Origin of the sequence: Chitinophaga fulva (assembly GCF_012927205.1) — a bacterium.
Lineage (GTDB): Bacteria > Bacteroidota > Bacteroidia > Chitinophagales > Chitinophagaceae > Chitinophaga > Chitinophaga fulva.
Genome location: NZ_JABBGC010000001.1, coordinates 2,294,810 through 2,352,480 on the forward strand (window position 1 = coordinate 2,294,810; position 57,671 = coordinate 2,352,480).

Below are 57,671 nucleotides of genomic sequence, written 5' to 3' on the forward strand. Positions count from 1 at the left end.
ATTTGGTTTCGGAGTTGAAGCCCTGGGCTATGATGTTGTTTAGGCTGTGTCAATGGTAAAGGGTATCAGAAAGGGTAGGTTGGTGTTGTTGTGACGATTGTTGGGAGAATGAATCTGTGAGGGGAATTGATTGTTATTTCTATTTGGTTTCGGAGTTGAAGCCCTGGGCCATGATGTTTGGGCCTGTGTTGATGATCGCAGGCAAGAACCGAAAACGCAGTACAAGGCCGATTCCGCAAAAATCTTTTCATCTTCTGCACAACATCCTTCTCTTTTCTCGTTTTTTTTATATTTTTAGGTGTAAAATTTACGTTTAATAATTTTCTGATGATACAGCAAACAAGGGAGAAATTCGTCCGGTTATTTGGAAAAGAGCCTCTGATCGTAGTTTCCCCGGGAAGAATTAACCTCATCGGCGAACATACCGACTATAACGACGGTTTTGTATTGCCAGCCGCCATCGATAAAAAGATTGTATATGCGGTAGCGTTAAACGGTACCTGTCAATGTAACGCACATGCGGTTTTTACCAATGAAACGGTTTCCTTTGATCTCGATAACGTAGTGCCTACTCCCGGATGGATCAACTACCTGATGGGCGTGGTATATCAGCTGCAACAGGGCAATTATCCGGTGGAAGGATTTGACTGTGTGATTGCGGGTGATATCCCGGTGGGCGCGGGCATGTCTTCTTCTGCAGCAGTGGAAGGCGGACTGGTAGCCGCGCTGGACGAAATTTTTCAATACGGCATGGGCCGCATGGACATGGCTTTGCTGGGCCAGCGGGCAGAACATTCGTTCCCCGGCGTGAAATGCGGTATCATGGACCAGTTTGCCAACCTGCATGGTAAAAAAGACCAGGTAGTACGACTGGACTGCCGCAGCCTGGAATATGAATATTTCCCATTCGATTTCCCGGAGTACCGCATTGTACTGTGTAATTCCATGGTACATCACTCCCTCGCGTCATCAGAGTACAATGTTCGCCGCCAGCAGTGTGAAGAAGGTGTAGCAGCTATCCAGGCGCAATATCCGGAGGTGAAGTCGCTCCGCGATGCCACCATGCCCATGCTGGAAGCGGTAAAAGCGCAATTGTCTGCCAAAGTATATGACCGCTGTAAATATGTGATCGAAGAAATTCAGCGCGTACAGGATGCTACAGCGCTGTTGAAAAAAGGAGACCTGCAGACTTTCGGTCAGCTGATGTATGCTACCCACGAAGGGTTGAGTGTGCTCTATGAAGTAAGTTGCCCGGAACTGGATTTCCTGGTATCTCTTGCTAAAGAGAGACCGGAAGTGACCGGCGCCCGTGTGATGGGTGGTGGTTTCGGCGGTTGTACCATCAATCTGGTAAAACAGGATAAGGTAGATGCTTTCCGCGATTTTGTGACAGCACGTTATCAGCAACAATTTGGCAAAGTACCGGAGATTTATGTGACCACGATAGAAAACGGAACTGTGATTTACAGGATTACCGCTGATTCGCCTGATTTGCGGAGATAGCAGCGGAGATAAATGTGGATAACCTTAGGTTATTGTTCATATTGTATTATTGTATTAAAAAGGAATCGCCCACTGACAATTGTCGGTGGGCGATTCTCTTTTAGTTATATCTATTTTAATCTTTCTTTGATTTCGCTATGATCTTCGTTCATCAGGCGAATCAGCGGAAATCATGGCCATCACAGTTAGTACTGATCGTCCAGTGCGAAGATCGGTTTTCTGTTCATCCAGCGACCGCGGGTGAAGTCAGGGATGTATTGCACGCTGCCGCCTTCGAGAATAGATTGTTCGCTGAGCGGAGTGATAGCATACCAGGTAGCCATATCGTATACGTCGAGCTGGTAAGGAGTGCCGCGTTTGATGCTTTCCACGAAGGAGTTGAGCACGTACCAGTCCATGCCGCCGTGGCCTGCGCCTTTAGCGTCGTTGGCATAACGTTTCCACAGCGGGTGGTCGTACTTGCCGAAATAGCTGTTGGCATCATCCGGTTTGCCGGTTTTTTCCCACTCGTCGAACGGACTTTTCTTTTCGATATATATGGAGTCCTGATCATCCATCCACAGGCCGTTAGTACCCTGAACGCGGAAGTTGAGGGAGTAAGGGCGAGGAGAGTTGGTATCGTGGGACAGCATGATGGTTTCACCATTGCTGGTTGTCATCAAAGAAGAAACGATATCACCGAGTTTGAATTTCACTTTTGCGTTCGGATGGCTTTCGCTGCTGTTATCCACGATGTATTTGTGGAGGCCGCGGGATTTGGTGGCCACAGAAGTGATGGTCATGAGGCGGTTGCCGCGGTTCATGTTGATCACGTTACCGATAGGGCCGAGACCGTGGGAAGGGTAGAGGTCAGCATTGCGGTGAACGGAGTGGTTAGTTCTCCATTTTGCTTCAGACAGCGCGTTTTCGCCGAATTCCACACCACCACCGTAGTATTGTTTACCGTTGTTGAATTTCACCCCGCGAAGGTCGTGCTGGTAGCCGCCCTGCAAGTGGGTGATTTCGCCGAACAGGCCCTGGCGTGCCATGTTCAGTACCGCCATAACGTCTCTGCGGTAGCACACGTTTTCCATACCGAAAACCTGAACGCCGGTAGCTTCGCTGGTGTTCACCAGCTCCCAGCATTCCTGGATATCGGAGGCGCCGCATACTTCCACAGCAGGGGTTTTACCGGCTTTCATAGCAGCGATGGCCATGATGGAGTGCCATTCCCAGGGGGTAGCGATGATCACCGCATCGATGTCATCTCTTTTCAGCAGATTATGGTAATCTTCCGGACCGTTGGTGTATTCAGCCACTTTTCTTTTGCCGCCGTATACCTTGGTGATCATATCTCTTGCTTTAGGAACGGTATAAGCCGTGTCGGGGTCCGCAAAAGCTACCACGTCAACGTCTTCACGATGCAGGCAAAGGCTGAGGTGACTCAGGCCGCGGGCGCCTACGCCGATCAGACCAATTCTTACCTTGGGTTTCTTTTCATTGGCAAACAGTTTAGCAGAGGAGCCGAGCATAGAGAGTCCTATACCTGCGGCCGCCGTGTTTTTGAGAAAACTTCTGCGATGCAGTGGTTGTTTATTCATTGTTCAGTTTTTAATATCGTATAATGATACGTTGTGAAGGGACTAAATTTATAAAAAATGCCTCGTGTAAACCAACCCAGGTAGCTTTTTTATTACATTTTTGTGATAAACGGTGAAAAAAGCGACAGTTGAATGGTTAATATTCAATTATGAATAGAGAATACCCGATCATCTCTGATAAGGGATGCGGATTATCTTCGCTCAGCAGGAATTTTTGGAGCTGACCTGTAATCTGTAATTTATCCAGTGAAATGAAAAAGACCAATTTACTATTAGCCGGGTTGTTTGCCTGCGGCATGGCCACGGCACAGAAGATACAGCCTTATGGTGCGCTGCCGTCCAAAGCGCAGGTGGCCTGGAATGACATGGAGTATTACATGTTCATCCACTTCGGACCCAACACCTTTACCAACAAGGAGTGGGGACATGGTGATGAAGATCCGAAGGTGTTTAACCCTACCCGCCTCGATGCCCGTCAGTGGGCGCGTACCGCCAAACAGGCTGGTATGAAAGGCATTGTGATCACCGCCAAACACCATGATGGTTTTTGTTTGTGGCCTTCCAAATACAGTACCCATACTGTTCGCGAAAGCGCCTGGAAAAACGGGAAAGGTGATGTGCTCGCAGAACTGTCTGCCGCCTGTAAGGAATACGGCCTGAAGTTCGGCGTGTACCTGTCGCCCTGGGACCGCAACCATCCTGAGTATGGTACCGCCACTTATAACCAGGTATTTGCCAATACGTTGGAAGAAGTGCTTTCCGGCTACGGCCCTGTATTTGAGCAGTGGTTCGATGGCGCCAATGGTGGTAACGTGAAACAGCCTTATGACTGGGACCTGTTCCATAAAGTAGTATATAAACATCAGCCTAACGCCGTTATTTTCAGTGACGTAGGACCGGGCTGCCGTTGGGTGGGCAATGAAAATGGCATCGCCGGCACCACCAACTGGAGCACGCTGAATGTGAAAGGGTTTTCGCCCGGTGCTGGTGGTCCTCCTACCAAATCGCTCAACGAAGGCAATGAAGGCGGTGAAAAATGGATACCTGCAGAATGTGATGTGTCTATCCGTCCGGGATGGTTCTACAGCCCGGAGACAGATGACAAGGTGAAATCTGTCAATACCCTGCTGGATATCTATTACGGTTCCGTAGGCCGCAATGGCAACCTGATCCTGAATGTGCCTATTGACCGGGAAGGGTTGATCCATCCGAATGATTCCACCCGTTTGATGGAGCTGCGCCGTGTGTTGGACGCATCTTTCAAAAACAATCTCGCCAAAAATGCGGTAGTAACGGCGACGGATACACGTAAAAATGACCCGGAGGTGAAAGTGTCTCATCTCACAGATGGTACCAATGCTACCTACTGGGCTACGCCGGACAATGTGACCAAAACGACGGTGAAGCTGGCATTTAAAAAGCCGGTGACTTTCAACCGGGTGGTGTTGCAGGAGTACATCGCGCTGGGGCAGCGCGTGAGCGCCTTCAGCGTAGAGATCCTGGACAACGGCGTGAAGAAAGAGATCGCCCGGGAAACCACTATCGGGCACAAGCGTATCCTGCGCCTGCCAGACTATACCACTACCGAAGTATATATTAATATATTAGACGCCAAGGCGGCGCCGGTAATCAGCGAGGTGCAGCTGTATGAAGCACCCGGCATGCTGGCCACACCGGAGATTCATCGCGCTAAGGATGGCAAGGTGACCATCACCGCTGCCTCAGCCGATCCGGAAATACATTACACCACCGATGGTACCGCGCCTACGCTCCAGTCTCCGCTGTATACGCCGCAGACTGTTATCAGTCTGCCTCATGGAGGTGACGTAAAAGCCCGGGCATTCCTGCGCAAAACAAATGCTGCCAGTCCGGAGGTAAAAGCCAGCTTCGATGTAGCGCCTGCCAAGTGGCAGGTAGTGGCTCCGGCCGCTACCGAAGCAGCCAGGGCTATCGACGGCAATCCGGCTACGGTATGGGCATCTGACAAAAAAGCGACACAGTACCCGCACCAGCTGGATGTAGATCTGGGTGAAACGCTGACCCTGAAAGGGTTTACTTACACGCCTACCACCCATGAGCACATCGGCGGCGTGATCTATGGTTATGCTTTCTATACGAGCACAGATGGTAAGAGCTGGGGACAACCGGCAGCCACCGGTAGTTTCGCCAACATCAAAAACAACCCGGTACAGCAGACCGTTACTTTTGCGCCGGTGAAAGCCAGGTTTGTCCGGTTGGTGGCACTTACGCCGGCTGCTGAAAAAGACAATCAGGCCAGTGTGGCCGAATTGGGAATTATCACCAGATAGTATATAAATAACTAAAGTATAAGGCGGCTGGTTCCTGACGAGTTGGGCACAGCCGCCTTTTTGTTAACGGTTTGAAAAAAATCGGTATTCCCCAAAAAAAATTCGATTGATTAAAAAGATATTATTATAACTTTGCGGTTAATCTAAACTAAAGACAATATTTATAACAATTTAACGCTGAACTGAAGTTGGAAAAAACCGCAACTCATACCAACATCTCTGCATATCATCCCGCTTTAAATAAAGGGGTATATTCTGTTGGGTTCAATGTCTTTAGATTCCTTTCCCGACGACCCAGGATTTGATAGCGCTTGTCATACAACCGCTATCGCGCCGGATATCCCCATGTCCGGTGAATGTTCCGTAATGGAATACTTCAATTTATTTATTGATTCACGATTTCAATTTTAAAAGTTGGAAAATCAGCATATCATCGTTAGGGTAGCCACACCTGACGATATACACTATTCAAAAACCATCACTGATGAGATGGAGGCGTCTGCAAAAGCGCGTGGGACCGGTATTGCGAAACGTTCACCGGCTTATGTGGAGCTTAAAATGCAGGAGGGCAAGGCTGTTATTGCGTTAACCGAAACGGGCGACTGGGTAGGCTTTTGTTATATAGAAGCCTGGGGCCATGGAAAATTTGTAGCCAACTCGGGGCTGATCGTGAATCCTGCCTTCCGTGGGCATGGCGTGGCTAAGTCCATCAAACACAAAATCTTTGAACTGTCAAGAGAAATGTATCCTGAGTCCAAAATCTTTGGCCTCACTACTGGTCTCGCTGTGATGAAGATCAACTCTGAACTGGGTTACGAGCCTGTTACCTATTCCGAACTGACTGATGACGAAGAATTCTGGAAAGGCTGCCGCAGCTGTGTGAACTTTGATATCCTCACCAGCAAACAGCGGAAGAACTGCCTGTGCACAGCTATGCTGTACGATCCGGCGGAAAAGCTGAAAGAAGCAGAAGAGCGTGCTATGGCTGATGCCAAAGCTAAAGAGGAAGCCGCGGCCGCTGCCGCGCAACCAGTGAACCAGCTGTCTGTGACCGCTGCCGGTCAGATCCACCACGAGAAAAGACGCCGAAGATTTAAAGGAAACATAAAGCTCTACGAACGCTGGTTAAGATTTAAAAGATTTGTTTTGCTCAACAGCAAAAAAGAAGGCGGCGCCACCGGCACCAGGAAAAAATTCTTCCTGTTCTGAAGTCTGCCACACACTGTCTGAAAATATAGTTCTGAAAATATAAATGATGTCGTAAAAATGAAAAAAGTAGTACTGGGATTTAGCGGAGGACTTGATACTTCCTATTGCGTTAAATATCTGACCGAAGAAAAAGGATATGAGGTGCATTCCGTAATCGTCAACACCGGCGGTTTCTCTGAAGAAGAGCTGCAGGAAATTGAGAAACGCGCTTACAACCTGGGCGTTAAAAGTCACAAGACTGTTAATGCGGTTCGTTCCTACTACGACGGCGTTATTAAATACCTGATTTTCGGGAACGTATTGAAAAACAATACCTACCCGCTGAGCGTGAGCGCAGAGCGTATGAGCCAGGCACTGGCCATCGCGGAATATGTGAAAGAAGTAGGTGCTGACGCTGTAGCACATGGCAGCACCGGTGCAGGCAACGACCAGGTGCGTTTTGACATGGTGTTTCACATCATGATCCCTGGTGTGGAGATCATCACCCCCATCCGTGACATGAAGCTGAGCCGTGAAGCAGAAATTGACTACCTGCGTTCCAAAGGCGTGGAAGTGAACTTCGAGAAAGCCATGTACTCCATCAATAAAGGTATGTGGGGCACTTCCGTAGGCGGTAAGGAAACACTGACTTCCAACGGTATGTTGCCGGAAGCAGCATGGCCTACCCAGCTGACCAAACAGGGTGAAGAACAAGTAAAACTGACTTTCGAGAAAGGTGAACTGACTGGTGTGAATGACCAGCAATTCGGTCACCCGTCTGAAGCTATCCAATATCTGCAAACGATCGCAGGGCCATTTGCTATTGGCCGCGATATCCACGTGGGCGACACCATCATTGGTATCAAAGGCCGTGTAGGCTTCGAAGCCGCTGCGCCAATGGTGATCATCAAAGCACACCACGCACTGGAAAAACATGTGCTCACCAAATGGCAGCTGACCTGGAAAGACCAGCTGGCACAGTTTTACGGCAACTGGATGCACGAAGGACAGATCATGGACCCGGTGATGCGCGATATTGAAGCATTCCTGCAACACACTCAGGAGAATGTTTCCGGTGAAGTGTTCGTGACCCTGATGCCTTACCGTTTCCAGGTAACCGGTATCCAGTCACCTTACGACCTGATGAACAGCAAATTCGGCAAGTACGGCGAAATGAACAGCGGCTGGTCCGGCGAAGACGTAAGAGGCTTCAGTAAAATCTTTGGTAATCAGACAATGATCTGGCATCAGGTTAAAAATTCTCTCTAAAATCAGCATCGAAAAATGGCAAATGATAAAAGGGTAAGGGCAGGCATTGTTGGAGGAGCAGGGTATACAGGCGGAGAAATGATCCGGTTGTTACTGAACCATCCGGACGTATCCATTTCGTTTGTGCATAGCCGTAGTAATGCAGGCAATCCGTTGTACGCGGTACATGCAGACTTGTTGGGCGAAACAGAACGGTCTTTCACCGCCGAGCTGAGCAACGATATTGATGTGATGTTCCTCTGCCTTGGGCACGGGGAATCCAAAAAATTCCTGGAAGCAACAGATATAGCTCCACATATAAAAATAATAGACCTGAGCCAGGACTTTCGTTTAGGCGAAAGCGTTAAAGGACGGGAATTTGTGTACGGGCTGCCGGAACTGCAGCGGGAGCAGATCAAACAAGCTAACAATGTAGCCAATCCCGGTTGTTTTGCCACCGCTATCCAGCTGGGCATTCTGCCGCTGGCCAAAGCCGGTCTGTTGAAAGAAGTACACACTACCGGCATCACCGGATCCACCGGCGCCGGCCAGAGCCTGCAGGCCACTTCCCACTTTACCTGGAGGGCTAACAATATCTCCACTTACAAAGTGCTGAGCCATCAGCACCTGAAAGAAATACGACGAAGCCTGGTACAGTTGCAACCCGGTTTCGCAGAAGCGGTCAACTTTGTACCGGTACGTGGTGATTTCCCCAGAGGCATCTGGGTAACCTCTTACCTGCAAAGCGATCTGACCCTGGAAGAAGCAGTGCAGCTGTACAAAAACTACTATGCCGGTCATCCTTTTACGCATGTAAGCGAAAAACAGATCGACCTGAAGCAGGTAGTGAATACCAACAAGGTATTGCTGCAACTCGAAAAAGTGGGCGATAAACTCATCATCCACTCTATCGAAGATAACCTGGTAAAAGGCGCTTCCGGTCAGGCTGTACAGAACATGAACCTTATGTGCGGGCTGGATGAAACGGCCGGACTGAAACTGAAGTCCATCGTGTTCTAACCGTTTTTATCATTTTCAATTTTACCTGACATCATGAAACTTTTCGACGTTTATCCAGTAAACGACATCATCATAGATAAAGCTGCCGGTTCCAACGTATGGGACGATAAAGGCACCGAATACCTGGACCTGTACGGTGGTCACGCCGTTATTTCTATTGGTCATACGAATCCGCACTACGTAAAAAGACTGACAGACCAGCTGCATAAAGTAGGCTTCTATTCCAATTCTGTGAAGATGCCGCTGCAGGAAGAGCTGGCCGCTTTGCTGGGCAAGGTTTCCGGCAAAACAGACTATCAGCTGTTTTTGTGCAACTCCGGCGCCGAAGCCAACGAAAACGCACTGAAACTGGCTTCTTTCTACAATGGCAAAAAGAAAGTGATCGCTTTCCGCAAAGCCTTCCACGGAAGGACTTCCCTCGCCGTAGCAGCCACCGACAATCCGAAGATAGTAGCGCCCGTGAATGAAACCGACAACATCGTGTTTCTGCCATGGGAAGATGAAGCTGCACTGGAAGCTGCATTCAAACAACATGAGGTATCTTCTGTTATTATTGAAGGTATCCAGGGCGTAGGTGGCATCAATGTAGCCAGCGAGTCATTCCTGCGGAAGATCCGGAGCCTGTGCGACGAGCACAACGCCGTATTTATCGCTGACTCCGTACAATGTGGTTACGGCAGAAGCGGTAAATTCTTCTCCCACGACTTCGCCGGTATAGATGCTGATATCTATTCCATGGCAAAAGGCATGGGTAATGGTTTCCCGATAGGCGGCATTATCATCTCCCCCAAATTCAAAGCAGTACATGGTATGCTGGGCACCACTTTTGGTGGTAACCACCTGGCCTGTGCAGCAGCTCTCGCCGTACTGGAAGTGATCGAAAGCGAAAAGCTGATCGACAACGCCGCCAACGTAGGTGCGTACCTGATGGAAGAGCTGAAGAAGTTCTCCCAGGTAAAAGAAGTAAGGGGCCGTGGCCTGATGATCGGTATCGAGATGCCGGAAGAACTGGCCCATGTAAGAAAGAACCTGCTGGGTGTTCATAAAATCTTTACCGGAGAAGCCAAGCCCAATGTAATACGGCTGCTGCCTTCCCTGGCATTGACCAAAGCCCATGCAGATCAGTTTTTGGAAGCGTTTAGAAAAGAAGTCAAATAGCAATAATGAAGCAGTTTATTTCAACGGCAGATGTGCCCAGTGTCCCGCGGTTGGTGGACATTGCCATGAACTACAAGAAAGATCCTTTCATCGATAAGGAATTGGGAAAAAATAAAACATTGGGAATGATTTTCCTGAATCCCAGTTTGCGAACACGCTTAAGTACACAGGTAGCTGCTAAAAACCTGGGTATGGAAGCCGTAGTGTTCAACATCGACAAAGAGGGCTGGGCGCTGGAGATGAATGATGGTGTAGTGATGAATGGTAATACCACCGAACACGTAAAAGAAGCTGCCGCCGTGATGGGGCAATACTTCGACATACTGGCTATCCGCACCTTTCCGGGGTTGAAAAACAAAGAGGAAGATTATACCGAGAAATATATCAACCAGTTCATTAAATACGCCGGCGTACCGGTGGTGAGCCTGGAAAGCGCTACCCTGCATCCTTTGCAGAGCCTGACCGATGTGATCACCATCAAAGAAAACTGGCAACAGCCCCGCAAACCGAAAGTGGTGATGACCTGGGCGCCGCACGTAAAAGCGCTGCCACAGGCCGTTCCCAACTCTTTCGCACAGTGGATGAATGCCTGGGGAGAAGTGGATTTTGTGATTGCTCATCCCGAAGGATATGAACTGGACGAGAAGTTCTCCGGCAACGCCAGCATAGAACACAACCAGGACAAGGCACTGGAAGGCGCTGACTTTGTGTATGTGAAAAACTGGTCTTCGTATAGGGATTACGGTAAGATCACCTGCACAGACCCCAGCTGGATGGTGACCAATGATAAACTCAAACATACCAATACCGCCAAGGTAATGCACTGTCTGCCGGTGAGAAGAAATGTGGTGATTGCAGACGAAGTACTGGACGGGCCTCAATCTATCGTGATCCCTGAAGCGGGCAACCGTGTATGGGCTGCACAGGCGGTATTAAGTGAAATATTGAAAGGATAATCATGATTGATCTGTTTATTATCAAAGTAGGCGGAAACGTTATCGATAACCCGGTATTGTTGCAGGCTTTCTTAGAAAAGTTTGCAACAATACCCGGTAAAAAAATATTGATACACGGTGGTGGTAAAATCGCTACCCGTATCGGTGACCAGCTGGGCATCGAGTCCAAGTATGTAGATGGCCGCCGCATTACTGATGCTGCCACCATCGACGTGGTGACCATGGTATATGGCGGACTGGTGAACAAACAGCTGGTAGCCAAACTGCAGGCTGCGCAATGTAATGCCATCGGACTTACCGGCGCAGACGCCAATATTATTCCTGCTACCAAAAGACCGGTAAAAGAGATCGACTACGGTTTTGTAGGCGATGTAAAACCCGAGATGGTACAGACAGCTGCCCTCAAAGCATTGCTGGAAGCAGGCATCACCCCGGTGTTTGCCCCGCTGACCCACGATGGTAAAGGCCAGATACTGAACACCAATGCAGACACTATTGCCGCTTCGCTGGCCATTGCTTTGTCTGCCAGCTATCAGGTAAGGCTGATCTACTGCTTCGAGAAAAAAGGCGTGCTGCGTGACCCGCAGGACGACAATGCAGTGATCAACCTGATCAACAAAGAAATCTACCAGCAGCTGCTCGACGAAAAGGTATTGACAGACGGCATCCTGCCTAAGTTACAGAACGCCTTCTCCGCTATAGACAACGGCGTGAAGGAAGTGCTGATAGGACACGCCGACGATGTGCTGAGCAACACCACCGACAAGGTGGCCGGCACTTTAATATGCTAGTCTATGTGGAACGAAAAATTATATGACGTGGCTGTGGCGCTGTTAAAACAGCTCATAGCCACGCCTTCTTTAAGCCGGGAGGAAGACGGTACCGCCCAGGTGATCAGTGACTTCCTGACCGCCATGGACATACCGCACGAACGGCACCTCAACAACGTGTGGGCTGTCAATAAACACTTTGACCCTGCCAAACGCAATATCCTGCTGAATTCCCATCATGATACGGTGAAGCCTAATCCGCAATATACCCGCGACCCTTTCAGTCCGGATGTGGAAGACGGTAAACTGTTTGGTTTGGGCAGTAACGACGCCGGCGGCTGTCTCGTCAGCCTGATCGTTACCTTTCTGCATTTCTACCACCGCACAGACCTGGGATACAATTTTGTGCTGGCAGCTACCGCAGAAGAAGAGATCAGCGGCGCTAATGGTATTGAAAGCATCCTCGACAAACTGCCTGTCATCGATTTTGCAGTAGTGGGAGAGCCTACGCTGACACAGCTGGCTATCGCCGAAAAAGGGCTGATGGTGCTGGATTGTACGGTTTACGGCAAGGCTGGTCATGCTGCCCGTGAAGAAGGAGAGAATGCGCTTTACAAAGCACTGCCGGATATTACCTGGTTCCGCGATTTCCGTTACCCTAAAGTATCAGAGACTTTAGGTCCCGTGAAAATGAGTGTCACCGTTATCAATACGTCCAATAAGGCGCACAACGTCGTACCGGCGGATTGCAGCTTCGTTGTAGATGTACGGGCTACCGACCAGTATACCCTGGAAGAGTTGCTCGAGATCATCCGTGCGAATGTACAATGTGAAGTGAAGCCCCGTTCCATGCGGATGCGGCCTTCCTTCATACCGATGGAGCATCCGTTTGTACAGGCGGGCATTACGCTGGGTAAAACATGGTATGGTTCACCCACCACTTCCGATCAGGCGCTGATACCAGCGACTTCCGTGAAGATGGGGCCTGGTGATTCCGCCCGTTCCCATACAGCAGATGAATTCATCTACCTGGAAGAAATCAGGGCTGGTATTGATAGTTATATCCGTACCCTTGAAATGATCCAGTAATCACACAAAGTTTATAAGAGAGCAAAGCGCGTTACGCGTTTGTTGATAAAATATTTTTTATGAAACTGTGGCAAAAAGACAAGGCATCGTTGGATGCCGTAGAGAAATTCACCGTCGGCAAAGACCGTGAAATGGATGCTTTCCTGGCGCCGTTCGATGTGCTGGGCTCTATGGCGCACATCACCATGCTGCAAAGCATCGGGTTGCTGGAAGCTGATGAGCTGACTATTCTGAAGCAGGAGCTGAAAAAGATCTACCAGGATATCCAGGAAGGTAACTTTGTGCTGGAAGATGGTGTGGAAGATATCCACTCACAGGTAGAGCTGCTGCTGACCCGTCGCCTCGGTGAAGTTGGTAAAAAGATACACAGCGGTCGTTCCCGTAATGACCAGGTGCTGGTGGATTTGAAGCTGTTCCTCCGCCACGAGTTACAAACGCTGGTGTCTTCCGTAAAAGCGCTGTTCGACCTGTTGCAACAGAAAAGCGAACAATATAAAGATCATCTCATCCCGGGATATACCCACCTGCAGATAGCCATGCCTTCCTCTTTTGGGCTGTGGTTTGGCGCGTATGCAGAAAGCCTGGTCGATGACCTCACCATGCTGCAGGGCGCTTACAAGGTGGTGAATAAAAACCCCCTCGGCTCCGCTGCTGGTTACGGTTCTTCGTTCCCCCTTGACCGTGAGATGACCACCCGTTTGCTCGGATTTGACGCGCTTAATTACAACGTGGTATATGCCCAGATGGGCCGTGGTAAAACCGAAAAAATCGTTGCCTTTGCGTTGGCTGGCATCGCTGCCACCATCGCTAAAATGGCTATGGACGCGTGTATGTTCATGAACCAGAATTTCGGCTTTATCAGTTTCCCGGATGAACTGACGACCGGTTCCAGTATCATGCCGCATAAAAAGAACCCCGACGTGTGGGAACTGATCCGCTCTCATGGTAATAAGTTGCAGGCATTGCCCAACGAAATCGCCATGATGATCACCAATCTGCCTTCCGGTTACCACCGCGATCTGCAGCTGCTGAAAGAGAACCTGTTCCCCGCCTTCCAGACACTGCGTGACTGTACTGATATGAGTCGCCTTATGCTGGAGAATATTCGCATCAAAGAGGACATCCTTGATGATGACAAGTACCAGTACCTGTTCAGCGTGGAAGTGGTGAATAACCTGGTGCTGCAAGGCACGCCGTTCCGCGAAGCGTACAAACAAGTGGGTATGGATATCGAGCATGGTACTTTTGCTCCGTCCAAAGAAGTGAAACATACCCATGCCGGTAGTATCGGTAACCTGTGCACCGCGCAGATTGCAGACCAGATGGACAGCGTGATCAAAGGGTTTCCTTTTGATGCGGTGGAGAAGGCGATAGCGGAGTTGCTGGCGAGTTAAAGTTGTCTTGATAGGAAAATATTGACCCTCTTCGTGATTAGGCGGAGAGGGTTTTTTAATTTCAGGGTGGAGCTGTCAGACGGCTACCGGCTGCAACCAGCAGGAGGGTATGCTTTTGTTGGGAGCTGCAGCGACACCAAAGCTCTTGTACAAATGGGTAAGCCCGGGCCTTTACGATGCGCTTAAACGAAAGAGTTAAATTATTAACTTATGAAAAAAATTGCAGCCGTAGCATTTATAGTTATTTGTTTTGTTTCTGCATGTAATATGTTTTCCGCAGGTAGTTACCCTTACGCGGAAATATACAAATACAAAATTAGCAAGGATTCATTGATAGATATGCTTGAGTTGTTGAAAACAAATGATAGTTCTTTAGTAGTTCCCGAAGTATATAGATTTGATGATGGCCACCATGATTCTTTAGGCTATTGGTATTACATTTATTTCTATAATAAGAAAAGGGATGAAATAATTTTAACATGGGTCAGAGAGAGTATAGATGTTGCATACACAGACTTTGCTTTTGTAGAGGTAAAGAAAAGGGAAGAGGTAGGCAATTGGAAAGAAATTAACAGAGATTTTGGTAGGACTGAGAATAAGGGTAGGAAAGCAGAATTTAAGGCCCTGGTATTAGATCGGATCCATCTGCCAATTGAGGAGGATTGAATTGCAGAAGATACATATTATCTGTTTGGATGATTTTTAATAATGATGGTATGCCTTGTAATTTAAGAATAACAGGAAAGGACTTTGATATCTCTTCTTTTTTAAGTGGGACAGAGTTGCTGGTGGTAAAGACTGGGAGTAAGGGGGAGCCTCGTTCTCCGTTAAGGCCTAATGGAGAAAAATTACCCTATACCTTTCTGACTATCGAAACGAGTAGAGCCGAATTTGGTGATTTCGACACGCAGGTAAAGGATACTATAGTGTATTTTCAAATGCACCGTGAACAGCTTTTACAGATCAAAGAAACTAAAGGTATCGACCAGGTCAGTCTGGACTTTGGGATTGAATCCTCAGAAGACCAATTTTCGCAACAAATATTCCTGCCAGTTGAGCTAATCGGTTTGGCTGCGGAGTTGGGCATCAGTATTCAGATCTCAATTTATCGGGGTGAATATCATTAATGAAGTATAATGGGTGAGTTGATTTATTACAGGATTGAATGGTTAGAAAGGTCTTTTGCGGACTTGCTGAAAGGACGTTTGGATGAATTAAGAAAGAAGAAAAAGAGTAACTGATATGTTAACACAGTATGGTGAAGAATTCATCGGTAGGAATGAAATCCTGATAGATTATTTTTCAGAAAAAGTTAATCTGCTCAGCGCCGAGATGTACAGAATAGATATCCATCATGATACTCATTCGGAGGTATGTATAGATTTGTATTTTAAGTTGGTTTATGCCGATGGGCATAACCTAATCCGGATTTCTTTTAAGGAAATTGAGGAGTTTTCTTTTTACCATTGTAAGAAGAACTATTTTTATTATGTGGAGAGATATACGTTCTTTAAGCGTAAGGATTACTTTTACCTGTGTTTAGATCCATCTGAAGAAGCGGAGGTTATCTCGGAAGATGATCAGAATTTTGTTTTGGGAGGGGAAGTTGAAGGATATTTGTTACAGGAGATGGATGCTGCCCGTTTATGATAGACGAAATGCCTTATACACATGATCACCGGTTATGTTATTGCAAGAAAGCCAATGTATGATTTTAGCGATGTTATTATCGGGAGAAACTCATTGCTCCGGATAGAAGATAAATATTATCATGGTATAGACAGATTAAACTGGATAGATGTCGAAAGTCGGTTTAAGCAATCTGCAATTCCTGAAAACCTTTTAAACGTATATACCGATCTGGAAGCTTCAGAACAAGATTTAACCGGGATAAAAGTCCTGAAAAAATATGATGAAGCAGTGGTGTTGATGTCGTTGGATGAAGAAATGACGCTTAAGAACGAAATTTTGGTGATTGCGTCAAATAAATTGAATCAGATTAAAGGGCACGGAATAGCGACGGTGCAGACAATAACATGGTTGGGTTATGATATTGTCCTTCTCGGAGGATGGTCATTAATAAGGCATGCTATCTTCGAGAACAGGCAGATGAGTTTATTGAAAGTGATAGCGCTTAATAGTTTTGGGCTATTAGATAATGAAGAACAGGCAGATGATTTTTTGAAACAATATAATAAATTGGCAGATTTGGATAGTGTGGACCCACTCCTTGATAACAGCAGTTATGGAGTTGATTGTATAAGAGTAGGTGTTTTATAGAAGTAAATATTTCCCATATGAGAATTGTTTATTTATTAAGCATCTTTTCACTTGTCATACTTGTATCCGATGTTATCGCTCAGCCTGTAACGCTTTTCTGGAAAAGTATGCAAAGGAGGATTTTTCACCGTTCCGAAATAAGTATATTCTGAACAGGGATTTTGATGTTGATAAGTATGCATCGATATTGTTTGTCTATGATGAACGGGATGATGGTCCGTATCTGGTGAAAGTAAATGGTGAATCGGGGAAAATTGTTGGTACCAGCACTCATATGATGCATGATGTCCGTAATCCAGACAGTATACTGAAACAGCAGCTGGCATTGGAATTTATGAAATATCACATATCGGGTCTGGATGTAGATAGTGTGTGCAACGTACGCGTTTGGATAAAGCATGACCGCCCTGACCTGATAAAGGTTTCCAACGTGATGGACATCCCTGAATATGATAGGAGTTATTATAAGAAAGTGAAGGGTAACTGGTACGTTAATACAGATTGGTGAAGATTGATGAGGGGACTATTAAGAGAATAATCAGGGAGCTGAATAATTGCAGGCATGAGGCGGTAACTTTTTACTCGACACATATCCTTCTTATAAAATACAAGGACAATAAAATAATAAATATCAGCTGTAATGGTTACGGGTTATTGGATAACGAAGGCAGGACGTATATGATGAAGAAGACAATAGAGGAGATACTAAACCAACACTAGTTTGATTTAAATGAGGTGAAAAAGGGGATAACCAAGCAGTCTCGTATAATCCCAATAGAACCTTTAAACTGTTGATGTCTCGCTGGATGTAGTTTTATCTTGATAAGAATGTGATGTGCGTCTTTGTAGCGCAGACACTGATAATATCGAGTTTAAGGCAGTAGTACCGTATATACTATAACGTTAATTGCCTATATTTACGGGTGTGATTCCCTGGTTAGCCTGCTGTATTCTGTATAAACAAACTCGTTATATCCTGTTGCAGACGGCGTTATCCCTGTTGGAAAGTCCCCGTTGTTACCTAAAATGAACCTATGAGAGAAAATAAACGAGTTGTCTTTTCCAGTTTATGCCCGGTCTTATTAGCTGTTATTTTTTTGCTGCCAGGAAAATCGGTATCAGGCCAACAACCCGGAGGGCCTCCTCTGCCTACAGTGACGCCGGTAAGTTTACCTCCTGCCTATACCACAACTGTTGTTAATTATGTCCGCACCTGGGAACCGTCTGTGCCACTGACAGATCCTACGGCCGTTAGTGCAAATGGGCAGGTAGCGGAGGTGAAACAGATGACGCAATACTTTGATGGTCTGGGGCGTCCCTTGCAAACGGTGGCCAAAGGAATGAGTGATAAAGGGAAAGATATTGTTACCCCGATGATCTATGATGCTTTTGGCCGTGAACAGTATAAATACCTGCCCTACAAGCATGACGCCGGTGATGGTAAGTTTAAAACATCTCCTTTCAGTGATCAGCAACAGTTTTATCAGAATTCCGGCAATTATCCCAATGAAAAAATATTCTACAGCCAGACGGAATTTGAAGCTTCCCCTTTAAGCAGGGTTTTAAAAACTTACGCTCCCGGTAATAGTTGGGCAACACGGCCGGTAAATCATCAGTATCTGGTTAATACAACACAAGACTCAGTACGGATCTGGAATATGGGTGCTACCGGTTTGCCGGTGAGCCCGGGGATTTATGGAGCAGGTCAATTACTTGTAAATGTTACCGTAGATGAAGATGGGGGACAAGTAGTGGAATATAAAGATAAATCAGGACAGGTTGTACTCAAAAAAGTACGGATGTCAACTGCTGCTGGTACCGCACATATGAATTGGTTGTGTACTTATTATATTTATGATGACCTGAACAATCTTCGTTTTGTTATTCCTCCGCTGGGTGTGGAAAAGATAACGGGAAGCTGGAACACAGCCGCTATTGCCGATGGTCTTTGTTTTCAGTACACTTATGATGCAAGAAAACGGATGATCACCAAGAAAGTACCCGGTGCTGGTGTTGTGGAAATGGTGTATGATGTGCGGGACCGGTTGGTATTTGCCAGAGATTCTAATCAGCGGGCGCAAAACCAGTGGCATGCTACATTTTATGACAAGTTGAACCGGCCGGTGGAAACAGCACTGTACAGCAGGGAGATATCCAGAGAGGGGCTTCAGGCACTGTTGAACGGAGCTACCAATAACAGTGGTACCAGCGGCTATACCTTCCCTGGTATTGCGGATCTGGTGGTGGCTTTCCATGATGCGCCTCACCCCCTTTATCAGGCTACCAATAGTGTAACGCTGGATGGTGGTTTTGATACCGGTGTGGGTGCCGATGTTGAAGTAGCTATTAACCCTTTTCTGACTAATGGAAACGCCAACGTACTGGTTAGCAACCCACTACCAGACATCTTTAGCAATGGTACTCTTACACCATTGACATTTACTTTTTATGATGATTATAGTTTCTCCGGGGCGCAGGCGGCAGTAGGCAAGTATTTCGATAAACCGACTACTGGTGGGAACCTGTATGCAGAACCGGTGAGTGCCAGTGGTCTTACCAAAGGACTGGTAACGGGAACGCGCACTCGTATTTTGGGTACCGACACCTGGTTAACATTGACTACTCATTATGATAATAAGGGAAGAGTCAGTCAAGTAATAGCAGACAATGCTGTTGGCGGGACAGATGTGGCGACCAGCCGTTATGATTTTAACGGGAAAGTGGTGAGTTCCTATCAGGTCCATAAAAACAACCGGAGTGGCTTGACTCCTCAGATAACAGTATTGACTGCTATGCTGTATAATGAACAAGGACTATTAAAAGAAATTAATAAACAACTGAATGATACCGGTACGGTGCGGACGGTAGCCCGTAACTCTTACGACGAGATCGGTCAGCTGGCGGCGAAAGAGCTGGGTATTGTCGTTAATGGAATACCACTGGAAAAACAGACTTATGACTATAATCTTCGGGGTTGGCTGCGTAATATCAGCAAGGAATATGTGAATAATGGTACTGGTGGAGCGCATTTCGGCCAGGAGCTGAACTATGACTATGGATTTGCCAATCATGTATTCAACGGCAATATTGCAGGTATACGCTGGAAAGGTTGGAATGATACTACCCAGCGGGCTTATGGATATACTTACGATCTGGGCAATCGTCTGACGAGCGGTGCTTTCTCTCAAATCAAAACCGGCAATTGGTCGAATAATGAGGTGGATTTCACAACAAATAATATTACCTATGATGCTAATGGCAACCTGCTGAGTATGAATCATCGCGGGGTAATTAATAATGCGCGTGCTGATGTGGATAAACTAAGTTATCGTTATAATGACAACAGTAATCAGCTGAAGTCTGTGTCTGATGCCGGATTGGCGAATACCGGTCTGGGCGATTTTACTGACAGTCAGGCTGATGGTGTTGACTATAATTACGATGGTGCTGGTAACCTTATTAAAGATGAGAATAAACAGATTACTTCCATTAGTTATAACCACCTTAACTTACCGGAGCTGATCACCATTACTGGAAAAGGAAATATTCAATTTGTATACGATGCAATTGGTAACAAAGTTCGCAAAATTATTACTGATAATACAGGAGGCGCCAAGAAGATAACCACCATTGACTATCTGGTAGGTTTTGTATATGAAAATGACAGTCTTCGTTTTCTAGGGCATGAAGAAGGACGGATAAGGCCTGTTTATCAAACCGGTCAGGCGCTTGATTTTGCATATGACTATTTTGTGAAAGATCATCAGGGTAACACCCGGCTGGTGCTGACCGACCGACCGAATGCTGCTTTGTATACAGCTACGATGGAGACACCGATTGCCGTTAAGGAAAACCTGTTGTTTAGCAATATTGACAACACCCGGAGTAATAAACCAGTAGGATATCCTGCAGATGAAAGCGCCGGTAAAAATGAATCTGTAGCCAAGTTAACAGCAGCGGGTACTGGTAAGAAGATCGGGCCGTCGCTGGTGCTACGGGTAATGGCCGGAGATACCATTCAGGTTAGCAGCAAGGCATTCTATAAATCCACTGGTCCGGCAAATAAAAACAACACAGCCGTACCTGCGGAAAATATGGTGGCTGACCTCATAGCGGCATTTAGTGGTGACATTTCCGCAGATGCTACACACGGAAGTTCGGCACCTGTGGACATTACACCGTTTAATACCAATTTTTATAATAACGAATATCGTCAGCTGAAAGAAAAAAATCCTGATCAACAACAGGGGAAGCCAAAGGCATACCTGAACTATGTGCTGTTTGATGATGAATTCAAAATGGTAGAGGAAAATAGTGGAGTAAAGCAAGTGAAAGCCGAACCAGATCAGCTGCAGACGCTCTCTCAGGACAAGATGGTCATGAAAAAGAGTGGATTTTTGTATGTTTATACCAGCAATGAAAGTACACAGGAGGTATTCTTTGATAACTTGATGGTAGCGCATAACGGTGGGCCAGTGGTAGAAGAGACGCATTATTATCCATTTGGGTTGACAATGGCAGGGATTTCTTCAAATGCTTTGGTGGGAACGAGGTATCCGGAGAATAAGATGAAATACAACGGGAAGGAGTTGCAGAGTAAGGAATTTGGAAGTGGGAGTGGGCTGGAATGGTATGATTATGGTGCGAGGATGTATGATGCGCAGATAGGCCGTTTTGGGGTACAAGATAGATACACCGAAAAATACAATATGCTTACACCTTATCAATATTGTGCCAATAATCCTATTAGGTTTATTGATGTGAATGGCGATTCTCTGGAAGTTATTGGCTCTAAAGATGCTTTGGCCGAATTTAATCAAACTGTTAATAGTGGATTAGGAGGATTCTATACAATGAAACAAGGTACAAATGGACGGTTAACGTTGGAGGCGACTGCTAAGAAAGGCAATATGACAAGCGAGCAGCAGGCGTTTTATGATGTGTTGAGTGGAATAATTACTGTAGAAGGGACTGTTAAAGTGGGTGTTACATCTGGAGAGGAACTTGTTGCTGTTGGAAGTTATGATCTTGAAACGATAGACATGGCTGATGTAAAGGCTGCTACCGAGGGGAATTCAATTTTAACTCCACAAAGTTTACTTGGACATGAACTACAAGAACAGAAAGCGAAACAGATAGATAAAAAAGGTTTTAATGATGCCCATGCTGAAGGAATCGCGGCAGAGAATCGAATAGGAGAATATTCACGAAACGACAATGTTCTTAAGTCGTCGACCGTACAGGTGGGCAAAGATGGAAAATTAAATGGTCGTCTCGAACAAGAGTTTACAAAGAAAGGGGTGACCTATATTATAAGTCTTGATTTGAATAAGAATAATGTGACAGGTAATTCAACAACTAAGAAAAAATAAACCTTCCTATTCAAATAATATATGAAAAATATTCTTTTTGTTTGTTGGTTAATATTTTATGCGGCAACAGGCAGTGCGCAGAAAATAGATCGAAATGGTTTGAAACTGATTGAATATCATTTCCATGTGTTAGATTCTATTGCAAATGAAACAGAAGGAGAAATAATCTTCTGTCCTGCATCTGTTAAATTCATGGAAAAGGTTACTGGTATAGATGCAACTACAGATGGCAACTATTTTGGTCGGCTAACCTGTAAAAAAGGAGATTTGGATAGGTGGCATAAGTGGTATGAGAAATATAAGAGGAAGGAACTCTCAGGTTGTTCATCATTTCAATAAACAGCTTGTAATAAAAAAAGAGGGTTCTGCTCGCGGTATTAAACGTCTCCTACGTGCTTGTCAGTAGTTTTTGAGAAACTATGGAGGATAGATTTAGAGATAGGTATGTAGGGATCCCTTTCAAGCTCTCTTATGACGCCAGTTTTAGAATGATGATGAAAAATCTCGGCGAGGATAGGCCTTTATGGAAGTATTAAAAGGCAGTTGCTTATCGTTGGCTTTGTTGTGGTGATAATGTATTTATTTTGGATGATTTATGTTAGGGAATTATTATGAAAGAAATTCTGTTTACACCTTTATGACGGTAGTATTACATAAAGTGTGTCACAGTGATTAAAGATTAAGTTTCAATCGATCACTAAATATAATTGATAATTGCGCCAATGTCTGATTCCAGTTGTGTACTGGCTTGTTCCACTTGGTACATATATTCTCCTGGATAAGGAATAAGAGCTTCATGAGGGCGTCTTCCGACTGGAAGGCGCCTTTTGATTTTGTAACAGCGCGAAGCTGCCGAGACTATTACATAAAGTGTGTCAGTAAAAAGTTTTTTAACTTTAAACTGATATCACAATATGGAAAAGCAAAACTTTGATTTCGAAGCCTTCAAGAAGCAAGCGGCTAACCATTTGAAGAATGGAGATACGCTTTTAGGTAAGGATGGCGTGTTAACGCCGTTGTTAAAAGAGTTTCTTGAAGGAGCCCTGGATGGTGAGTTGGAAGCGCATATTGAAGATGAGGGAGATGCCAACCGGAAGAACGGTAAAGGGCGTAAACAGGTAAAAACGGCCATAGGGTCGGTAGATATTTAATCCACCACGTGATCGTAATGGAACGTTCGATCCGGAAATTATACCCAAACGTCATAAAACCCTGGGGTAGATCTGGATCGACAGATTGTTTCTCTGTATGCCCGTGGCGCCAGTTACAGCGATATCGGGGGGCACCTGATGGATATATATATGGACTGGCGGCTTCTACAGCCACTATAAGCCGCGTTACAGGTAGAATCTTGCCTTTGATACAGGAGTGGCGCAGTCGTCCGTTAGAACGGGTTTACCCGTTCGTCTGGCTGGATGCGATATACTACAAAGTTCGTCATGAGGGGCGGGGCGTCACGTGTGCGGTTTACTGCATTATTGGCCTCAATCGAGAGGGCTATGTATGTGGGAGAGAATGAAATTGCTAAATTCTGGCTACAGGTGTTGACAGACTTACAGAATCGCGGTTTGGAGGATTCAGTACAACATGACATCCGCCGAATAATGTATGCTACAAATATTATTGAAGGCTTCCACCGGCAGCGTGAAGAATGAGGATGGCACTACAACCAATATTAATTTGGATTTTAAATATGCAATGGCTTCAGATGAAGATATCAAACGAGTGGAAAATGAAGGCACTCGTAATGGAGATAATTTAATAAGATTGGAAGATAATGAATACCAGTCAGCATCAGGAGGATATACTAAAGAAATATATGCTAAAGAAAAGAATCCTGAAACTGGAAAGTGGGATAGGATAGGTATGGAATCGTTAACTGATTATAAACTAAGAATGGGAAACTCACATACGGCTGCTGGTCGCTATTATGGATCTCCGCATACAGCCTTTCATGAGGTAATGCATTTATTTGGATTAAAAGATTGGTATAAAAGTGCGGCGGCACAAAGAATAGTCGGGCCCAATGACATGATGAACAATTCAAAATCTTCCACTCCAATTATACATCAAACACATTGGAATAGTTGGATGAAGGATATTAGAGTTAGACAGCAACAACAAGGCAACAACTTTATTTTGAACCATTTTGTAGAATAAAGCTATTTATGAAAGTCTATATAATTCTTCTGTTTGCATTGATGTCCTGCAACAAGGCATTGCTGGTTCCTCAAAAAGATGTAATCCGAAATCAAAAAGGATACATTGTTTTTTATTATGAAAATGAAGAGGCATTATTTTTTCCCTGGACAGATACTGTCGATGCCAGGTTTCTAAGTAGAGATCATGTGAATGGATACAGAATTGATAAAAACGTAAAACAGCTTGAATATATAAAAGAGCTAGCGATTGATCAGAGAATAACAAAAAATGTATTGCAAAGCGGCCACTCTATACAAGTTGATGAGATTGTCAAGCTACTTCCCGTAAATGTTAAATTTTATTGGGGAGAGGGGTGGAGACTAAGAAAAATTACTAGGAATGGAAAAAAAGTTAATATTAAATACATGTTTTCGAATAAAGATATTGAACTTACTTACAATGTTTATGATGATAGACAAATAATGTCTATTGTACCAGTCAGAGAAAGCGATAAAATTAGAGTGAAAGAAGCAGAACCGAAAGATTTATCAAATTAATAGGTAAATGGTATAGCGATTTATCCTGCTAATGTAAAATGTAAAAAGGCCAGCTTGTCCACAAGCTGGCCTTTTTACATTTTATAAAGAGTTAAAACCCTACATTCACCCCCACAAAGAAATTAAACCCTGCCATGGGATAATAGTAATTATCATACACCACCCTGTTCTGTTTCAGGTCATAGCTGTTATAAGTACTGCCATTCGGCTCATATTTCGCATCAAAGATATTGTTGAGCAGCAACTGCACGCCCAGCTCCCGGAATAACGGCTGCGGCACTACGTAGTTGAAGCGCAGGTTGTTCACATAATAAGGGTTCAGACTCGCTGTTTTGCTGGACGTGTTGTCCATATACTGACGGCTCACGTATTTACCGATCAGGTCAACGGTCAGTCCTTTCAGCGGACGGGCAGTCAGCGTATAGCCGCCTACGAAAGAAGGGGAGAAGGAGATATCTGTTTTATTGTAGGTTTGGGTGTGGACAACGCCGTTGCTGTCATAGGAAACGGCGTTGTAGTCCAGCACTTTATTCTGGCTGAAGGCGGCATTGGCGCCGACAGTGAAGGTATTGCTCAGCTTTACGTTGCCACTCACTTCTACGCCTGCACGATAACTCTTAGGAATATTGGTGCGTACGTAGGCGCCTACGTCGGTGAGCATACCGGTTTGCACCAATTGGTTTTTGTAGTTCATGTAGTACACATTGGCTTGCATGGAAACGGTATTGTTGCTCCAGGAGTAACCGGCTTCCACGTCGCGGAGTATTTCCGGTTTGGGCTCGGCTACGCCGTAGTTGGATTCGAAGTCCACACGGTTAGGCTCTTTGTGCGCGATAGCGATGGAGGCGAACACACGGCTGAGCGGCGTGAGATAATAGGATATACCGGCTTTGGGATTGAAGAAGTTGTAGTTCACGTGCGGCATATAGGTGGGTGCGGCTTCGAAACCGTCCATGTTATATGCGATGTTGCGGTATTGCAGTTCGGCAAAGGCACGCAGTGCTTCGGTGATTTTGTATTCTCCTTTCCAGTAAACGTTGAGATCATTTTTGTCAGCGGGATAGCGATAGTATTCGTGGTCTTTATCGATACCGGCTTTAGCCCAGATCACTTTGCCATAGTGGTCTCCGGTGTAGCGGTTCCAGCCGCCGCCGAGGCTCCAGTTGAATTTGTTGCCGGTACGGTTCACGGAGAAAACGCTGCCGTAGAAGTAGTTGTCGAGCCACAGTTGGCGTACCAGGTCAGTGCTTTCTATTTTCACGCCGTTGACTTCGTAAGGTGGCAGGCCATAGTCTTTGAGGATGCTGTTGTTTCTATATTGTTCGTAGTAGCCACGGCCGCGGGTAAGGTGGAGGGCTACGTTGAAGTTAAGGCTGGAGTTGATTTCCTGGTTGAGGAATAGCTGGTAGTGGTCCTGTTGGTAGTTATCTGTTTCGTTGTCGTATGGTGTGCCTGGCTTTTTAGTGCCGGCGGAGTTGTAGGTACGGTTTGTGTTGAGCAGTGCTTCGGGCACGCCGTTCCAGGCTTGGTAGGTTTTTTCCTTGCCGGAGAAAACGTTGAGGCGGATGGCTGTTTTCCGCGAGATGTAAGCTGCGGAGGTATAGAAGGAGCGCAGGTCGGAGGTGGCGCGGTCTATATATCCGTCGGAAGTGATTTTAGACAGGCGTGCGTCGATGGTGAAGTGGTCGTTGATGAGGCCGGAACCGGCTTTGACGGTGTTTTTCCAGCTGTTGAACGAACCGTAGCTGCTGCTGATTTCACCATAGGCTTTCTCGCGGTATTCGTTGGTGCTGAGGTTAAGCGTGGCGCCGAAAGCGGCGGCGCCGTTGGTGGACGTGCCTACGCCGCGTTGCAGTTCGATGCTGCTGACAGAAGAGGCGAAGTCGGGCATGTTCACGAAGAAGGTGCCTTGTGATTCCGCGTCGTTGATGGGAATACCGTTGACGGTCACGTTGATGCGGGTGATATCGGAGCCGCGTACGCGCATGCCCGTATAGCCGATACCGGTACCTGCGTCTGAACTGGTGACTACGCCGGGCTGCTGATCGAGCAGCTGTGGCAGGTCCTGGCCGAGATTGCCTTTTTTGATATCGGCGGCAGTGAGCGTGCTGTTGACGAACGGCGCGTTTTTACCCGCACGGAGACTGCTGATCTCTACCGGTTTCACCAGGAGACCGGTTTCTTCGAGGATGATGTTGGCCACCTGTGTATTGTTGGTGGACTGTATTGCTGTGGTGTACGATTTGTAGCCGATATAGCTGGCCTGTAGCGTATAATTTCCTTTTTTAGGGAGATGAATAGAGAAGTGCCCCTGCCGGTCTGTTAAGGCGCCGGTTTGATTCACAGATATGGTAACGCCTTCCAGTGGCTTACCGTTGGTTTTGCTGGTAACGGTACCAGTAACCAGGGATTGTGCATGTAAAGTGCCTGCCATAGACAGCAGCACCAGCAACATCAGCTGTTTCATTTCTAGTATGTCTGTTTTCGTTTTTTAAATTCCTAACCAGCATTACCTGGTCCAGGTTCCGTGGGTGTGATCTCAGCCTGAAAAGTAAGGCACCCCATAAATCGTAAGGGAACGGTTGATATCCTTGCGAAGCAACAAAGGTAGAACAAAAAAACATCTTTTGTGGCTTTGCTTTCTTGCCGGGCTTTGTGTGAAACAAAAAATTGCTTAATTTCCTTTTACACTTCTCTCAATCATCTTGTATTTAATTTTTAACCATTAAATCTTTATGAGATGATGAAACTTCAGTTTATCGGCTACCTGGGCCGGGATGTTGTCAGGAAAGAAGTGAACGGCAACGTGGTGCTCAATTTTCCGGTGGCCGTTAATGAGCGTTTCCGGAACCGTGAAGGGGTACTGGAAGAACGTACCACCTGGGTGGACTGCTCCTTATGGGACCGGGAAACGATGGCAGCGCACCTGCACCAGGGAACGCTGGTGTACGTGGAAGGCGGCCCTCGGATGGAAGGGTATATTACCAAGTCCGACCAGCCCGCGGCGGCTGTAAGGCTCCGGGTGTACCACATGCAGCTGCTCAGCCGTAAGGATGACGAGAAACGCCGTCCCGCTCCGGTAGAGGTCCCGGCCGTTCCGGAACAGGAACTGGTGGAGGAACAACCCGCCGATGATCTGCCCTTCTAAAAAAGACATGCATTCCAATATGAAAGCCAACCAGTTATGGTTGGCTTTTTGACTTTCTTTGAAAAAAGATTTGGTGCGAATGAAAATAATACTATCTTTGCACCCTCATTGCGAGGTAGAGCAGAGGTAGCTCGTCGGGCTCATAACCCGAAGGTCAGTGGTTCGAATCCGCTCCTCGCTACAAAAAAAGCGCATCAGCGCTGGTTAAGAGACCAAAAAGAGCCGAAGAAATTCGGCTTTTTTTATTTCCGTAAGTTTGAGTTAGAGAAAAAGCAGCACAGCCTTTATTAGATAGTCATGCACAAAGCAGGTTTTGTAAACATATTCGGTAAGCCCAACGCGGGGAAAAGTACCTTGCTCAACGCCATCATCGGCGAAAAGCTCGCTATTATATCCCCTAAAGTGCAAACCACCAGGCACCGTATCACCGGTGTCATCACCGAGCCCGGTTATCAGATCGTATTCTCGGATACCCCGGGTATCATTGACCCGAAATACAAACTGCACGAGAAAATGATGGGTGCGGTAAAATCCGCCCTGGAAGATGCAGACGTGGCCCTGCTGATCATGGACGCGAAAGACTCGCTGGAAGAGAACCTCGAACTGTTCGATTCCCTGCGCCTCAAAGTACCGGCCATCCTCATCCTCAACAAAATGGACAACCTCTCCAAAGAGGATATGGACACGCTGCTGGAGAAAGCCAAAGCATGGGGCAAAGCAAAAGTGGTGGTACCTATCTCTGCCAGGCAGAAAAAAGGTATCAAGGAACTGATGCAGGAGATAGTAGCACTGCTGCCTGAAGGCAACGCCTTCTATCCGGACGATACACTAACGGACAAGTCTACACGCTTCCTCGTGGCGGAAATGATCCGGGAGAAAATCTTCCAGCTGTTTGAGGAAGAGATCCCTTATCATACAACGGTCATCGTTACGCAGTACCAGGAAAAGGAAACACTGACGAAAATAACGGCAGAGATCATCGTTACTCGCGAAACACAGAAAGGCATCATCCTCGGTGAGAAAGGCAAATCCATCCGTGAGTTGGGAACACTGGCCAGACAGGACATCGAGAAATTCATCGAACGCAAGGTGTTCCTCGAACTGTATGTGAAAGTACGCGGCAAATGGAGAGATAATGACCTGTACCTGAAAGAATATGGGTACTAGTCAGTAATTTTAAAAAGTAGTAATCATAATAATACAATGGCTGGATTTACAGTAGCTATAGTGGGCCGCCCGAATGTGGGCAAATCAACGTTGTTCAACCGTTTGCTGGAACAGCGCCGCGCCATCGTGGACGATCAGAGCGGTGTTACCCGCGACCGTCAGTACGGTATCGCAGACTGGAACGGCAAATCCTTCAACGTGATCGATACCGGTGGGTTTGTGACCAATAGCGATGATGTTTTTGAGCGGGAAATCCGCAAACAGGCAAAAGTGGCCATGGATGAGGCTAACGTGCTCATCTTCATGACAGATGTGTCGACCGGTATCACCGATCTCGATTCTGACATGGCCAAACTGCTGCGCCGTACTTCCAAACCGGTATACCTGGTGGTTAATAAAGTAGATAACGCCCAGCGTCAGCTGGAAGCCAACGAGTTCTACAGCCTCGGCTTTGAGAGAACTTTTTTCCTCTCTTCTATGAGCGGAAGCGGCACCGGTGAACTGCTGGACGACGTGGTGTCCCATATCACGGATGAAATGGAAGATCCTAACCTGGAAGCTGATGTGCCGAAAATCGCCATCATCGGCCAGCCAAATGTGGGCAAATCCTCCCTGCTCAATGCCCTCGTGGGTGCAGACCGTAACATCGTTTCTGATATCGCCGGTACTACCCGCGATACTATTCATACCCGGTACAATATGTACCAGAAAGACTTTATCCTGATCGATACGGCCGGTATCCGCCGCAAACAGAAGGTGAACGAAGATCTGGAGTTCTACTCCGTGATCCGTGCCATCAAAGCGGTAGATGAGGCAGATGTAGTGATGTTGCTGCTGGATGCTGAAAAAGGCATCACCGCACAGGACCTCAGCATCTTCAGCCTCGCTGCCCGTAAGGGTAAAGGGGTAGTGGTGCTGGTCAACAAGTGGGACCTGGTGGAAAAAAGCACCAACACGGCACGCGACTACGAAAAGGAACTGAAGAACCGCCTGGCGCCATTCTCCGATGTGCCCATCATCTTCACTTCCGTAGTGGAAAAGCAACGTATCTTCAAAGCCATCGAAGTTGCACTGGAGGTTTATGAGAACCGCCTGCGCAGAGTACAGACTTCCCGTCTCAACGAGGTGATGCTGAAAGCGATCGAAGCTTACCACCCGCCGGTAGTGAGAGGTGTGCCCATCCGTATTAAATACGTAACGCAACTGCCTACGCACACACCAGCGTTTGCCTTCTTCTGTAACCTGCCCGATGATGTGAAGACCCCGTACAGGAACTACCTGGAAAACCAGCTCCGTACCAACTTCAACTTCAGCGGTGTGCCAGTGAGGATCTTTTTCCGGAAAAAATAACCGTAAAAAAAGGGAATGAATTGATTTTGTATTCTGAAATTATTCAATACCTTTGCGGCGGTTTTAAAAAAATAAAACAAACTGAAAATGAAAAAAGTATTTGTATTTGCAATCGCAGCTGGTATGTTCTTCGTAGCTTGTAACGGTGGTAGCACTCCTGCTGCTGACTCTACTGCTACAACTGTAGACACTATGAACGCTGCTCCTGTTGCTCCAGCTGCAACTGATTCTGCTGCTGTAGTAGCTCCTGCTGCTGACTCTGCTGCTGCTCAAAAAGCTCCTGCTGCTGATTCTGCTGCTGCTGCAACTCCTGCTAAGTAAGCGAATATTATTGCTAATAATATCAATTCTTGCAAGAATAAAAAAGCCGATCGCATATGCGATCGGCTTTTTTATTTAGATATTTTTTTATTTGATTATTTCATCATTTCTTTTGATCGCTACAATCCCAATAGCTAAATGAAAAAATAGCTAAATGAATAAATGATTTTATTCTTCGAGCAGAGAGGCGAGGTTGCTTAATTCATCCTGGCGGTAGGCATCTTTATCATCCCGGAAACATTTCGCCAGCTCTTCCAGCAGGAACTGGATGATGCGTTTGTTGGACTGCGGTTTGAAATAAGAGGGTACGGATGGTACGGAAACCCTTTTCAGGTAAGTATCTACATCCTGTTGGGTATAGATTTGGCCCTGAATGGGGTCAATGAAGAACAGGATGCGCTGGTCGTCCGGGTCTACGGGTTCATCAAAATCGATGAACGTATCAAAATAAGCAAGGATAAACTGCCGGGGGATATTGACCGCATATACCGGCAGGTCCAGCATAGCACACAGGCTTTGATAGATGATGCCGTTGGTAACGGGATTTCCTTTTTTGGATTCTATCACCTGGTTGATAAAAAACTGGTTTTTCCGCTGATAGGACACTTCTTCCCCTTTCAGTCCGAAGTAATTATAGATCATGCTGTTGAGCACATTGATCTTCTCCAGCGGTGTCAGGTAGTTATTCAGCTCCAGCCAGATATTGCGTTTAATACGTTCTATTTCGTTAAGCACCTGGGAAGGCACCAGGTCGGGGAACTGGTAACGGGCCACCAGGATAGCGCCCTGCATGAGGTCCTGCAGCTCCGACAAACTCCATGCACGCAAGGCCGCCTGCAGGTCTTGATAATGGACCCGGTGGATCAGCAGTTCTATCCTTTCCTGTATGGACTCATCCACGGTATTCTCCCATAAATTCTCCAGGTTGGGAATGATATCCTTGCCGTACAGCAGAATTTTGCTGGCAACGGTGTCGAATACTTCCTGGTCCGGATCATCCAGCAGGTGGAACAATGCATTTATTTCCTTGTTTTCGTGCATACGCAATGTAATATGCCCGGTTACGGGTTATTCAGCTTTTTTCTTCCGCGGCGGCGCTTTTTTCTTAGGCGGATTGGCTTTGGCATCTTCGATGATGGCTTTGGCTTCTTCCACGGTCAGGTCCGCAGCGGTGTCAATTTTCTCTTTCGGTATCTTGAAGTTCTTCAGGCCCTGTTTGATATAGGGGCCATAAGGACCTTTCAGTATCTGGATTTTTTCCTTCTCAAAGACTTTGATGGTCCGTTCGTCTTTGGCAGCTCTTTTTTCCACGATGAGCGGTGCTACCTCGTCCAGTTCCACGGTGTATGGGTCCATTTCCTTTTTGAGGGAGTAGAACTTCTTGTCGTGTTGTGCATATGGACCGAAGCGGCCGATGTTGACGATCACGTCTGAATCTTCAAACTGTCCGAGGTTGCGGGGCAGCCGGAACAGTTCCATCGCGTCTTCCAGGGAGATGGTTTCGATGCTCTGGGTAGCTTTCAGTTTGGCGAAGCGGGGTTTTTCCTCATCTTCCACCTTACCGATCTGGATCATCGGGCCATAGCGTCCCATACGGGCCACGATAGGCTTGCCGGTAGATTCCTCGATGCCCAGCTGGCGTTCGCCTTTTACACGTTCAGCGTTTTCCAGGGTGTTTTCCACATCTTTATGGAAAGGGCTGTAAAACTCTTTCAGCATTTTATTCCACACCTTCTTGCCGTTGGCGATTTCATCGAACTCTTCTTCAATTTTAGCGGTGAAACCGTAGTCCATCACGGAATTGAAGTACTGGTTGAGGAAGTCGGTCACGATCATGCCGAGATCGGTAGGGAACAGTTTGGATTTTTCGGCACCAGTGTTTTCGCTTTCTGTCTGTTGACTGATTTGATCAGCTTTCAGCAACAGTATGCGGAATTCCCTTTTAATGCCTTCTTTGTCCCTTTTTTCCACATATCCTCTTTTCTGGATGGTGGTGATGGTGGGCGCGTAGGTAGACGGGCGGCCGATACCCAGTTCCTCCAGCTTTTTTACGAGGCTGGCCTCAGTATAGCGGGGCGCAGGGCGGGAGAATCTTTCGGTGGCCTTCATTTCTCTGAGGTCCAGCGTTTGTTTCACGGCCAGTGGTGGCAGTGACCCTTCCTGTGCATCGTCTTCGTTGAGATCTTCATCGTCATGGCTTTCCATGTATACTTTCAGGAAGCCGTCAAATTTCAATACTTCACCGCTGGCAGTCAGCTCTTCTTTGTTGGTGGAGATATTGATTTTAGCGATGGTTTTTTCCAGTTCAGCGTCAGCCATTTGGCTGGCGATGGTACGTTTCCAGATCAGTTCATACAGTTTGCGGGTGTCGCTGTCGTCTACGGTGGAGTTTTCCATGTAGGTAGGGCGGATCGCTTCGTGCGCTTCCTGGGCGGATTCGTTTTTGTTTTTGAATTTGCGGAACTGATGGTAGCGGTCGCCAAAGCTGGTTTTGATCGCTTTTTCGATTTCCGTTATCGCTGTATCAGACAGATTCACGGAGTCAGTACGCATGTAGGTGATAAAACCGCTTTCATACAGCTTCTGGGCCAGCAGCATGGTTTTAGACACGCTGTATCCCAGTTTGCGGCTGGCTTCCTGTTGAAGGGTGGAAGTGGTGAAAGGGGCGGCAGGTGATTTTTTGCCGGGTTTTACCTGTATATCTTTAACGGAATAGACAGCTGCTACGCATTCTTTGAGGAATTTCTCCGCATCTTCCGCTGTTTTAAATTTATTGGGGCCTTCGGCCTTAAAGGAGATGTTTTTGCCGTTGATGTCTTTGCCAGTGAACCATGCCTCTACCTTAAAGGTGCTAACGGCGGTGAAACCGTTGATTTCCCGCTCTCTTTCCACGATCAGGCGTACTGCTACAGACTGCACACGGCCGGCAGAAAGGGAGTTACGCATGCTCATTTTACGCCATAACACGGGAGAAAGCTCAAAACCCACGATCCTGTCGAGGATACGGCGGGCCTGTTGTGCATTTACCCGGTCCATGTCCAGCTTGCGCGGGTGCTGTACTGCGTTTTCGATGGCCGGTTTGGTGATCTCGTGGAATACGATACGTTTGGTTTCCTTTGGATCGAGGCCCAGTACCTCGCACAAATGCCACGAAATGGCTTCCCCCTCACGGTCCTCATCCGTTGCCAGCCAAACCTCATCGGTTTCCTTCGCCAGCTTCTTGAGGTCCTTTACCACCTTTTCTTTATCTTCCGGGATTACATACTTCGGCTTGAAGTTATTTTCGATGTCTATTCCCATGTCGTCCTTCTCCAGGTCACGGATGTGCCCGAAGCAGGATTTGACTTCAAAGTCCTTGCCCAGAATTTTTTCAATGGTCTTGGCCTTTGCCGGGGACTCTACTATAACTAAATTTTTTGCCATGTATGCTTCTTTAATATGCTGCTAAATACGTAAAAAATCGTAAAATAAATACTAATAGAATTTTGCAATTATATAAAAGGTCCTTCAAAATAAAAAATAAGGGCCCTTGGTAAAATTACGAATTACCGGTTACCAATGACGAATTACGGATGGTGAATTACGAATGAGGGCGGTTTTGTCCTTATTATTATATAGAAATCTCCCCCATTTAAACTTTTTCATATAACTAATTGATTTAATTTGACCGAAAGGCTCATTAATAACCATCCGTTCCAGAACATCTTAATTTGTAATTGTCACCGGTAATTTGCTATTCATAACCCGTAATTCGTATTTTTAGTTTATGGATATAGTAATCATTGGTACCGGAAATGTGGCCCATTGCTTCGGACAGTTGTTAAAACTGCATGGCCACCAGGTCAAGCAGGTGGTAGGTCGCAATCCTGAACATGTCAGGGAGCTGTCGGAGATGCTGAACTCCACTTTTACCACTGACCTGATGGATATTAATATGGACGCAGACGTATACCTGCTGGCGGTCAGCGATGCGGCCATCCCGGAACTGAATGATCAGCTCCGCCTGGGCAAGCGGATCGTGGCGCATACTGCCGGCGCTGTGCCTCTGAGCGCTATCTCCCGGATATCGATCAACACCGGGGTGCTGTACCCGCTGCAGTCTATCCGTAAAGAGCTCAAAAACTACCCGCCCATACCCATTATGCTGGAAGCGGGCAATGACGAGGTGCTGAAACGCCTCCAGGCCGTTGCCGGCAGCATCGCCTCCCGCATCACCATCGCCGATTCGGACCAGCGCCTGAAGTACCACTTCACCGCAGTGCTGTGCAATAACTTCACCAACCACCTCTTTGCCGAAGCGAAAGCTTTTTGTGACCGGGAACAGCTGGATTTCTCCCTGCTGCAACCTATTATTAAGGAGACCTTCGACCGGCTCGAGAGACATGCCCCGGAAACAGTGCAGACAGGTCCGGCGCTCCGTAACGATGAAACGACCATGGCGCTGCACCGTACCCTGCTGGCCGGCAACGAACAGCTGAAACGGGTATACGAAGTCATGAGTGAAGCCATCTACCAGCTGCATAAAAAATAACAATGACAACAATGTCAAACGTGCCTGGTATGGTATGTTGAAATAATTAAATGTAATTCCGGGCAACCTAAATTGGTAATTCGTAATTACATTTGTCAGATGAACGTACTAGCTTTATTCAAGCCCATTACCACATTCGTACTGGATGTGGACGGGGTACTGACGGATGGCACACTGCAATTAATGCCCGGCGGGGAAATGTCACGCAAAATGAACATCAAAGACGGTTACGCCTTACAACTGGCCGTGAAAAAGGGATACCGGGTGGTCATCATCTCCGGCGGAAAATCGGAGAGTGTGGTCAGCAGGCTGCAAGGCCTGGGTATCACCGATATCTACACCGGCATACACGATAAAAAAGAAAAACTCCAGGATTATGTGTTTGAACATGACCTCTCCTGGGAACAAATACTGTACATGGGCGACGACATCCCTGACTATCAGGTGATGCAACTGGTAGCCCTGCCTACCTGTCCTGCTGACGCGGCCAGCGAGATCAAAAGCATCTCCCGGTATATATCCCCGGTTGCAGGCGGACAAGGTTGTGTGCGGGAAGTAATAGAAAAAGTCCTGAAGCTCAACAATCACTGGCTGATGGACGAAGGCATTGCATCGAAATAATAAACAGAACACTATGAAGCTCTGGGCTGCGTTTTTTAAGCTGGTGAGATATCCCAACCTCCTTTATATTGCCCTTACCCAGTTCCTGTTACAGTATTGCGTGGTGGAGCCGGTGTTGCACAGCAGCGGCGAAGAGCCCTCCCTCTCGGTGGTACAGTTCGTACTGTTAAGCCTCTCCACGGTACTGATCGCGGCTGCGGGTTATATCATCAATGATTATTTTGATATCAACATCGATATTGTCAATAAACCGGACAAGATGGTGCTGGACAAAATCATCAGCCGCCGCTGGGCCATGGCCTGGCATACCATATTTAATATGGCTGGCGTGTCGCTCGGCTTTATCGTGGCCTGGAAAACAGGGCAGATATACCTGGGCTTTACGCAGGTGATCTGCTCCCTGCTGCTCTGGTTTTATTCCACCTCCTTCAAACGGCAGGTGCTGATCGGTAACGTGATCATCTCGCTGTTGACCGCCCTGTCGGTATCGGTGGTAGGCTTTTACGAGAAACAGATCTACGAAAGCTTTGAAGCCATCATGTCGCCTACCGGCCGTAAACTGATACAGATCATTGGCGTATATGCGTTGTTTGCCTTCATTATCTCTATGGTGCGCGAAATCGTGAAAGACCTGGAAGACATGATCGGCGACAGCAAAGATGGTTGCCGTACCATTCCCATTATCTGGGGCGTGCTGCCGGCGAAAAGACTGTGCAATATGCTGTTGCTGGCGTTGCAGGTGACCATTATCGCGGTGGAGGTAAGGGTATGGCTGCTGGGCTGGTACATGGCTATCGGCTACCTGGTGCTGCTGGTACAGGCCCCCTGCGTATATGCCTATACGTTGTTGAAAAAAGCACACCTGCCAGAACATTATCACCGTGTCAGCTCCGTCGTAAAATGGGTGATGCTGACCGGAATTTTATCGATGATCTTTTTCAAATGCTTCCTGTAGCATAACAAAATTCGAAAATATCAACATGTATAAAGGTGCTCCTGTAGTGCTGGCTTCCCAGTCGCCCCGCAGAAAACAATTGTTGGAACAGGCGGGTATTCCCTTCGAAGTGAGAGTGGTGGAAACAGCAGAAACATATCCTGCCGGACTGGAGATTGAACAGATTCCCGTTCATATCGCGCAACAGAAAGCAGCAGCTGTTATGGCGCTGTGCAAACCGGAAGAAATCATCATTGCAGCAGATACCGTGGTGGTGCTGGACAATATCATCATCGGCAAACCGAAAGACCGTGATGATGCGGTGCGTATCCTGACAGCGCTTAGCGGCCGCGAACACCGGGTAATCACGGGTGTGGTGATCCGCCGTAATGGCAATGAAAAAACTTTCTCCCAAACAACTACCGTACATTTTAAGCCACTCACCACAGAACAGGTAACCTACTACGTGGATCATTTCAAACCATACGACAAAGCCGGCGCATATGCTATCCAGGAATGGATTGGCGCAGTAGGCATCGATAGTATCCATGGCTGTTTTTATAATGTGATGGGACTGCCTATCAGCAAAGTGGCGGAAGAGCTTAATCGAATCTGATCATATCGTTTTCACCCAACATCGTTTCCCAGGTTCCCAGGGCTGAAGCCCTGGGCTACGTTGTTATTCAGGTTCTTAATTGGAAAAGAGTTGAATAACATCTTATCCCAAATGCTATTTACATCTGAAAGGCGGGCTCTTTCATCAGAAAGCCATTGAATAACACCTTACCCCAAATGGTATTCACACCTAAATAACAGGCCCTTCATCAGAAAGAAATTGAATAACAACGTAGCCCAGGGCTTCAGCCCTGGGACGCCGAAATAAAATAGGCCAATCCTAAAGGATTGGCCCGTATATGTGGTTGGTTGTGCCTAAGGCACCAATGTTTTATTCGAGGACCAACAGGTTAACGTCTTTCTTTTTCAGCCAGCCTGCTTCTTTCAGTTTCTGCAGGTTGATAGTGCCCACTACATATCTCCATTCTGGTGATTCATATTTTTCAGAGATGTTGAAGAACTCGGCCAGGTCTACCTGATCGGGTGTTTTGTAGCGCAGGTACACTTTCAGTTTCACATCGTTGGTGAAATTGGGTTGGTTATTCTGTTTGATTTTTTTGTATTCATAACGGTAATTGTAAAGCAGGGCGGAGATGTCTGACAGTACAGCGCTGCCGGTAGCGGTACCGCCGGCGCCTTTGCCCACGAAGAACTGTTTATCGGTGAATGCGCTCTCGAGGAGGATGCCGTTGTATTCGTTGTACACATCGTACAGCAGGTTATGCTCTTTTACGAGGTGCGGCAGTACATAGGCGAACACGCTTCCGTTCTGGCGGCGGCATTGCGCGATCAGTTTAACGGTACTGTTGCGTTGTTTGGCAAACTGGATATCGAAATCGTTGAGGTGGTGAATACCGAAGTTGTACACTTCTTCGGGTTTCACGAAAGTGCCGAATGCATGGAGCAGCAGGATCACGAGTTTGAATTTCGGATCGTAGCCTTCGATATCGAGGGTGGGGTCTGTTTCGGCAAAACCCAGGTCCTGCGCCTGTTGAAGGGCTGTCTCGAAGCTGAGGTTTTCCTCAAATATTTTGGTGAGGATATAATTCGTAGAGCCGTTACAGATACCTTCTACTGCGTTGAGCAGGTCGTTATCGTAGTATTCTTCCAGGTTGCGGATAATGGGAATAGAAGCGCAGCTGGAAGCTTCGTACAGGAAAGGTACTTTGTTGGCTGACTGCAGTTCGTACAGTGCCGGCAGGTTTTCCGCGATCATGCGTTTGCTGGCGCTGACAACAGCTTTGCCGTTGCGCAGGGCGGTGCTTACGATATCGAAGGCGGCTTCTGTATCGTTGATCAGCTCCACCACTACGTCGATAGTAGGATCTTCAAGGATTTCATTTTTATCCGTTGTAAAATAGCTACTGTCGATAGGTCTTGATTTGTTGGGGTCTTTAATACAGATTTTTTTGATACGTGCATTAATACCTTTGGTTCTGTTCAATACCTCATACAGGCCCTGGCCTACTACGCCGAAACCGAAAATACCCAGATTGATGATCTTGTTTTCCATACTTTAGTTCATAATTGGTTGGTGCTATCAGTGTTCCTGGCGGGTAGCCGGGGCTGACAGCTATTGTAAAACAGTAATTTGTTTGCCGGCCGGATGATTTAATTTATCCAGCGCTTGTTTCAGGTCGTTGATGAGGTCTTCTGCATCTTCGATCCCTACAGAGAGTCGGATGCAGGAGTCCTGCAGGCCTGTTTTTTTCCGGAATTCTTCCGGGATGGTGCGGTGTGTCATGGTGGCCGGGTGGGCCAGCATGCTTTTCACGCCGCCGAAGCTTTCCGCTAGTTTAAACAGCTTGGTAGCGTTTACGATGCGGATGGCATTTTTAATATTGTCAGCTTTGAGCGAGAAGCTGACGAGCGCGCCGTAGTTCTTCTGCTGTTTGCGGGCAATATGATGATTTTTATGGGTGGCCAGTCCGGGATAGAACACTTTGTCCACAGCCGGATGCGTGGCGAGCCAGTTAGCGATGGCGCTGGCGTTGCTGCATTGTTTCTCGAACCGGAGGTAGAGGGTTTCAATGCCGCGGATGGTGAGCCATGCTTCAAACGGGCTCAGGATGCTGCCGGAGATGTTCTGGTTGTACCGTATCTGGTCGGCCAGTGCTTTTGAATTCACCACTACCAGTCCGGCTATCACATCACAGTGGCCTGCCAGGTATTTGGAGGCGCTGTGGATAACGATGTCCGCACCGAGTGTCAGTGGCTGTTGCAGCAGCGGGGTACTGAAGGTGTTGTCTACCGCCAGCAGGATATTGTGTTGTTTGGCGATCTTGCTGACAGATTTAATGTCAGAGACGCGCAAAGTAGGATTGGTGGGGGATTCCAGCCAGATGATACGGGTTTGGGGCGTGATAGCGGCCAATACCTTGTCCAGGTTGCTGGTGTCCACGAAATTTACTTTGATGCCAAAGCGTTCGAACATGTGGTTGAAGATCTGGAAGATGCCACCATAGGTATCTTCCACGGCCATGATCTCGTCGCCGGATTTCAGCAGTTTGAGAACGGCGTCGATGGCAGACATGCCACTAGCGAAGGCGAAGCCGGCATATCCTTCTTCCAGGCTACAGATGAGCTCTTCCAGCACTTTACGCGTGGGATTGTTGGCCCGCGAAAATTCAAAACCCTTATTGATGCCCGGTGATTCCTGCACAAAGGTGGACGTCTGATAGATGGGCACTGAAATGGCGCCTGTCAGTTCGTCTACCGGAATGCTATGAATCAGTTGTGTAGCTGTTTTCATGTTAATAAAATTTTAATGATGTCACGAAGGTCACGCAGTTTGCTGCAACTTTATCATTAAAAATCTACTTTAACAACCTTATTTCCAGGAAGTGGGTGGGGAGAAGGCATAAAAAAAGCCCTTCCGGGTGTTGGAAGAGCTATTAATCAATAGTATATATCTGGTGAAGGATAATCTCTGCCAACTTATCTTTCCCCGGTACACCGGGGCAGGAATTAGCACCTTTTTCCGACCAATGCTGGTCTGGAATGGTTGCTAAGGCATCGCAGGGCCAAGTCCCTCCGCCTTTCTGGATAAGTGATGTTAAGAACTGGGTGCAAAGGTAACAGCAGTTTTATCAATTTTCCAAATTTGATGCACAAATTTATTTTCGGTGCGCTCGTGTTTCAGTATCTTTAGTGACATTGTTTTACTGACCAACCATATCTTATGCACGTTAACCCCCCGCTCTCGGAAGCGCTGTTCCAGCATATCTGGAAGTGCCGCCTGTACCGGCATGAAGGCCTGGTGACCACCACCGGTGAACCAGTACAGGTGATCAACCCCGGTACCCACCATCATCATAGCGGCCCTGATTTTACGGGCGCCCGGATAAAAATCGGTGCTATTTTATGGGCAGGCCCGGTGGAGCTGCATTTGCGCTCATCTGACTGGTACCGCCATGGCCATGCCGGCAACGCGCAGTATGGGCATATCATCCTGCATGTGGTGTATGTACATGATCTGCCGGCCGGTATTGGCGGGCATATACGTTGTCTGGAGCTGCAGCCCTACATTTCCAACCTGTTATTGCAGCGTTACGAAGAACTGCGGCAGTCGGCTGCTTTTGTGCCTTGCAGTGCTCATGTCGGCCGGGTGCCGCCGCTGGTGTGGACATCGTGGCAGGACAGGCTGCTGGCGGAGCGCTGGGAGCGGCGGCAGCGGGAGCTGTTGCACTGGCTGTCGGTCAACCGCCACAACTGGGAGGAGACCTGCTACTGGGCGGTGGCCCGCAGCTACGGCGCACCAGTCAATGCACCCGCTTTCCTGGCGCTGGCACAGTCGCTGCCCTACCGGCTGTTACAGCAGTACCATGACCGCCCGCTGGCCACGGAAGCCTTGTTGTTTGGGCAGGCCGGTATGCTGGAAGAGACCTTTTCCGACGTATATCCTTTACAGTTACAGCAGGAATACCGGCAGCTACGGCAGCAGCACCGGCTGGAACCGTTGCCGGCCCATGGCTGGCGGTGGCTGCGGATGCGGCCGTCATCCTTCCCGTCTATGCGCATCGCTGCTTTGGCGGCGTTGCTGCAGCGCAGTCGCCGCCTGTTTACCGCTATGCTGGAAGTAGCAGCCCGGCGGCAGCTGGAGCAGCTGTTTTTCGTACCCCCGTCACCGTACTGGCATACCCATTACCGGTTTGAGCATCCTGTGCGACGCGCCCACCAGCCGGGGCGGCAGGCATTGCACGCCGTGCTGATCAACAGTGTGCTGCCATTGATGCACCTGTATGGCCGGTACGGGCAACAGCCTGACTACCAGGAGCTGGCGTTGTCATTGTTGCAGGAACTGCCGCCGGAAGACAATCACATCATCCGCGAATGGGAGCAGCTGGGCGTAGCGCCGGGGCAGGCATTGGGCTCCCAGGCCATGCTGGAGCTGAAGCAGTACTATTGTGAACAGAAGAGATGCCTGGAATGTGCCGTGGGGACGCGGATTATCTCGCAAAGAAATTAGAGAAGAGAAAATTATGCTAAAGGGACTAAGGATAAAAGAAAGGAACAGCGCTGACTAAACAGCCTGAAGAACATCGTAGCCCAGGGCTTCAGCCCTGGGATCATGAATGATAGATAATGGCGGATGGATTTCCATTTTGATTTTCATTCCCATTTCGTTTCCCATTCCCGTTCCCAGGGCTGAAGCCCTGGGCTACGATGTTCTTCAGGCTGTTTCTTTGTATGGATTTACCAGTTAAGGAGATACGCTGTTTACCAGTTGAAGGTAACGTCCTGCTTAATATCCGGATGCACGCTATAGGCTACCGGGCAGGTATGGGCGGACCTTTCCAGGATGGTCCTTTCTTTTTCGCCAAGGTTATGGCCGGCCGGCATGTCAAAAACCACCGTGATACCGGTGATGCGGCGCGGTTCTGTGCCCATGATCTTGGTGACGGTGACTTTGGTGCCTTCGATGTTCCAGTTGTTGTCTCTCGCTTTGATGCCCATGATGGTGAGCATGCAGTTGCCCAGCGCGGTGGCTACCAGGTCGGTAGGGGAAAAGCGCTCGCCTTTGCCCTGGTTGTCTACCGGGGCATCGGTTTCAATCACAGTGCCGGACTTCAGGTGCGTAGCGGTGGTTCTCAGATCGCCGTTATAGATAATTTCAGCTGTTGCCATAATTTTTTATTTTTAGAAGATGTTTTTGCTGTTTGATATCAACCGTAAAATAAGTGTATTTTTAGTAGATCAGGAAGACCGGAGAAGATGGCCTGGCAAACTCAAAAAAAATTAGGTACGTTTGTAATATTAATATAACAATACCTTTGTTCAAGCGTTTATTTATTACAATAATAGCCCATTCACTGTGAAGAAATTATACATCATCCTATTTTTAGCAACCATCAGCGGCGGGTTGTACGCACAAACAACAGGCCGGGAATCTACGTCCTCCTCGAAGAAAAGCGAAAAAGAACAGCGTAAACTGAAACGGATCTCTATTTTCCGGGAACAGGAAGAAGGGGAGAACCTGTTTCAGCGTGACTTTTCCGCAGGCGCCCGACTGAATACCGATGGCTGGTCCGGCTTTGTTGAAATGGGCTACCGCAAAAGCAGGAAGGTGGTGAATTATTTCCAGTTTGAGTTTGCAGAGAAAAAGGACCCTAAAGAAACCAAGCGCCAGGGCAATGGCGGCAGCGGCTTTTCCTTTACAGAAAGGCCTTTTATATATGGTAAAGTGAATAACTTCTACCAGGCCAAGCTGGGTATCGGTCAGCGTTACCTGATTGGGGGCAAAGCCAATAAAAACGGGGTAGAGGTAGACGCTATCTATTATGGCGGCATCACCTTTGGGCTGTTAAAGCCGTACTATCTGCGGGTGAAAAGCCAGGAAGGGCCTGAAAAAGAAGTGAAATACGACGTCAACGATCCCAATAATAACTTCCTCAAAGAAGACAAGATCATTGGTGCTGCCGGATTTGGCAAAGGGTGGGGTGACCTGGATTTTGTTCCCGGTCTGCATGCTCGGGCAGGTCTCCGTTTTGACTGGGCCCATTTCAATGAAATCGTCAGCGCCCTTGAGGTAGGCGTAAATGCCGAAATGTATTCAAAAAAGATACAGATTATGGCAGAACAGAAAGATAAACAGTTGTTTTTTAATGCATATGTCAGCTTGCAATTTGGTAAGCGCTGGAATAGGAGATAAATGTTAACTTTGTTTTTTTAAAGAAAGGAGTTAACGATGCAAGAACTACCCGTTATAGCAGCAGAACCAGCCACCACCAGAGTGAAGAAGCCAGACTGGCTGCGCGTTAAGTTACCGATAGGCGAGAACTACAAGCAGGTAAGAAACCTGGTAGATACCCATAAATTACATACCATCTGCGAAAGCGGCAACTGTCCCAATATGGGCGAATGCTGGGGAGCCGGCACAGCCACTTTCATGATCCTGGGCAATATCTGTACCCGTAGCTGCGGTTTCTGTGCCGTAGCCACCGGCCGTCCGGAAGCCGTGGATTTTGATGAGCCGCAGCGTGTAGCCGAAGCCATCTACCTCATGAAAGTAAAACATGCGGTGATCACCTCCGTAGACAGGGACGAGCTGAAAGATGGCGGTTCCATTATCTGGGCCAATACCATCAACGCCGTAAGGGCGCTGAACCCGGAAACCACCATGGAAACCCTCATCCCGGATTTCCGTGGCCAGTGGGAAAACCTGCAGCGCATTATCGATGTGGCACCCGAAATCGTTTCCCATAACCTGGAAACAGTGGAACGCCTCACCAAACAGGTAAGAATACAAGCCAAATATCACCGCAGCCTCGAAGTGATCCGCCGCCTGAAAGAAGGTGGTATGCGCACCAAGAGCGGTATCATGCTGGGACTGGGCGAAACCAAAGAAGAAGTGGTACAGGCCATGCAGGACCTCTACGATAATGGTTGTGATGTAGTAACGCTGGGCCAGTACCTGCAACCGACACCCAAACATCTGCCGGTAGTCCGCTTCGTTCACCCGGATGAATTTGCCGAGTTACGTGAGATCGGTTACAACATGGGACTCGACTACGTAGAAGCAGGACCGTTAGTAAGATCTTCCTATCATGCGGAGAAACATATTTTCAGCGGTCGTAATAAAGGATGACCGGGAAAGAATTTCAATCAATTGTTAAAATCCACCCAATGGGTGGATTTTTGTTTAGAGAAGGTTATCTTAGCGCCTCAATTTTAATTTTACCTAAGTAACAGATCAACTGTTACGCTACCTACTTCGCTGTTATTGGATGTTGTTCAAAGGTCAAACCTGCCTGTGGACTATGCCACGGTATAACCTGAATAACCAGCAATTTTATCAAGCCTACCTGTTTTCCTGCGATTGCAGCATGTCGTGGTCATTACTGTTATGTCTGACTATGTGCAGAGGAAATCTTTAGCATTAATGGAGCATGAACGCCCATAGCAGGTTTACCTGCTGATGCCTCATGCTCACGATTGGTACAATGAAGAACTGAATGTCAAAAGCCTTTTATGAAAAGAGCATTTTACTTTTTGGCTGCTGCCTGTGGGATAATGTTATCGCCACCGCTGTATGCGCAGCAACCTGCTGATTCTGTTTTAACCAGCGCCACGCTGCAGGATTGTATCCGGTATGCACTAGGTCATCAGCCTGTGTTGAAACAATCACAGATCGATGAAGCCATCACCGACCGGACCGTCAAAAGCAAGCTGGCCGACTGGTACCCTCAGATCAACCTGGACTATAACATCCAGCATTACATGGAACTGCCCACCTCCATTTTTGGTGGTAATCCTACCAAAGTAGGCGTTGCCAACACTTCCAACGCCGGATTTGGGCTTAACCAGAACATCTTTACCCGCGACCTGCTGCTGGCCTCTAATACGGCCAAGGCTGTACGAAAACAAAGCAAACAGAACACCGTCCGCAATCAGATTGACGTGGTGGCCGATGTGAGCAAAGCGTATTACGACATCCTGCTGACCAGCCAGCAGATACAGGTATTGGATGAAGACATCATCCGGCTGGAACGCAGCCTTAAAGATGCCCGTAACCAGTATGAGAGTGGCACGGTAGACAAGATCGACTTTAAACGCGCTACCATCTCGCTGAACAATGCGCGTGCACAGCAGAAATCTGCCCGTGAGCTGCTCATCGCAAAACAAGTCTACCTGAAACAACTGATGGGCTATCCGGAAAGCGCCGGTAACGTACCGTTGGTATATGATACTGCACAGATGGTGCAGCTGGTGACAGGAGCCGATACCTCCCTTACCGCCAACTATCAGAACAGGATCGAATATCAACAGCTGCAAACACAACAGAGCCTGCAGAAAGCCAACCTGCAATACAATAAATGGAGCTTCCTGCCTTCTGTGTCAGCGTTTGTGAATTACAACTTCGTCTGGCAGAACCAGACCTTCAGCAAATTGTACAACACCGATTATCCCAACTCCCTGCTGGGACTGAAACTGTCGCTCCCTATTTTCCAGGGCGGCAAACGGATACATAATATCAAAATGGCCGAGCTGCAGCTACAGCGCGTTGACTGGGATTTCGCTACCCTGAAGAACCAGATCAACACACAGTATGCGCAGGCGATGGCTGCTTATAAAAGTAACCTGAACGACTTCAACACTTTGAAAGATAACGTGGCGATGGCACAGGATGTCTATAACATGCTGCAACTGCAATACAAGGAAGGCATCAAGACATACCTGGACGTGCTGATTTCAGAAACAGACCTGCGCACAGCGCAGCTGAGTTATTACAACGCTATGTACCAGGTGCTGTCCAGCAAGATAGACCTGCAAAAAGCATTAGGAACCTTAACTGCTAATTATTAAATGGTAACCGGATCGGATATGAAAAAAATGAACCACTTTGTCTTAATCAGCGCTACCGGCCTGTTGGGCTTCGCCGCCTGTAAAGGGCCTGCCCAGAAAGGAGCGCCAGCCATGCCCCCTACATCGGTTAATATTACGGAGGCATCCGAAGCGCCGGCCGTTTATTATGATAAATTCCCCGCTACCGTCACCGCACTGAACAATGTAGAGCTGCGTTCCCAGGTAGCAGGTTTTATCACCGGTATTTTCTTTAAGGATGGAGAAGTTGTGCAGCAGGGGAAACCTTTGTATGAAATAGACCGCCGCAAATATCAGGCTGCCTATCTTCAGGCAGAAGCCAATATCGCCAGCGCGAAGGCCAATTATAACAGGGCCAAAAAAGATGACGAACGTTACAAACGCCTCGCTGAACAGGATGCGGTAGCCCGTCAGATACTGGATAATGCAGAAGCCACGCTGGAAACCACGCGCAGCGCGCTCGCCGCCGCAGAAGCCAATTTGGCCGCGGTGCGCACTGACCTGGACTATTCCCTCGTGAAAGCGCCGTTCACCGGCCGTATTGGTATTTCCCAGGTGAGGCTGGGCGCACAGGTTAGTCCTGGTAGCACCCTGCTGAATACCATTTCCAGTGAAAACCCGATCGCGGTGGATTTCGTGATCAACGAAACAGACCTTTCCCGCTTCGCTGCCATGCAGGGTAAAAGCATCAGCAGCGGTGATTCCACTTTCCGACTGCAACTGCCTGATGGCACTATGTACCAGCATGGCGGCCGTATACTGGCCATCGACCGTGGCGTGGACAACCAGACCGCTACCGTGAAAGTGAGGATTGAATTCACCAACCCGGAGAATCAACTGAAAGATGGTATGAGCTGCGTATTACAGGTGCTCAACGAGCAATCCGGTCATCGCCTGCTGCTGCCGTACAAAGCTGTTACCGAACAAATGGGTGAATACTTTGTGTTCGTAGCAAAAGATACCATCGCAGTACAGCAGAAAGTTCACCTCGGGCCTAAGATTGCTGATAAGATCGTGATCATGGACGGTGTCCAGGTGGGCGACAAAGTGATCACAGAAGGTTTCCAGCGTCTGCGTGACAGCGGCCGGATACAGATAGGAATGCCACCCGCACAGGGCGCACCGCAGAAGAAATAGTTTATTAGTAGAATCAACAGCAGAAACTCATGATTGCAGATACTTTTATAAAAAGGCCGGTGACCGCAATAGTGATCTCTATTGTACTGGTGCTGGTTGGGATACTGGCGATGATGAACCTGCCCATAGGGCAGTATCCTGAGATCTCGCCCCCTACCGTGCAGGTGACCGGTAACTATACCGGTGCTGACGCGCAAACGGTAGAACAAACGGTGGCCACGCCCGTGGAAGTGCAGGTAAACGGTACCCCCGGTATGACCTACATCTCCACCAACAATACGAGTAGTGGTCAGATGAGTATGACGGTCAACTTTGAAGTAGGTACCGATATCAACATCGCCGCTCTGGATGTGCAGAACCGTGTAGGTATTGCACAGCCTACCCTGCCACAGGAAGTACAGCGTTTAGGTCTCACCGTTAGAAAGCGTAACCCCAGCATCCTGATGCTGGTAGCGTTGTACTCACCTAAAGGCACACACGATATCACCTTCCTCGACAACTATACCAACGTGTATGTAAAAGACGCGTTGCTGCGTGCGAAAGGTGTGGGTGATATCTTCACCCGTGCGGATGACTTCAGTATGCGTATCTGGCTGAAGCCCGACAAGCTGGCACAGATGGGCGTTACCGCCGAAGACATCCGTGCAGCGCTGGCCGAACAGAACGCGCAGATCACCGCTGGTTCCGTAGGTGCGCCACCGCAACAGACAGGTCAGACTTTTGAATACAATATCTTCACCAAAGGCCGTCTGACTTCAGCGGAGGAATTTGGCAATATCATTGTCAAAACCCGCCCGAACGACGGTTCCCTGGTATATCTGAAAGATGTGGCCCGTATTCAGCTGGGTAAGTTCAACTACTCCGGTAACAACTTCGTAGATGGCAAACGTGCCGCCTACCTCCTGGTATATCAGGCTCCCGGCAGCAACGCGCTGGAAACAGCCGCTAACGTAACAGAAGCGATGGAGCAGCTGAAGAAACAGTTCCCCAACGATGTGGATTACGTGGTACCGTTCGAATCAGTGTCTGTGGTGAAAGTGTCTATCGAAGAAGTGTTGCATACACTGGTAGAAGCCCTGATACTGGTAGTGATCGTGGTGTTCCTGTTCCTCCAGAGCTGGAGAGCTACCATCATCCCGATCCTGGCTATCCCGGTGTCTATCATCGCCACGTTTATCTTCTTCATCCCGCTGGGCTTTACCATCAATACCCTGACGCTGTTTGGTTTCGTACTGGCGATCGGTATTGTGGTGGATGATGCCATCGTGGTGGTGGAGGCGGTGCAGCATAACATCGACCACGAGAAGATGTCGCCGAAAGAGGCCACCATACAGGCCATGAAAGAGATCTCCGGGCCGGTGATCGCCATCGCGCTGATCCTGGCGGCGGTATTTGTGCCGGTAGGATTTATCCCGGGCATCGTAGGACGTTTGTATCAGCAGTTCGCTATCACCATCGCCATCTCCGTATTGATCTCCGCTTTCGTGGCGTTGTCGCTCACGCCGGCGCTGTGTATGCTGCTGCTGAAGCCTATGCATCTCGATAAAGATTCCAAAGGCCTCAACAAGTTCTTCTATAAATTCAACCGCTGGTTTGGTCATACTACTTCCCGTTACTCTATGGGTGTAAAAAAGAGCATCCGGTATGCCCGTTTCGGCATCATCCTGCTGCTTTGCATCTTCGTAGGTACGGTGATGTTATTCAAAGCCAAACCGTCCGGCTTTATCCCTACAGAAGATGAAGGCCGTTTGATCATTACTTTCGACCTGCCGGAATCATCTTCCACAGAGCGTACAGTGGCCGTGATGAGCCAGATGATGAAAGACCTCGACGCCATGCCGGGTATCAATCACTATGCGGCGCTGGGTGGCCTGAATGCGGTGAACTTCTCCACCAAATCCAACAGTGCCACTATCTTCTGTTCCCTGAAGCCATGGAGCGAGCGTAAAGCAGATTCCCTTCAAATTTTCGGAATGGTAGCTGCCGTGCAGAAAAAACTCAGCAAATACAAGGAAGCCAATGTGGTGGTGATTCCGCCGCCGGCGATCCCTGGTCTGGGCCAGACTGCCGGTTTCTCCTTCGTATTGCAACAGCGCGGAAGCGGCGATATCAAAGCCTTTGAACGGGTGTTGCAGCAGTTTGTGGGCGCTGTTAACCAACGGCCGGAGATAGCACGTGCCTTCTCTTTCTTCACCGCACGTACGCCCGGTTATCAGCTGGACATAGACCGTGAAAAAGCGAAGAAAATGGGTGTGAAGATCTCCGATATTGCCACCGCTTTACAGACTTATATGGGTAGTGCTTATATCAACGACTTCACCGTATATGGCCGTAACTTCCGTGTGGTAACACAGGCAGACTCCTCCTATCGCGGAGATATCAAGAACCTTGGTCAGTTTTATGTGCGTAACAGTTCCGGCGCCATGGTGCCGCTGAGCGCGCTCACCTCTTACAAAGTGATCGAGAACGCGCCGGTGATCTCCCACTATAACCTGTTCCGCTCCGCGGAAGTCAACGGTAACCCGGCTCCTGGCTATAGTAGCGGTGACGCTATCAAGGCCCTGAAAGAAGTGGCTGCCCAGGTATTGCCGGAAGGGTATGGTTATGAGTTCTCCGGTCTGAGCCGTGAGGAGATATTATCCGGTTCCAAAACCGTATATATCTTCGCGTTATCCATCATCTTCGTGTTCCTGTTCCTTGCAGCGCTGTATGAAAGCTGGTCGGTTCCGTTCTCCGTACTGCTGGCGGTACCTATCGGTGCGTTTGGAGCGATCACGGTACTCACGTTCCTGCCTAAACTGAGCAACAACGTATATGCGCAGATCGGTCTGATCACGCTCATCGGTCTGTCGGCTAAAAACGCCATCCTGATCGTAGAGTTTGCCAAAGAGCGTGTGGACAGAGGCATGGACCTGGTGACGGCCGCCGTGGAAGCTGCCAAGCTGCGTCTGCGCCCGATCATCATGACATCGCTGGCGTTCCTGCTCGGTATCATGCCGCTGGTATTATCTTCCGGCGCCGGCGCCGAAGCCCGTAAAACCATGGGCTGGACGGTACTGGGTGGTATGTTTACCGCTACCTTCCTCGCTATCTTCATTGTACCGGTGCTGTATGTAGTCATCACCCGACTGGCATATGGTAAAGAGAAACTGAAGAAAATGAAGGAGAACTACCAGGCAGTGCCTGAACATGACATACAACTGTGATGGCCATGATTATTGCTGATTCTCCTGATTCAGGGAGATCAAAGCGATTTTAAAAGTAGTAAGTGCATATAGTTGCCCCCATTGATTTGATATCAATGGGGGCTTTTTTATAGTTTTATTGGATGGCTATATTGATTGATTCTGTTTTGTTGATCTATCATGTGATCTTCGTGAATCAGGAGAATCAGCAACAATCATGGCCATCACAGTTACAGGTTGTCATTAATATCTCCCGGGGATTCAGGTTCTATTTGCTGGAGCCGCCATTCGGTATAACCGACCATGTACATGGCGCCTGTTACCACCGAACCTACGGTGATGTACCAAAACCAGTCAGTCTGGCTGTCGAAGAAGAGCGCGCAGGCGAGACCAGTAGGTATCAGGATGATACCAATGCGCCTGGAAATATAAGCGGCGTGCTGATTGGCGGCCTGCCACATTTCAGGGCTGCGGGTGGCCAGGGCACTACGATAGCCGTACCACGATTTGCTGCTTTTAGGAGGGTAGCGCCGGATAAAATACCCCATGAAGACGAAGATTATCCCAGCGAAAATAGCTGCATTACAGTAGGTAGAATGCACGAAATTCATGAACATGGGAGTGGGGTTTGGTTACTATAAGTTACGAAAAAAATACAGTTATCAGAAATAGGCATTGGGATCATAGCCCAGAAAGGGGATATTGTTGACTTCACACCATTCCCTGATTTCCAGCGGCGCATTCCTTAATGCCAGTACAAATTTTTCGATAGAAATATTTATAAGTAACAAAAAAAAGCTCCTGATATGCTCAGGAGCTTTTATGGATAATTAGTGTTTCAGTTGTTGTTTGATCGATTGCAGTTCCGTGCTCAATTGCCCTATGGCAGCCTGTTGGGATTGAATCGTCTTTTGCTGTTCAATCAGGTGAAGGGTTAATTCTTCTACTTTCTGTAACAGCTTTTTGTTCATTTCTCCCACATCCAGTCCGTCTGTTTCCACTTCTTTGGCAGAAGGTATATCCGGAAGGTGTTGATGTTGGGCGATATATTGTTCTACTGCTTGTAATGTAGGCAACGTATAGCCGGGACTGAAAACGTAATCGGGCCAGTCTGTGATGGTCACCTTTACTTTTTTGGCTTTAATACCGCCACCTACGGTCAGTTTTTCCGTAGCAGACGCATCGATGCCCACGTTACCGCCGTTGGTAGCCAGCAGGATAGCACCGCCTGCCCTTTCGTTTGCCAGGGTGATATGGGGATTGCCTGCACTGCCATAACCAAACCAGCCGCTACGCTGCCCTGAAGCCTGTGAACTGGCATAGAAGGCCATATAGGCATGGTCCAGTGAGCCGGCATTCAGGAAGAGGCAGCCGCCACCTTTGGTAATGGAGACTTCTTTGTCTGTGCGTACGCGGCCATCAACATCTTCCATGATCAGTTTGCGCCACGTTTCCCAGTTAGCGCCTATGGCACCTTGCCGGTAGTAAATGCCGCCGTTATTGAAATTCAGCTGATGAGATTTATCGCCGGAGGCATCTCCCCAGGGCGCAAAGGTCATCATGCCGGAGAAACTACCGGTGCCGGGTACATTGACGGCGGCTCTGTCTTTAAAGTCAAAGCGCACCGTTCTGTTAAACTGAATCGGTACTTCATTGTCATTTCGGGTATCCTGAACGGCTACACTGGAAGCTACCTGGGCTTTGCCAGTTATGGCCATTAACAGGATGGGACAAAACAGGATGAGTTTTTTCATGGTATATTACTATTGTTTGGTAGAATCAGCTGCTGGTTTTTTCTTACCAAACAGGCCGTTGAGCGTGTTTTTCACGGATTCTCCGGCTTGTTTGCCTACGTTTTCCAGTGGTTTGCCACCGGTGTGGGCAGAGTCTTTTTTACCGCTTAACTGATTTTTAAGTTCATCTTTTAATGCGTTGACAGCATTGTTTTTGATCTGCTTCACGGAATCGCGCACCACGTTTTTCACCGTATCTATTTTATTTTTCACCAGTTCAGTGGCCTGGTTTTTCAGGTTGTTGGCGCTTTCTTTCAGATCTGTTTTCAGGGATGGTTTCATGATGTTACCAGCCATGAGCACCTGCAGGTGAACGCTGTCGCCCAGGTTAACGGGGATGCCTTTGTTCTGTGCCTGTGACACGAGGTTGTTCACCAGGCTGTTGCCCGCGGCGCCCATGAGGCTGCGTGGCAGCGCCAGTTGCAGGGTATAATCGAGCGACTGGTCGAAGCCGTGTGAACCGGCGATGTTCATGGTAACGCCGTTGACAGCCACTTTGAACGGATTCACTTTGACGCGGCCGTTTTCAAAGGCGAAATAGTTTTTGATATCCCGCAGGGAGATGTCTTTCAGCTGGGAAACATTAAGCGTGTTAGCCAGTTGATCCACTGGTGCGAATTGTTTCAGGAAACCTTGTATCAGCAGCAGGTTACCGTCGCCTGTGAGGGTATTGAGCACGGGGCTCATGTCTTTGCCCAGTTTACCCTGCATTTTCAGCTGTGAGGTGATTTTGCCGGAGAGGAATTTACCGATGGGCATCAGTTTTTGCACCGTGTTGAAGGTGTTGAAAGTCTGTTGCACGTCGAGGTTCTGTACATCATAAGCGATGTTAACGTCCGGATTGGTTTTGCTGTTTTTAGTGCTGTAGCTGCCGTTGATTTCCATGGTGCCTTGCAGTGCGTTGGCTTTCAGCTGTTGCATGGTCAGGGTTTCATCTTTCAGCAGCAGGGTGCCGGTAACGTTGTTCAGTTCAGCTTTATCATACAGCACTTTGCCTACTGCTGTTTGCAGGCTGATGTTCAGATTGGCAGGTACAGCGAACGGCATCATAGCAGCGGAATCCACTTTAGCCGGGGCTTTGGTGGTGCTGGCAGCGGCAGTGCCGGTAGAGCCCATGAATTTATTCACATTCACCTGGTCGGCTTTGAAGTTCAGTTTACCGTCAAGGGGAGCGTTTTTAAACGTGTATGCGAGCAGGTTATTCACTTCACCGTTAGCGTCGAAGTTGGTGCCCAGGTATTGACCGCTCAGTTCTTTCACGGTCACGTTTTTGGGATTGAACTGGAGGAAAAGGTTTTTTACGTTGACGCCATCGGGATAGTCCTGGCTTTTATACAGCATATTGCTGAGTTGTAGGGTACCGGCGGCATAGAAGCGGTCGTATTGTTGTTTTTCGATGGCGCTCATATTGCCTTTGGCGGATATGTCAGCATCGAGGAGGCCGTTGAGGGTGGTGCCTGTTCCCAGTTTCACGAACTGGGTGACTTTAGACAGGTCTATTTTGCCTTTGGCGGCGCCATCCAGGTACATATCGGATACCGGTGTTTTAACCAGCAGGCGCAGGTCCAGCGGCGTATTGTCCATTTCCAGGTGCGCGGTAGGCATATCCACTATGGTATGGTCGGGCACCCCGTCGGGGTTGCTGACTTTCATCGCTATCTGGATATTTTTTACCGGTTTGGGCAGGTCAGGATATTGGAAGAAACCATCTTTTACGTTGAGGTCCAGTCCGAAGGCAGGCATCTGTTTGGGAGAGTAGTTGCCTTTTACGTAGCCGCCGAAAGCAGCACTGCCGCTGGTTTTGATTTTATCGAAATCAGCTTTGTAGACGGCCGGAACGAGGGACAGCAGGTCTTTGAAGTTGGTGGAAGGTGCTTTAAAGCTCAGGTCCATGCCGTAAGTGGAATCATTGACCAGCTTAAAGAAGCCTTGCAGGGCCACTTCGAGGTTGTTGAGCGCTGCTTTACCTGCTTTCAGTGTATACGTGCTGGTGGTATTATCTATCTGGATATCAGCGTCCAGTTTAGTTTTTACACTGGAGAGATAAGGGATAGGGCCATAGCGGAAAGTGATGCCGTCCGCTTTGGTGCTGGTAGACAGGGTGAACTGGTCTTGTGTGAAGTCTCCTTTCCCCTGATGGGTAAGTCCGTCGATGATCAGCTGCATATTGCCCTGTTGGTCATCGTAGTTGATCAGCGCATCTTCAATTTTATATTGCTGGAGGCTCAGGGCAAAAGTAGTCTTGCTGGTATCTGCCGGCTTGGCCTGGGCAGTATCCGGTTTGGTGATGTTCCAGTTGGCCGCACCGTTTTTATGCACAACAGCGTATATGCGTGGGTTGATGAGGGCTACGTTATAGATGTCCATTTTGCCGCCATTGATGACACTCATCAGATCGAGGGCTACATCTATTTGTTTTACTGCCAGCAGGGTATCTCCTTCAAATTCGCCCGTACCGGTTACCTGGAGCTCGTCCAGTCCCACCGCCAGCCGTGGAAAATGCCGGAACAGGCTGATATCCACGTCTTTAAAGTCTACTTTAGCTGTCAGGTGTTTATTGAGTTCTGTTTTCACTTTGGCAATGATCTTGTCCTTAAAAAAATAAGGAATGGCGATGGCTGCCAGAATGAGTACTACCAGTGTAACCGCTACAATCTTCAGGATTTTTTTGAGCATAGGTTATCTTTTGATTTTTATGAATGTGAAGGTAGTTTTTTCCGGGAAAGGAGCAAAGCCTTCGGTGAGGTAACCTGGCCGCTTCCTGTCATTTTTACTATTTTTGCGGTATTCGCGAAAATATCAGACGTATGACACCAGAAAGGAAGGAGCGGTTATTGACCACCCTGAACAGGCGGCAAGCCAATTTAACCGTTGTATTGGAAGATGTGCAGGACCCGCATAACGTTTCTGCCGTATTACGTACCTGCGATGCCGTGGGCATCCAGGATGTGTATGTTATCACTACCATGGCCCCGCGCCAAAAGAAGTGGGGGCACCGAAGCAGCAGCAGTGCTGCTATGTGGCTTACTATCCATCAGTTTGACAATGTAGCCGAATGTGTGGCCGCGCTGCGTGCCAAATACGACAGGATATATACCACCCATCTGACAACAGACGCTATCAGTCTTTATGATATCGACTTTACCGGCTCTGTGGCGCTGGTATTCGGAAATGAACAAATGGGCGTCAGTGAAAAGATAAGGTCCCTGTCAGACGGGAATTTCATCATCCCGCAAATGGGCATTATCAAGTCGCTGAACATATCCGTGGCCTGTGCTGTCAGTATCTATGAAGCCATGCGTCAGAAAACACTGGCCGGCCATTATGATAAGCCGGGCCTACCCCCTGAACAATATAACGCCCTCGCGGAACAGTGGGGGTATCAGATAGAGAAGGAGGGGGAATAACCCCCTCCTTTTTTGTGTTGAAAATTGCTGTACCTTGTAGATGCCTGTACTGAATGAGTGTGTTGTTAACTGTTTATTCCTAAATGTACCTTCCCGGGTAAATAATTTTATAATTGGTGGATAACTGGAGATATAATGCCGTTAGCGTTACCAAATATGATCCGATGAGAGATTATAGTGGTGACTGGACATCGTTTAGCGATATCGGTAAGCTGTTTAACGGGGTAGCGCTGTTGCTGGATGAATACCTGCAAACAGAACGGCGTTACATTTATGCTGTACAGTGTATTTTAAACTCGGGTCTTCAGCGGGAAATACAGGTCCAAAAGGTAGAGAAGTATACTCCCGAAAATCTATCCGGTGATTTATTGGAATTGTATCACGTTATTCAGGAAGGTGGTATGTTCCCGATGGATGCTCTTTCAGGTTTGATGCAATTAGTACTGAGAGAGTATGTTTGGTATGAGATACATGTTATAGGAGCCGCTGAATTATGTGTCAGATTTGGTTATGACTATTATATGTATGTAAATGGTGTTGCACAGGAAGATACAATATGGGAAGAAGTAAGAAAGATAGGATTGTTTGTCCGGTAGCGTCGGGTTGAAGTTGGAGGAAATGAAGGAATACTACATAAAAGAAGTATGAACAAAGTAGCATTAAATACCCTTATTCGCCAGGGAGTGTTTTATGGAGACCTAAAAGTTGGCCTTACTAAACAAGACGTGGAAAGCCGGTTAGGACACCCTTTGAATGATGTTTACATCGATACGCCTGATCTTAGTCACTACATACTGGAGATGAAAGATGGTCAAATGCTGTCTGCTCTCTTCGATAAGAAAGATGTTTGTTTTGAACTCAAATTGGATCTGGAGGAGAATAAGCAGGTGGATATAGGACTACAATGGTATGACCACTGGGAAAGTATCAATGAAGATACCTCTTTGGAGCGGTTGTTAACAATACTTACGGACTTAAATATTGATTGGGAGTTTGATGGACAACGGGTATATCTGCAAACCCTTTGTATTCAGCTGAATAACGGATTGCGGTTGTACTATGCTTTTGGGGAGAAAGCCCAAGGGGACTATGGATTTTTTTCCATCAGATCACTATGGGACTCACATGAGCTAACCAGAATAGATTTCAGTAAGGACTAACTAGATTCCTGGCTTAGGGAAACCAGATATGCGGCATTGTTAATATTGATAGTTTCTATGAACATTATTACAAGAAAAGCAAATATCGGATTCGGACAGCCTACTGTCAATGGCAGAAGGCTAACTGTTTTTAACGTAGTATCATATGCTGCCCATACTGATGATATTACCTCTTATTTAAACGAGTTTGAATTGTCGCGGGATGAATTGAGTGCCGCAGTGGATTACTGTATGGATAGACGTTGCGGCGCTATCGAATATGAATGGGAGCAGTATTGCGACGGCTGCATACTGAGAACGATCGCAGATGGCGATGATTTCAACCGGGATGATTATGAGGAGATCGATGGTATAACCTTCTCAAAAGACCGTCAGGTTATTTTCCTTGGCTCGCTGGATGAGCAGGAAAAGGCAGAAGCCGGAGTGATGGGGTGGGTGCTGGCAGAAGAGGTAAACAGACGACTGGATGAATAATTACCCAAAACTAAAAAAAAGGAGGCCCCGTTCTTTATAGAACGGGGCCTCCTTTTTTAGAAACAGTTCGTTATTAATTCTCCTGCAATATCAGTGCATTCAGTATTGAGAAGTCGCCGTATGTTGTTGTAGTGGAATGTACAGACAGCCTGATAATTCCATTGGCATCCGGTGTTACATTAGTGATCACTATTTCATTGGAAGTGTTGTCCAATGCGTTTAGTAATTGTTCGCTACCGCCATTGATACGCCATACACCATATTTTGCTTTGCCGTCGGTATTGGTAGCGCTATTGCGGGCAGCATACAGTTTAAGGGTATACGTTTTGGAAGGGTTCAGTCCTTTGAGCAGGAGGTTGTCCATGCCTGGCGTATATCTTAAGCTGTAGTTGAACCAGAAGGATTTTAGCGCAATATCCGGTATCACGCCGCTGTTGTT

At 47.6% G+C, this 57,671-nt stretch carries 48 protein-coding genes, 1 tRNA gene, 2 pseudogenes and 1 riboswitch (1 of these 52 cut by a window edge); of the genes and pseudogenes, 38 read left to right on the top strand and 13 right to left on the bottom strand.

Features of this window, described 5'->3' with window-relative positions; translation table 11 throughout:
- Positions 1 to 327: 327 nt before the first annotated feature.
- Positions 328 to 1,503, top strand: coding sequence for a galactokinase (gene galK / locus HHL17_RS09600; RefSeq protein ID WP_169224507.1), 1,176 nt, complete (start codon positions 328 to 330; stop codon positions 1,501 to 1,503).
- Between the two features lie 185 nt (positions 1,504 to 1,688).
- On the opposite strand, the gene HHL17_RS09605 is transcribed toward galK, so the two are convergent.
- Positions 1,689 to 3,083, bottom strand: a complete 1,395-nt coding sequence (locus HHL17_RS09605) for a Gfo/Idh/MocA family protein (RefSeq protein ID WP_169224508.1) — start codon at positions 3,081 to 3,083, stop codon at positions 1,689 to 1,691.
- A 251-nt stretch (positions 3,084 to 3,334) separates the two neighbouring features.
- Between HHL17_RS09605 and HHL17_RS09610 the strand changes: the two genes are divergently transcribed.
- The 15 genes from HHL17_RS09610 to HHL17_RS09680 all read left to right on the top strand — a co-directional run bounded on the left by HHL17_RS09610 (position 3,335) and on the right by HHL17_RS09680 (position 22,206).
- Positions 3,335 to 5,392, top strand: a complete 2,058-nt coding sequence (locus tag HHL17_RS09610) for an alpha-L-fucosidase (RefSeq protein WP_169224509.1) — start codon at positions 3,335 to 3,337, stop codon at positions 5,390 to 5,392.
- A 414-nt stretch (positions 5,393 to 5,806) separates the two neighbouring features.
- Positions 5,807 to 6,601, top strand: a complete 795-nt coding sequence (locus HHL17_RS09615; protein WP_240975117.1) for a GNAT family N-acetyltransferase — start codon at positions 5,807 to 5,809, stop codon at positions 6,599 to 6,601.
- A 57-nt stretch (positions 6,602 to 6,658) separates the two neighbouring features.
- Positions 6,659 to 7,849 carry an argininosuccinate synthase gene (argG, locus tag HHL17_RS09620; RefSeq protein ID WP_169224510.1) on the top strand — a complete coding sequence of 397 codons (1,191 nt, stop codon included), beginning with the start codon at positions 6,659 to 6,661 and terminating at the stop codon, positions 7,847 to 7,849.
- 15 nt (positions 7,850 to 7,864) lie between these two features.
- Positions 7,865 to 8,848 (top strand): N-acetyl-gamma-glutamyl-phosphate reductase, encoded by a 984-nt coding sequence (argC, locus tag HHL17_RS09625; RefSeq protein WP_169224511.1) that lies wholly within the window; start codon positions 7,865 to 7,867, stop codon positions 8,846 to 8,848.
- Positions 8,849 to 8,881: 33 nt separating this feature from the next.
- A complete protein-coding gene (locus HHL17_RS09630) occupies positions 8,882 to 10,006 on the top strand; it encodes an aspartate aminotransferase family protein (protein ID WP_169224512.1) in 1,125 nt (374 codons plus the stop codon).
- A 5-nt stretch (positions 10,007 to 10,011) separates the two neighbouring features.
- Positions 10,012 to 10,962, top strand: coding sequence for an N-acetylornithine carbamoyltransferase (locus tag HHL17_RS09635; protein WP_169224513.1), 951 nt, complete (start codon positions 10,012 to 10,014; stop codon positions 10,960 to 10,962).
- A 2-nt stretch (positions 10,963 to 10,964) separates the two neighbouring features.
- On the top strand, positions 10,965 to 11,753 hold the full coding sequence (gene argB, locus HHL17_RS09640; RefSeq protein WP_169224514.1) for an acetylglutamate kinase: 789 nt from the start codon (positions 10,965 to 10,967) through the stop codon (positions 11,751 to 11,753).
- A gap of 3 nt (positions 11,754 to 11,756) precedes the next feature.
- Positions 11,757 to 12,821: a M20 family metallo-hydrolase gene (locus tag HHL17_RS09645; protein WP_169224515.1), complete on the top strand. Its 1,065-nt coding sequence runs from the start codon at positions 11,757 to 11,759 to the stop codon at positions 12,819 to 12,821.
- A 59-nt stretch (positions 12,822 to 12,880) separates the two neighbouring features.
- Positions 12,881 to 14,215, top strand: a complete 1,335-nt coding sequence (argH, locus tag HHL17_RS09650) for an argininosuccinate lyase (RefSeq protein WP_169224516.1) — start codon at positions 12,881 to 12,883, stop codon at positions 14,213 to 14,215.
- Positions 14,216 to 14,425: 210 nt separating this feature from the next.
- Positions 14,426 to 14,881 carry a hypothetical protein gene (locus tag HHL17_RS09655; protein ID WP_169224517.1) on the top strand — a complete coding sequence of 152 codons (456 nt, stop codon included), beginning with the start codon at positions 14,426 to 14,428 and terminating at the stop codon, positions 14,879 to 14,881.
- Between the two features lie 50 nt (positions 14,882 to 14,931).
- Entirely contained in the window at positions 14,932 to 15,342 is a 411-nt protein-coding gene (locus HHL17_RS09660; protein ID WP_169224518.1) for a hypothetical protein, read from the top strand.
- 115 nt (positions 15,343 to 15,457) lie between these two features.
- The gene (locus HHL17_RS09665; RefSeq protein WP_169224519.1) at positions 15,458 to 15,865 is read left to right on the top strand and encodes a hypothetical protein; all 408 of its coding nucleotides are present in this window, start codon (positions 15,458 to 15,460) and stop codon (positions 15,863 to 15,865) included.
- 21 nt (positions 15,866 to 15,886) lie between these two features.
- Positions 15,887 to 16,495 (top strand): hypothetical protein, encoded by a 609-nt coding sequence (locus HHL17_RS09670; RefSeq protein WP_169224520.1) that lies wholly within the window; start codon positions 15,887 to 15,889, stop codon positions 16,493 to 16,495.
- A gap of 1,034 nt (positions 16,496 to 17,529) precedes the next feature.
- Positions 17,530 to 21,867 (top strand): DUF6443 domain-containing protein, encoded by a 4,338-nt coding sequence (locus HHL17_RS33360; protein ID WP_206155952.1) that lies wholly within the window; start codon positions 17,530 to 17,532, stop codon positions 21,865 to 21,867.
- A gap of 21 nt (positions 21,868 to 21,888) precedes the next feature.
- Positions 21,889 to 22,206 carry a hypothetical protein gene (locus HHL17_RS09680; RefSeq protein WP_169224521.1) on the top strand — a complete coding sequence of 106 codons (318 nt, stop codon included), beginning with the start codon at positions 21,889 to 21,891 and terminating at the stop codon, positions 22,204 to 22,206.
- A gap of 333 nt (positions 22,207 to 22,539) precedes the next feature.
- On the opposite strand, the pseudogene HHL17_RS34020 reads toward HHL17_RS09680, so the two are convergent.
- Positions 22,540 to 22,722: pseudogene (locus tag HHL17_RS34020) on the bottom strand (IS256 family transposase); the annotation flags it as partial.
- A 59-nt stretch (positions 22,723 to 22,781) separates the two neighbouring features.
- Here HHL17_RS34020 and HHL17_RS34025 point away from each other — a divergent pair.
- From HHL17_RS34025 to HHL17_RS09700, 3 genes and pseudogenes are all read left to right on the top strand, one after another.
- Positions 22,782 to 23,448: pseudogene (locus HHL17_RS34025) on the top strand (IS256 family transposase); the annotation flags it as partial.
- A gap of 27 nt (positions 23,449 to 23,475) precedes the next feature.
- Entirely contained in the window at positions 23,476 to 24,027 is a 552-nt protein-coding gene (locus HHL17_RS09695) for a hypothetical protein (RefSeq protein ID WP_169224524.1), read from the top strand.
- A gap of 8 nt (positions 24,028 to 24,035) precedes the next feature.
- Positions 24,036 to 24,566: a hypothetical protein gene (locus HHL17_RS09700; protein WP_169224525.1), complete on the top strand. Its 531-nt coding sequence runs from the start codon at positions 24,036 to 24,038 to the stop codon at positions 24,564 to 24,566.
- A 91-nt stretch (positions 24,567 to 24,657) separates the two neighbouring features.
- Here the strand turns inward: HHL17_RS09700 and HHL17_RS09705 are convergent, their stop codons facing one another.
- Entirely contained in the window at positions 24,658 to 27,033 is a 2,376-nt protein-coding gene (locus tag HHL17_RS09705) for a TonB-dependent receptor (protein WP_169224526.1), read from the bottom strand.
- A gap of 273 nt (positions 27,034 to 27,306) precedes the next feature.
- Here HHL17_RS09705 and HHL17_RS09710 point away from each other — a divergent pair, with 273 nt between their 5' ends.
- From HHL17_RS09710 to HHL17_RS33365, 5 genes are all read left to right on the top strand, one after another.
- Entirely contained in the window at positions 27,307 to 27,714 is a 408-nt protein-coding gene (locus HHL17_RS09710) for a single-stranded DNA-binding protein (protein WP_169224527.1), read from the top strand.
- Positions 27,715 to 27,823: 109 nt separating this feature from the next.
- Positions 27,824 to 27,895: transfer RNA gene (locus HHL17_RS09715), tRNA-Met, on the top strand.
- A gap of 116 nt (positions 27,896 to 28,011) precedes the next feature.
- Positions 28,012 to 28,881: a GTPase Era gene (era, locus tag HHL17_RS09720; protein ID WP_169224528.1), complete on the top strand. Its 870-nt coding sequence runs from the start codon at positions 28,012 to 28,014 to the stop codon at positions 28,879 to 28,881.
- A 36-nt stretch (positions 28,882 to 28,917) separates the two neighbouring features.
- On the top strand, positions 28,918 to 30,231 hold the full coding sequence (gene der, locus HHL17_RS09725) for a ribosome biogenesis GTPase Der (protein ID WP_169224529.1): 1,314 nt from the start codon (positions 28,918 to 28,920) through the stop codon (positions 30,229 to 30,231).
- 87 nt (positions 30,232 to 30,318) lie between these two features.
- On the top strand, positions 30,319 to 30,552 hold the full coding sequence (locus HHL17_RS33365) for a hypothetical protein (protein ID WP_206155953.1): 234 nt from the start codon (positions 30,319 to 30,321) through the stop codon (positions 30,550 to 30,552).
- Positions 30,553 to 30,720: 168 nt separating this feature from the next.
- On the opposite strand, the gene HHL17_RS09735 is transcribed toward HHL17_RS33365, so the two are convergent.
- Both HHL17_RS09735 and topA read right to left on the bottom strand, forming a co-directional pair.
- Complete coding sequence (locus tag HHL17_RS09735; RefSeq protein WP_169224530.1) at positions 30,721 to 31,593, bottom strand: transglutaminase-like domain-containing protein; 873 nt, start codon at positions 31,591 to 31,593, stop codon at positions 30,721 to 30,723.
- A 27-nt stretch (positions 31,594 to 31,620) separates the two neighbouring features.
- A complete protein-coding gene (gene topA / locus HHL17_RS09740) occupies positions 31,621 to 33,975 on the bottom strand; it encodes a type I DNA topoisomerase (protein WP_169224531.1) in 2,355 nt (784 codons plus the stop codon).
- A gap of 343 nt (positions 33,976 to 34,318) precedes the next feature.
- On the opposite strand from topA, the gene HHL17_RS09745 reads away from it, so the two are divergent.
- From HHL17_RS09745 to HHL17_RS09760, 4 genes are all read left to right on the top strand, one after another.
- Complete coding sequence (locus HHL17_RS09745; protein WP_169224532.1) at positions 34,319 to 35,083, top strand: Rossmann-like and DUF2520 domain-containing protein; 765 nt, start codon at positions 34,319 to 34,321, stop codon at positions 35,081 to 35,083.
- Positions 35,084 to 35,182: 99 nt separating this feature from the next.
- Positions 35,183 to 35,704: a KdsC family phosphatase gene (locus HHL17_RS09750; protein ID WP_169224533.1), complete on the top strand. Its 522-nt coding sequence runs from the start codon at positions 35,183 to 35,185 to the stop codon at positions 35,702 to 35,704.
- Positions 35,691 to 36,659: a geranylgeranylglycerol-phosphate geranylgeranyltransferase gene (locus tag HHL17_RS09755; protein WP_262889027.1), complete on the top strand. Its 969-nt coding sequence runs from the start codon at positions 35,691 to 35,693 to the stop codon at positions 36,657 to 36,659. The genes HHL17_RS09750 and HHL17_RS09755 overlap by 14 nt, the downstream gene beginning before the upstream one ends.
- Before the next feature lie 25 nt (positions 36,660 to 36,684).
- Entirely contained in the window at positions 36,685 to 37,254 is a 570-nt protein-coding gene (locus tag HHL17_RS09760; protein ID WP_169224535.1) for a Maf family protein, read from the top strand.
- Positions 37,255 to 37,584: 330 nt separating this feature from the next.
- On the opposite strand, the gene HHL17_RS09765 is transcribed toward HHL17_RS09760, so the two are convergent.
- A complete protein-coding gene (locus tag HHL17_RS09765) occupies positions 37,585 to 38,766 on the bottom strand; it encodes a homoserine dehydrogenase (protein ID WP_169224536.1) in 1,182 nt (393 codons plus the stop codon).
- A 60-nt stretch (positions 38,767 to 38,826) separates the two neighbouring features.
- Positions 38,827 to 40,005 (bottom strand): trans-sulfuration enzyme family protein, encoded by a 1,179-nt coding sequence (locus tag HHL17_RS09770; protein ID WP_169224537.1) that lies wholly within the window; start codon positions 40,003 to 40,005, stop codon positions 38,827 to 38,829.
- 182 nt (positions 40,006 to 40,187) lie between these two features.
- Positions 40,188 to 40,305, bottom strand: a riboswitch (SAM riboswitch).
- 129 nt (positions 40,306 to 40,434) lie between these two features.
- On the opposite strand from HHL17_RS09770, the gene HHL17_RS09775 reads away from it, so the two are divergent.
- Positions 40,435 to 41,721, top strand: coding sequence for a DUF2851 family protein (locus HHL17_RS09775; protein ID WP_169224538.1), 1,287 nt, complete (start codon positions 40,435 to 40,437; stop codon positions 41,719 to 41,721).
- Between the two features lie 251 nt (positions 41,722 to 41,972).
- Here the strand turns inward: HHL17_RS09775 and HHL17_RS09780 are convergent, their stop codons facing one another.
- Complete coding sequence (locus HHL17_RS09780; protein WP_169224539.1) at positions 41,973 to 42,380, bottom strand: OsmC family protein; 408 nt, start codon at positions 42,378 to 42,380, stop codon at positions 41,973 to 41,975.
- A gap of 187 nt (positions 42,381 to 42,567) precedes the next feature.
- On the opposite strand from HHL17_RS09780, the gene HHL17_RS09785 reads away from it, so the two are divergent.
- From HHL17_RS09785 to HHL17_RS09805, 5 genes are all read left to right on the top strand, one after another.
- Positions 42,568 to 43,404 (top strand): hypothetical protein, encoded by an 837-nt coding sequence (locus tag HHL17_RS09785; protein WP_169224540.1) that lies wholly within the window; start codon positions 42,568 to 42,570, stop codon positions 43,402 to 43,404.
- Positions 43,405 to 43,440: 36 nt separating this feature from the next.
- A complete protein-coding gene (gene lipA, locus HHL17_RS09790) occupies positions 43,441 to 44,340 on the top strand; it encodes a lipoyl synthase (protein WP_168869667.1) in 900 nt (299 codons plus the stop codon).
- Positions 44,341 to 44,723: 383 nt separating this feature from the next.
- Entirely contained in the window at positions 44,724 to 46,058 is a 1,335-nt protein-coding gene (locus HHL17_RS09795; protein ID WP_169224541.1) for a TolC family protein, read from the top strand.
- 18 nt (positions 46,059 to 46,076) lie between these two features.
- Positions 46,077 to 47,213, top strand: a complete 1,137-nt coding sequence (locus HHL17_RS09800) for an efflux RND transporter periplasmic adaptor subunit (RefSeq protein ID WP_169224542.1) — start codon at positions 46,077 to 46,079, stop codon at positions 47,211 to 47,213.
- Positions 47,214 to 47,242: 29 nt separating this feature from the next.
- Positions 47,243 to 50,419, top strand: a complete 3,177-nt coding sequence (locus tag HHL17_RS09805) for an efflux RND transporter permease subunit (protein ID WP_169224543.1) — start codon at positions 47,243 to 47,245, stop codon at positions 50,417 to 50,419.
- A 209-nt stretch (positions 50,420 to 50,628) separates the two neighbouring features.
- On the opposite strand, the gene HHL17_RS09810 is transcribed toward HHL17_RS09805, so the two are convergent.
- Genes HHL17_RS09810 through HHL17_RS09820 form a run of 4 tightly spaced genes read right to left on the bottom strand, consistent with a single transcriptional unit; the run spans position 50,629 to position 54,867 of the window.
- Positions 50,629 to 51,015 (bottom strand): SdpI family protein, encoded by a 387-nt coding sequence (locus HHL17_RS09810; protein ID WP_169224544.1) that lies wholly within the window; start codon positions 51,013 to 51,015, stop codon positions 50,629 to 50,631.
- Positions 51,016 to 51,060: 45 nt separating this feature from the next.
- Positions 51,061 to 51,189 carry a hypothetical protein gene (locus HHL17_RS33715; protein ID WP_262889028.1) on the bottom strand — a complete coding sequence of 43 codons (129 nt, stop codon included), beginning with the start codon at positions 51,187 to 51,189 and terminating at the stop codon, positions 51,061 to 51,063.
- Between the two features lie 39 nt (positions 51,190 to 51,228).
- Complete coding sequence (locus tag HHL17_RS33370) at positions 51,229 to 52,152, bottom strand: hypothetical protein (RefSeq protein WP_206155954.1); 924 nt, start codon at positions 52,150 to 52,152, stop codon at positions 51,229 to 51,231.
- A 9-nt stretch (positions 52,153 to 52,161) separates the two neighbouring features.
- Positions 52,162 to 54,867 carry an AsmA family protein gene (locus HHL17_RS09820; RefSeq protein ID WP_169224545.1) on the bottom strand — a complete coding sequence of 902 codons (2,706 nt, stop codon included), beginning with the start codon at positions 54,865 to 54,867 and terminating at the stop codon, positions 52,162 to 52,164.
- Between the two features lie 131 nt (positions 54,868 to 54,998).
- Here HHL17_RS09820 and HHL17_RS09825 point away from each other — a divergent pair, with 131 nt between their 5' ends.
- The 4 genes from HHL17_RS09825 (at position 54,999) to HHL17_RS09840 (ending at position 57,232) form a co-directional block, all read left to right on the top strand.
- Positions 54,999 to 55,598, top strand: a complete 600-nt coding sequence (locus tag HHL17_RS09825) for a TrmH family RNA methyltransferase (protein WP_169224546.1) — start codon at positions 54,999 to 55,001, stop codon at positions 55,596 to 55,598.
- A gap of 164 nt (positions 55,599 to 55,762) precedes the next feature.
- The gene (locus HHL17_RS09830) at positions 55,763 to 56,194 is read left to right on the top strand and encodes a hypothetical protein (RefSeq protein WP_169224547.1); all 432 of its coding nucleotides are present in this window, start codon (positions 55,763 to 55,765) and stop codon (positions 56,192 to 56,194) included.
- Between the two features lie 48 nt (positions 56,195 to 56,242).
- Positions 56,243 to 56,758 carry a hypothetical protein gene (locus HHL17_RS09835; protein ID WP_169224548.1) on the top strand — a complete coding sequence of 172 codons (516 nt, stop codon included), beginning with the start codon at positions 56,243 to 56,245 and terminating at the stop codon, positions 56,756 to 56,758.
- 57 nt (positions 56,759 to 56,815) lie between these two features.
- Positions 56,816 to 57,232: a DUF433 domain-containing protein gene (locus HHL17_RS09840; protein ID WP_169224549.1), complete on the top strand. Its 417-nt coding sequence runs from the start codon at positions 56,816 to 56,818 to the stop codon at positions 57,230 to 57,232.
- A 73-nt stretch (positions 57,233 to 57,305) separates the two neighbouring features.
- Here the strand turns inward: HHL17_RS09840 and HHL17_RS09845 are convergent, their stop codons facing one another.
- Positions 57,306 to 57,671, bottom strand: the 3' portion of a protein-coding gene (locus tag HHL17_RS09845; RefSeq protein ID WP_169224550.1) for an SGNH/GDSL hydrolase family protein. The gene runs 2,529 nt beyond the window's last position; the window shows 366 of its 2,895 coding nt (coding positions 2,530-2,895); its start codon lies beyond the right edge, outside the window; the stop codon is at positions 57,306 to 57,308.

Excerpts from the sequence above, each read along its gene's own strand:
- galK (WP_169224507.1), top strand. The coding sequence starts at position 328 with ATGATACAGCAAACAAGGGAGAAATTCGTCCGGTTATTTGGAAAAGAG.
- HHL17_RS09605 (WP_169224508.1), bottom strand. The coding sequence starts at position 3,083 with ATGAATAAACAACCACTGCATCGCAGAAGTTTTCTCAAAAACACGGCG.
- HHL17_RS09610 (WP_169224509.1), top strand. The coding sequence starts at position 3,335 with ATGAAAAAGACCAATTTACTATTAGCCGGGTTGTTTGCCTGCGGCATG.
- argG (WP_169224510.1), top strand. The coding sequence starts at position 6,659 with ATGAAAAAAGTAGTACTGGGATTTAGCGGAGGACTTGATACTTCCTAT.
- argC (WP_169224511.1), top strand. The coding sequence starts at position 7,865 with ATGGCAAATGATAAAAGGGTAAGGGCAGGCATTGTTGGAGGAGCAGGG.
- HHL17_RS09630 (WP_169224512.1), top strand. The coding sequence starts at position 8,882 with ATGAAACTTTTCGACGTTTATCCAGTAAACGACATCATCATAGATAAA.
- HHL17_RS09635 (WP_169224513.1), top strand. The coding sequence starts at position 10,012 with ATGAAGCAGTTTATTTCAACGGCAGATGTGCCCAGTGTCCCGCGGTTG.
- argB (WP_169224514.1), top strand. The coding sequence starts at position 10,965 with ATGATTGATCTGTTTATTATCAAAGTAGGCGGAAACGTTATCGATAAC.
- HHL17_RS09645 (WP_169224515.1), top strand. The coding sequence starts at position 11,757 with ATGTGGAACGAAAAATTATATGACGTGGCTGTGGCGCTGTTAAAACAG.
- argH (WP_169224516.1), top strand. The coding sequence starts at position 12,881 with ATGAAACTGTGGCAAAAAGACAAGGCATCGTTGGATGCCGTAGAGAAA.
- HHL17_RS09655 (WP_169224517.1), top strand. The coding sequence starts at position 14,426 with ATGAAAAAAATTGCAGCCGTAGCATTTATAGTTATTTGTTTTGTTTCT.
- HHL17_RS09660 (WP_169224518.1), top strand. The coding sequence starts at position 14,932 with ATGCCTTGTAATTTAAGAATAACAGGAAAGGACTTTGATATCTCTTCT.
- HHL17_RS09665 (WP_169224519.1), top strand. The coding sequence starts at position 15,458 with ATGTTAACACAGTATGGTGAAGAATTCATCGGTAGGAATGAAATCCTG.
- HHL17_RS09670 (WP_169224520.1), top strand. The coding sequence starts at position 15,887 with ATGATCACCGGTTATGTTATTGCAAGAAAGCCAATGTATGATTTTAGC.
- HHL17_RS33360 (WP_206155952.1), top strand. The coding sequence starts at position 17,530 with ATGAGAGAAAATAAACGAGTTGTCTTTTCCAGTTTATGCCCGGTCTTA.
- HHL17_RS09680 (WP_169224521.1), top strand. The coding sequence starts at position 21,889 with ATGAAAAATATTCTTTTTGTTTGTTGGTTAATATTTTATGCGGCAACA.
- HHL17_RS09695 (WP_169224524.1), top strand. The coding sequence starts at position 23,476 with ATGCTACAAATATTATTGAAGGCTTCCACCGGCAGCGTGAAGAATGAG.
- HHL17_RS09700 (WP_169224525.1), top strand. The coding sequence starts at position 24,036 with ATGAAAGTCTATATAATTCTTCTGTTTGCATTGATGTCCTGCAACAAG.
- HHL17_RS09705 (WP_169224526.1), bottom strand. The coding sequence starts at position 27,033 with ATGAAACAGCTGATGTTGCTGGTGCTGCTGTCTATGGCAGGCACTTTA.
- HHL17_RS09710 (WP_169224527.1), top strand. The coding sequence starts at position 27,307 with ATGATGAAACTTCAGTTTATCGGCTACCTGGGCCGGGATGTTGTCAGG.
- era (WP_169224528.1), top strand. The coding sequence starts at position 28,012 with ATGCACAAAGCAGGTTTTGTAAACATATTCGGTAAGCCCAACGCGGGG.
- der (WP_169224529.1), top strand. The coding sequence starts at position 28,918 with ATGGCTGGATTTACAGTAGCTATAGTGGGCCGCCCGAATGTGGGCAAA.
- HHL17_RS33365 (WP_206155953.1), top strand. The coding sequence starts at position 30,319 with ATGAAAAAAGTATTTGTATTTGCAATCGCAGCTGGTATGTTCTTCGTA.
- HHL17_RS09735 (WP_169224530.1), bottom strand. The coding sequence starts at position 31,593 with ATGCACGAAAACAAGGAAATAAATGCATTGTTCCACCTGCTGGATGAT.
- topA (WP_169224531.1), bottom strand. The coding sequence starts at position 33,975 with ATGGCAAAAAATTTAGTTATAGTAGAGTCCCCGGCAAAGGCCAAGACC.
- HHL17_RS09745 (WP_169224532.1), top strand. The coding sequence starts at position 34,319 with ATGGATATAGTAATCATTGGTACCGGAAATGTGGCCCATTGCTTCGGA.
- HHL17_RS09750 (WP_169224533.1), top strand. The coding sequence starts at position 35,183 with ATGAACGTACTAGCTTTATTCAAGCCCATTACCACATTCGTACTGGAT.
- HHL17_RS09760 (WP_169224535.1), top strand. The coding sequence starts at position 36,685 with ATGTATAAAGGTGCTCCTGTAGTGCTGGCTTCCCAGTCGCCCCGCAGA.
- HHL17_RS09765 (WP_169224536.1), bottom strand. The coding sequence starts at position 38,766 with ATGGAAAACAAGATCATCAATCTGGGTATTTTCGGTTTCGGCGTAGTA.
- HHL17_RS09770 (WP_169224537.1), bottom strand. The coding sequence starts at position 40,005 with ATGAAAACAGCTACACAACTGATTCATAGCATTCCGGTAGACGAACTG.
- HHL17_RS09775 (WP_169224538.1), top strand. The coding sequence starts at position 40,435 with ATGCACGTTAACCCCCCGCTCTCGGAAGCGCTGTTCCAGCATATCTGG.
- HHL17_RS09780 (WP_169224539.1), bottom strand. The coding sequence starts at position 42,380 with ATGGCAACAGCTGAAATTATCTATAACGGCGATCTGAGAACCACCGCT.
- lipA (WP_168869667.1), top strand. The coding sequence starts at position 43,441 with ATGCAAGAACTACCCGTTATAGCAGCAGAACCAGCCACCACCAGAGTG.
- HHL17_RS09795 (WP_169224541.1), top strand. The coding sequence starts at position 44,724 with ATGAAAAGAGCATTTTACTTTTTGGCTGCTGCCTGTGGGATAATGTTA.
- HHL17_RS09800 (WP_169224542.1), top strand. The coding sequence starts at position 46,077 with ATGAAAAAAATGAACCACTTTGTCTTAATCAGCGCTACCGGCCTGTTG.
- HHL17_RS09805 (WP_169224543.1), top strand. The coding sequence starts at position 47,243 with ATGATTGCAGATACTTTTATAAAAAGGCCGGTGACCGCAATAGTGATC.
- HHL17_RS09810 (WP_169224544.1), bottom strand. The coding sequence starts at position 51,015 with ATGTTCATGAATTTCGTGCATTCTACCTACTGTAATGCAGCTATTTTC.
- HHL17_RS33370 (WP_206155954.1), bottom strand. The coding sequence starts at position 52,152 with ATGAAAAAACTCATCCTGTTTTGTCCCATCCTGTTAATGGCCATAACT.
- HHL17_RS09820 (WP_169224545.1), bottom strand. The coding sequence starts at position 54,867 with ATGCTCAAAAAAATCCTGAAGATTGTAGCGGTTACACTGGTAGTACTC.
- HHL17_RS09825 (WP_169224546.1), top strand. The coding sequence starts at position 54,999 with ATGACACCAGAAAGGAAGGAGCGGTTATTGACCACCCTGAACAGGCGG.
- HHL17_RS09830 (WP_169224547.1), top strand. The coding sequence starts at position 55,763 with ATGAGAGATTATAGTGGTGACTGGACATCGTTTAGCGATATCGGTAAG.
- HHL17_RS09835 (WP_169224548.1), top strand. The coding sequence starts at position 56,243 with ATGAACAAAGTAGCATTAAATACCCTTATTCGCCAGGGAGTGTTTTAT.
- HHL17_RS09840 (WP_169224549.1), top strand. The coding sequence starts at position 56,816 with ATGAACATTATTACAAGAAAAGCAAATATCGGATTCGGACAGCCTACT.